37 protein-coding genes, 1 pseudogene and 1 riboswitch are annotated in these 48,693 nt (G+C 71.7%); of the genes and pseudogenes, 30 read left to right on the top strand and 8 right to left on the bottom strand.

The features are described 5' to 3' along the window. Nucleotides 1–12: 12 nt before the first annotated feature. Both AB0M26_RS25455 and AB0M26_RS25450 read left to right on the top strand, forming a co-directional pair. Nucleotides 13–3,969, top strand: coding sequence for an RHS repeat-associated core domain-containing protein (locus AB0M26_RS25455; protein WP_365264198.1), 3,957 nt, complete (start codon nucleotides 13–15; stop codon nucleotides 3,967–3,969). Then, complete coding sequence (locus AB0M26_RS25450) at nucleotides 3,969–4,499, top strand: hypothetical protein (protein WP_365264197.1); 531 nt, start codon at nucleotides 3,969–3,971, stop codon at nucleotides 4,497–4,499. The genes AB0M26_RS25455 and AB0M26_RS25450 overlap by 1 nt, the downstream gene beginning before the upstream one ends. A 413-nt stretch (nucleotides 4,500–4,912) precedes the next feature. Here the strand turns inward: AB0M26_RS25450 and AB0M26_RS25445 are convergent, their stop codons facing one another. Both AB0M26_RS25445 and AB0M26_RS25440 read right to left on the bottom strand, forming a co-directional pair. Beyond that, the gene (locus AB0M26_RS25445; protein WP_365264195.1) at nucleotides 4,913–5,794 is read right to left on the bottom strand and encodes an SDR family oxidoreductase; all 882 of its coding nucleotides are present in this window, start codon (nucleotides 5,792–5,794) and stop codon (nucleotides 4,913–4,915) included. Between the two features lie 455 nt (nucleotides 5,795–6,249). After that, a pseudogene (locus AB0M26_RS25440) lies at nucleotides 6,250–6,937 on the bottom strand (zinc-binding dehydrogenase). A 509-nt stretch (nucleotides 6,938–7,446) separates the two neighbouring features. On the opposite strand from AB0M26_RS25440, the gene AB0M26_RS25435 reads away from it, so the two are divergent. From AB0M26_RS25435 to AB0M26_RS25315, 25 genes are all read left to right on the top strand, one after another. Then, complete coding sequence (locus tag AB0M26_RS25435) at nucleotides 7,447–8,241, top strand: VOC family protein (protein WP_365264193.1); 795 nt, start codon at nucleotides 7,447–7,449, stop codon at nucleotides 8,239–8,241. Between the two features lie 458 nt (nucleotides 8,242–8,699). Beyond that, a complete protein-coding gene (locus AB0M26_RS25430) occupies nucleotides 8,700–10,511 on the top strand; it encodes an AAA family ATPase (RefSeq protein WP_365264191.1) in 1,812 nt (603 codons plus the stop codon). Nucleotides 10,512–10,758: 247 nt separating this feature from the next. Continuing rightward, nucleotides 10,759–12,132: a YcaO-like family protein gene (locus AB0M26_RS25425; RefSeq protein ID WP_365264189.1), complete on the top strand. Its 1,374-nt coding sequence runs from the start codon at nucleotides 10,759–10,761 to the stop codon at nucleotides 12,130–12,132. 14 nt (nucleotides 12,133–12,146) lie between these two features. Further along, the gene (locus AB0M26_RS25420) at nucleotides 12,147–12,800 is read left to right on the top strand and encodes a TOMM precursor leader peptide-binding protein (RefSeq protein ID WP_365264187.1); all 654 of its coding nucleotides are present in this window, start codon (nucleotides 12,147–12,149) and stop codon (nucleotides 12,798–12,800) included. Nucleotides 12,801–12,967: 167 nt separating this feature from the next. Further along, nucleotides 12,968–14,680, top strand: a complete 1,713-nt coding sequence (locus AB0M26_RS25415; RefSeq protein ID WP_365264185.1) for a hypothetical protein — start codon at nucleotides 12,968–12,970, stop codon at nucleotides 14,678–14,680. After that, nucleotides 14,671–15,435, top strand: a complete 765-nt coding sequence (locus tag AB0M26_RS25410; protein ID WP_365264183.1) for a hypothetical protein — start codon at nucleotides 14,671–14,673, stop codon at nucleotides 15,433–15,435. The genes AB0M26_RS25415 and AB0M26_RS25410 overlap by 10 nt, the downstream gene beginning before the upstream one ends. Beyond that, entirely contained in the window at nucleotides 15,432–16,577 is a 1,146-nt protein-coding gene (locus AB0M26_RS25405; protein WP_365264180.1) for a PqqD family peptide modification chaperone, read from the top strand. The genes AB0M26_RS25410 and AB0M26_RS25405 overlap by 4 nt, the downstream gene beginning before the upstream one ends. Before the next feature lie 5 nt (nucleotides 16,578–16,582). Then, nucleotides 16,583–19,126 (top strand): hypothetical protein, encoded by a 2,544-nt coding sequence (locus AB0M26_RS25400; RefSeq protein ID WP_365264178.1) that lies wholly within the window; start codon nucleotides 16,583–16,585, stop codon nucleotides 19,124–19,126. After that, a complete protein-coding gene (locus tag AB0M26_RS25395; RefSeq protein ID WP_365264176.1) occupies nucleotides 19,127–20,095 on the top strand; it encodes a thiopeptide-type bacteriocin biosynthesis protein in 969 nt (322 codons plus the stop codon). Continuing rightward, the gene (locus AB0M26_RS25390; RefSeq protein WP_365264174.1) at nucleotides 20,092–20,259 is read left to right on the top strand and encodes a thiocillin family RiPP; all 168 of its coding nucleotides are present in this window, start codon (nucleotides 20,092–20,094) and stop codon (nucleotides 20,257–20,259) included. The genes AB0M26_RS25395 and AB0M26_RS25390 overlap by 4 nt, the downstream gene beginning before the upstream one ends. 105 nt (nucleotides 20,260–20,364) lie before the next feature. Further along, the gene (locus AB0M26_RS25385) at nucleotides 20,365–20,526 is read left to right on the top strand and encodes a thiocillin family RiPP (protein ID WP_365264172.1); all 162 of its coding nucleotides are present in this window, start codon (nucleotides 20,365–20,367) and stop codon (nucleotides 20,524–20,526) included. A 35-nt stretch (nucleotides 20,527–20,561) separates the two neighbouring features. Beyond that, nucleotides 20,562–20,726, top strand: coding sequence for a thiocillin family RiPP (locus AB0M26_RS25380; protein ID WP_365264169.1), 165 nt, complete (start codon nucleotides 20,562–20,564; stop codon nucleotides 20,724–20,726). A gap of 78 nt (nucleotides 20,727–20,804) precedes the next feature. Next, nucleotides 20,805–20,966, top strand: coding sequence for a thiocillin family RiPP (locus AB0M26_RS25375; protein ID WP_360859812.1), 162 nt, complete (start codon nucleotides 20,805–20,807; stop codon nucleotides 20,964–20,966). Nucleotides 20,967–21,398: 432 nt separating this feature from the next. After that, the gene (locus AB0M26_RS25370) at nucleotides 21,399–22,562 is read left to right on the top strand and encodes a sigma-70 family RNA polymerase sigma factor (protein ID WP_365264204.1); all 1,164 of its coding nucleotides are present in this window, start codon (nucleotides 21,399–21,401) and stop codon (nucleotides 22,560–22,562) included. Nucleotides 22,563–22,673: 111 nt separating this feature from the next. After that, nucleotides 22,674–23,669, top strand: a complete 996-nt coding sequence (locus tag AB0M26_RS25365) for an ABC transporter ATP-binding protein (protein WP_365264166.1) — start codon at nucleotides 22,674–22,676, stop codon at nucleotides 23,667–23,669. Then, a complete protein-coding gene (locus AB0M26_RS25360; protein ID WP_365264164.1) occupies nucleotides 23,666–24,436 on the top strand; it encodes an ABC transporter permease in 771 nt (256 codons plus the stop codon). Before AB0M26_RS25365 ends, AB0M26_RS25360 begins: the two co-directional genes overlap by 4 nt. Before the next feature lie 3 nt (nucleotides 24,437–24,439). Further along, complete coding sequence (locus AB0M26_RS25355) at nucleotides 24,440–25,267, top strand: ABC transporter permease (protein WP_365264162.1); 828 nt, start codon at nucleotides 24,440–24,442, stop codon at nucleotides 25,265–25,267. 3 nt (nucleotides 25,268–25,270) lie between these two features. Further along, nucleotides 25,271–26,587: an MCE family protein gene (locus AB0M26_RS25350; protein WP_365264159.1), complete on the top strand. Its 1,317-nt coding sequence runs from the start codon at nucleotides 25,271–25,273 to the stop codon at nucleotides 26,585–26,587. Next, nucleotides 26,584–27,612 carry an MlaD family protein gene (locus AB0M26_RS25345; RefSeq protein ID WP_365264157.1) on the top strand — a complete coding sequence of 343 codons (1,029 nt, stop codon included), beginning with the start codon at nucleotides 26,584–26,586 and terminating at the stop codon, nucleotides 27,610–27,612. The genes AB0M26_RS25350 and AB0M26_RS25345 overlap by 4 nt, the downstream gene beginning before the upstream one ends. Continuing rightward, nucleotides 27,609–28,613, top strand: coding sequence for an MCE family protein (locus tag AB0M26_RS25340; protein WP_365264154.1), 1,005 nt, complete (start codon nucleotides 27,609–27,611; stop codon nucleotides 28,611–28,613). Before AB0M26_RS25345 ends, AB0M26_RS25340 begins: the two co-directional genes overlap by 4 nt. Nucleotides 28,614–28,621: 8 nt before the next feature. Then, on the top strand, nucleotides 28,622–29,779 hold the full coding sequence (locus AB0M26_RS25335) for an MCE family protein (RefSeq protein WP_365264151.1): 1,158 nt from the start codon (nucleotides 28,622–28,624) through the stop codon (nucleotides 29,777–29,779). Further along, a complete protein-coding gene (locus AB0M26_RS25330) occupies nucleotides 29,776–31,161 on the top strand; it encodes an MCE family protein (protein ID WP_365264150.1) in 1,386 nt (461 codons plus the stop codon). The genes AB0M26_RS25335 and AB0M26_RS25330 overlap by 4 nt, the downstream gene beginning before the upstream one ends. After that, entirely contained in the window at nucleotides 31,158–32,444 is a 1,287-nt protein-coding gene (locus tag AB0M26_RS25325; RefSeq protein WP_365264146.1) for an MlaD family protein, read from the top strand. The genes AB0M26_RS25330 and AB0M26_RS25325 overlap by 4 nt, the downstream gene beginning before the upstream one ends. Then, nucleotides 32,441–32,992: a hypothetical protein gene (locus AB0M26_RS25320; RefSeq protein WP_365264145.1), complete on the top strand. Its 552-nt coding sequence runs from the start codon at nucleotides 32,441–32,443 to the stop codon at nucleotides 32,990–32,992. Before AB0M26_RS25325 ends, AB0M26_RS25320 begins: the two co-directional genes overlap by 4 nt. 78 nt (nucleotides 32,993–33,070) lie before the next feature. Next, entirely contained in the window at nucleotides 33,071–33,811 is a 741-nt protein-coding gene (locus AB0M26_RS25315; RefSeq protein ID WP_365264143.1) for a hypothetical protein, read from the top strand. 311 nt (nucleotides 33,812–34,122) lie between these two features. On the opposite strand, the gene AB0M26_RS25310 is transcribed toward AB0M26_RS25315, so the two are convergent. Then, nucleotides 34,123–35,508, bottom strand: a complete 1,386-nt coding sequence (locus tag AB0M26_RS25310) for a hypothetical protein (RefSeq protein WP_365264142.1) — start codon at nucleotides 35,506–35,508, stop codon at nucleotides 34,123–34,125. Nucleotides 35,509–35,780: 272 nt separating this feature from the next. On the opposite strand from AB0M26_RS25310, the gene AB0M26_RS25305 reads away from it, so the two are divergent. Both AB0M26_RS25305 and AB0M26_RS25300 read left to right on the top strand, forming a co-directional pair. Further along, complete coding sequence (locus AB0M26_RS25305; protein ID WP_365264141.1) at nucleotides 35,781–36,866, top strand: PP2C family protein-serine/threonine phosphatase; 1,086 nt, start codon at nucleotides 35,781–35,783, stop codon at nucleotides 36,864–36,866. A 215-nt stretch (nucleotides 36,867–37,081) separates the two neighbouring features. Beyond that, nucleotides 37,082–37,253, top strand: a riboswitch (cyclic di-AMP (ydaO/yuaA leader). A gap of 11 nt (nucleotides 37,254–37,264) precedes the next feature. Further along, entirely contained in the window at nucleotides 37,265–38,320 is a 1,056-nt protein-coding gene (locus AB0M26_RS25300; protein WP_365264139.1) for a M23 family metallopeptidase, read from the top strand. Between the two features lie 354 nt (nucleotides 38,321–38,674). On the opposite strand, the gene AB0M26_RS25295 is transcribed toward AB0M26_RS25300, so the two are convergent. From AB0M26_RS25295 to AB0M26_RS25280, 4 genes are all read right to left on the bottom strand, one after another. Then, a complete protein-coding gene (locus AB0M26_RS25295; RefSeq protein ID WP_365264201.1) occupies nucleotides 38,675–40,006 on the bottom strand; it encodes a PrsW family glutamic-type intramembrane protease in 1,332 nt (443 codons plus the stop codon). Nucleotides 40,007–40,283: 277 nt separating this feature from the next. Beyond that, on the bottom strand, nucleotides 40,284–41,060 hold the full coding sequence (trmB, locus tag AB0M26_RS25290) for a tRNA (guanosine(46)-N7)-methyltransferase TrmB (RefSeq protein WP_365264138.1): 777 nt from the start codon (nucleotides 41,058–41,060) through the stop codon (nucleotides 40,284–40,286). 468 nt (nucleotides 41,061–41,528) lie between these two features. Then, on the bottom strand, nucleotides 41,529–42,761 hold the full coding sequence (gene lhgO / locus AB0M26_RS25285; RefSeq protein WP_365264137.1) for an L-2-hydroxyglutarate oxidase: 1,233 nt from the start codon (nucleotides 42,759–42,761) through the stop codon (nucleotides 41,529–41,531). Nucleotides 42,762–42,984: 223 nt separating this feature from the next. Continuing rightward, nucleotides 42,985–44,418: an MFS transporter gene (locus AB0M26_RS25280; RefSeq protein ID WP_365264136.1), complete on the bottom strand. Its 1,434-nt coding sequence runs from the start codon at nucleotides 44,416–44,418 to the stop codon at nucleotides 42,985–42,987. Nucleotides 44,419–45,193: 775 nt separating this feature from the next. Here AB0M26_RS25280 and AB0M26_RS25275 point away from each other — a divergent pair. Continuing rightward, entirely contained in the window at nucleotides 45,194–47,320 is a 2,127-nt protein-coding gene (locus AB0M26_RS25275) for an asparagine synthase-related protein (protein WP_365264135.1), read from the top strand. A gap of 250 nt (nucleotides 47,321–47,570) precedes the next feature. Here AB0M26_RS25275 and AB0M26_RS25270 read toward each other — a convergent pair. Continuing rightward, nucleotides 47,571–48,693, bottom strand: a 1,123-nt coding sequence (locus AB0M26_RS25270) for an NPCBM/NEW2 domain-containing protein (RefSeq protein WP_365264134.1), incomplete at its 5' end; no start/stop codon positions are given.

The following is a 48,693-nucleotide window of genomic DNA, read 5'->3' as shown; positions in this document are numbered from 1 at the left end:
GCGGCGAAGAAGATGGCCGCGGACGCCAAGAAACTGCGCGAGGACGCGGCGACCAAGGCGAAGAAGAAACTCGAGGAAGCCTCCGACGCCGGTATCCAGAACCGCAGTTGGTGGGAGGACGCGGTCGACTGGGTCTCGGACAACTGGGACACCATCGTCGCCGTCTGCAAAGTCGTCGTCGCCATCGTCGGCATCATCGCGATGATCATCGGCGGGCCCATCCTCGGCGCGATCGTCCTCATCGCCGCCCTCGTCGTCCTCGCCGACACCCTCAACAAATACCTCAACGGCCAAGCCACCCCCTGGGACGTCGCCTTCGCAGCCCTGGACTGCATCCCCGGCATGAAAGGCCTCACCAGCCTCCGCGGCCTCGCCAAGGGACTGAAGGGACTCAAGGGCGGTCTCAAAGGCATGGCCGCCGGCGTCCGTGGCCTCGGCAAGGGTGCCCGGAGCATGCTCGCTCGAGGCCAGGACGCCTTTGCGCGCAACGCGAAGGCGATCATGGCGAAGCTGACCGACCCGATCGACCTGGCGAACGGCAAGATGTATCTGCCGCAGACGGACCTCGAGCTTCCGGGCCTGCTACCGCTGGTGCTGTCGCGCAGGGTGGAGTCCGGATACGGGGCGGGCTGGTGGTTCGGCCCCTGCTGGGCCTCCACTCTCGACGAGCATCTGGAGATCGACGCGGACGGTGTCCTCTACGTCACGGAGGCCGGGCAGATCCTGCCGTACCCGCACCCCGAAGGCCCCGACGTATCGGTGCTGCCGGAGGCAGGTCAGCGCTGGCCGCTGCGCCGGCTCGACGACGGTGGCTACGCAGTGACCCATACCGACACCGGCCACACGCGTCGCTTCGCCGCTCCCCGGGGCGGCGTAGCCCTGCTCCGCCGGATCACCGACCGCAACGGGCACTCCATCACGTTCGACCACGACGAGTACGGCACCCCGACTGCGGTGCGGCACTCCGCCGGACACCACGTCAAGGTCGACACGGAGGACGGTCGCGTCACCGCGCTCCACCTGGCAGGTGCCGCGGCGGACGGCTCGGACATCACGGTCAAGCGGTTCGGATACACGGCCGGCCTTCTCACCGAGGACATCAACTCCTCCGGCCTGCCGCTGCGTTACCGCTACGACGAACGCGGTCGCGTCGTCTCCTGGACCGACCGAAACGACTCCGGATACTCGTACACGTACGACGAACTCGACCGCTGCGTCGCCGAGAGCGGTGAGGGCGGGCACTTCTCGCTCACACTCGAGTACGACCGGACGCTCCCCGAGTACCCGGGGCACAAGGTCACCGTCCTCACCACCGCCGAGGGGGAGGTGTCCCGCTTCGTCGTCAATGACGCGTGCCAGGTGATCGCCGAGATCGATCCGCTCGGCCACACCACACGCACGGGCTATGACCGCTACCACCACCTCACGTCTCACACCGATCCGCTCGGCCATGTCACCGAGTACGTGAACGACGAGGCGGGCCGCCCACTGGTGATCCGCCGTCCCGACGGCCGCGAGACCAGGGCGACGTACAACGAACTCGGCCTGGTCACCGAGACGGTGCTGCCGGACGGCCGCCGCTGGGCCCGCACCTACGACGAGCGCGGCAACGGCCTCACGCTGACCGATCCGACGGGCGCGACCAGCCACTTCACGTACGACCGGCAAGGCCGGCTCACGGAGTTCACGGACGCGCTCGGCCGGACCACGCACCTCACCTGTGACCGGGCGGGCCTCACGGTGGAGGCGGTCGATCCGCTCGGTGGCCGGACCCGCTTCGAGCGTGACGCCTTCGGCCGACCGGTCGTCGAGACGAGCCCGCTGGGCAGTGTGACCCGCTGGGAGTGGACCACCGAGGGCAACCTTCTCCGCCTCGTGGGGCCGGACGGAGCCACCGAGTCCTGGGAGTACGACGGGGAGGGCAACTGCCTGAGACACACCGACGCGGTGGGCGCGCTGACGCACTACGAATACAGCCACTTCGACCTGCTGACTGCTCGTACAGAGCCGGACGGCGCGCGCTATCGCTTCGAGTACAACGCACAGCTCCAGTTGACCCGAGTGACCAACCCGCACGAGCTGGCCTGGGACTACTCGTACGACGCCGCCGGGCAACTGGTCGCGGAGTCGGACTTCGACAACCGGACGGTCCGCTACGGACGGGACGCGGCCGGACGGCTCATATCCCGTACGACCGCGCTCGGTGACGTCATCCGCTACACCCACGACGAGCTGGGACGGGTGACGTGCACCGAGAGCGGCGGCCGGGCGACGGTCTTCACCTACGATCCCGCCGGACAGCTGCTGCGCGCGCTGTGGCCGGACGGGGAGCTGACCCGCGACTACGATCCGGCGGGGCGGTTGACGGCCGAAACGGTCGATGGTCGCACCCTGCACCTGAGTTACGACGCCGTTGGCCAGCTCGTCGAGAGGCGCACTCCTTCCGGGGCGCGCACGGTCTACACCTATGACGCGGCCGGCCGGCGCACACAGCTGACCACCGCGGGGCGCACGCTCTCGTCCGCGTATGACGCGGCGGGCCACGAAACGCATCGGCGCTGGGGCGCTGCCGTGCAGATGTCCCAGAGCCGCGATGTCGCGGGCCGCCCCCTGTCCCGGCAGCTGACCGGCCCGGGCGGACCGGTTCTGCCCCGACAGGACCTCACCTGGCGGCCGGACGGTGCCCTGACCGCTGCGGGCGACCGGCGTTACACGCTGGACCGTGCCGGGCGGGTCACCGAAGTTCGCGCACACGACTGGGCCGAGACCTACGCGTACGACGAGTCGGGCAACCAGAGTGAGGCCCACTGGCCCTCGAGTCACCCAGGGGCCGAAGCCGTCGGGGCACGTACATATGAGGGCACCCGGCTCCTGACAGCCGGACGGGTCGACAACCAACACGACGCGGCCGGGCGCCTCGTCACCCGGCGCCGCACCCGTCTGTCGGGCAAGCCGGCCGTGTGGCGGTATGCCTGGGATGCCCAGGACAGGCTGACCTCGGTCACGGTGCCGGACGGCACGGTCTGGCACTATCGCTACGACCCGTTCGGGCGCCGGATCGCCAAGCGGCATCTGTCCGCAGACGGAAGCACGGTGCTGGAGGAGACGCTGTTCACCTGGCACGAGGGGACGATGGTGGAGCAGTCCACCGCCTCCGCGCAGTGGCCGAGCACGCAGACGCTGACCTGGGAGTACGAGGACGGCGGGGTGGCGCCCTTGTCCCAGACGGACCGCTACGGCTCCGCCTCTTCCGCTGCCTCGGCATCGCAGGACGAGGTGGACGCCCGTTTCTACGCCATCGTGACCGATCTGATCGGTACGCCCACCGAGCTCCTCGACGAAGCGGGCAACACCGTCTGGCGCCAGGCCTCGACCCTGTGGGGCTGCACCACCTGGAACACCGACGCCGGCGCATACATCCCGTTGCGCTTCCCCGGCCAGTACCACGACCTGGAAACCGGGCACCACTACAACGTGCACCGGCACTACGACCCGGAGACCGGCCGGTACCTCAGCCCCGATCCGCTCGGCCTCCTCCCGGCCCCCAACCCCGTCTCGTACCCGCACAATCCGCTCACGTGGGCCGACCCGCTGGGACTCTCGCCGTACGCCCCGATCCGGATCAAGCCGGGGCAACAGCTCAGCGGGGCCTACAAGTTGAGCCCGCCCGAGATGGAATTCGTGAAGGCCTTGATGGCGCGGAAACCGAACCTGCAGCTGTACCGGACCCATGGCGAGAAGTTCCAGGGCGACTTCATGGCGGTGGACAGGTCCGACCCCAAGAACCTCGTGGCGTTCGTCGTCGACCATAAGATGGGTGGCGGAAACGCCGGACAGCAGCTCAAGAACGCGATGGACGCCGCCCGCCATGTCAAGATCACCGATCCTCGCAGGGTCATCACAGGCTCGGGCGACACTCCCAAACTGCTGGAACTCATGAGCCGCGGTCGAGGGGAATGGAACACGTAATGATCGTCTTGCCGACCCGGCTCAACGAACTGCTGGACGACGTGGACGACCTCCGTGCGGCCACCCTGGCGCTGGACTTCGCGGAGCACGCGGTCGAGCTCCAGGCGGACGCGCTCGACCCCAGGCTGCTGGGCGCTTACGCCGAGTACATGGGCGCGGCCCACGAGGCCATCGAGCTGGGGCGGGCGACCGACCGGCTCGTCCGGGCAAACGACGCCTGTTTCGAGGTCGGCTGGGAATTTCCCGGGCACTCCGAGATCACGGGCGTCGCGGAATCCGCCGTGCGGCTCGGTTGCCAACAGATGCTGATCGACGTCGGCGCGATGAACAAGGCGGGACGGACCATTCAGACCCGCCAGTACATCGCCCGCCAGGCCCAGTCGGACGTCGGCCGCTGGTACGCCCAGCAGGCCCCGGCCGATGGCGACCGCCGCCAGGTGGACCGGGCCGCCCGCTGGGAGGAGGCTCGTTGGCAGCTGCTCCATGTGATTGCCACGGAGCCGAATCCACATGCCCCGGACGCCGGGTAGACCACTCAACAAACAATTGCGGGCACACGCCGCCTCCGGCCGTGGCTCATTCCCCGGATTTCCCGGCGCAGACGACGGGCGACCGGCCGCCGCGGCCGCGTACGGCAACTGCCCACCAGTCCGGCAACGTCATGCAGAACTCCCCTGTTCAGGGCAGTCTCGCACCGGCCCCGGTAACCGTCCCTTCCAGTCGCCCCCGCAACCCTGCCTGGGCGGGGTTGCGGAGGCTCTGGAGCAGCCACTGGGAATGACCGCTCACAGAAAGGCCGGCATCACGTCCTCTCCCCGTCCCACCAGCACTCCGACCGCATCCTCAGGTGTGTGCCCCTCAAGTGGCGTGTCACGTACTGCCACATGAACCGCCCACGTGACGTACGCGGTTGGCGTGGCCCCGGGCGACGACGCGGCGGGGCTCAGCCCGTGAGGTCGGCGAGGCCCATCAGCGTCAGGGCTTCGCGCTGCTTGTCCGCCGTGGCCTGGTTGATGTGGTTCAGCAGTGGCTTCACCGTGGCTCCCACCGCCGTGCGCAGGGGGCGCTGCCCCGTCTCCGCCTCCACCAGGGCGACGATGGCGTCGACGACCTCCTGGGGTCCGGGGCCGTCGACGGACTCCGGGGTTTCGCTCAGGGCGGCCAGGACGGATCGCAGGCGCGTACCGGTCTCCCCGTATTCGGCCACGTACGCGGCGTCCTCGGCCCGGAGGGCGTTGCTGCCCAGTTCGGTTGCGTAGGCCGCCGGTTCGACGATGACCGAGTCGATGCCCAGGGGCCGCAGTTCGTAGCGGTAGGTCTCGGCGATGGCTTCGAGCGCGAACTTCGCCGCCGTGTACGGGCCGAAGTACGGCAGGACCATACGGCCGGAGCCGCTGGTGACGTGGACGAGCAGGCCCTCGCCGCGGCTGCGCAGATGCGGCAGCACGGCGCGGTTGACCCGGACCGCCCCCAGGGCGTTGAGGCGTACGACGGACTCCACCTGTTCGGCCGTGAAGGACTCCAGGAGGCCGGAGCTGGTGGCGCCGGCGTTGTTGATGACGACGTCCAGGTCGCCCAGGACCAGGACGCGTTCGACGGCGGCGGCGATGGATGCGTCGTCAGTGACGTCGAGTTCGACGGTGTGCAGATCCCAGCCCTTCTGGGATGCCTTCTCAAGCAGCCGGGCCGAGGCGTCGGCGTTCCGTCCGGTCATGTCGCGCATGGAGGCGTACACGCGGTGCCCGCGCTCCGCCAGGGTGAGGGCGGTCAGGTGGCCGAATCCACTGCTCGCGCCGGTGATGAGGACGGAGTGGCGTGATGACATGGTGGGCCCTTTCGATGCGGTCGGAGCGATGGGTTCTGCCGCACGGCGCTGTGTCGGCGGGGGTGGTGCGGGAGGGGAGGCGGCTCCGGGCACCGGCGGTCAGGCCGGGCTCCTGGTCCAGCCCGTGTCGACGAGCTCACACGAGAGTGGTCGTGTCACGTGCTGACGTGCGCACACCCGGTGTTCGCCTGCTGCGATGCGCGAGCTCACGACGGCGGGAGCGCGCGACGGGTGGCGGGACGGGCCGCGTCCTCATTCACGCTCTCCATCGTCCCGGCCGCGCCGCGGTGCTCCCGGCCGTACGAGGAACCGCGTCCGCGCTTGCCGGCCGCGCGCCACAGACCTACAGGTCGGAGTGGTGTCTGTGGCCGCGCTCACAGGGTGATTCGGGCGGCCTTGTCCCCGGGCCCGTCCGTCGATGCTCGCCGTACGGCCGCGGGGAGTGGGGCCGGGCATCAGGGCCGCAGGACGAGCCGCTTGCCGCGCAGCAGGCCCTCCTCCATACGCCGGTGTGCCTCCGCCGTGTCGCGGAGCGGGGCGGTCTCGACGGCCCGCGGGCTGAGGCGGCCTTCGGCCAGCACACCGTTCATCACCGCGGCGGCGTCGGCCAGTTCGGCCGTCGTGGCGTTCGAGATCGCGAATCCGATGACCGACTGGTCGCCGGAGTAGAGCGGGCCGGCCGGGAGGACGGGGCGGGAACCGAAGCCGGACATCAGCACGATCCGGCCACGGTGCGCGAGCAGGCCGACGGCTTCCGGCAGATCGTTCACGCCGGAGGTGTCGAGCAGGACATCGACGCCTTTGGGCACGGTGTCGCGGATCCGGCGCGGCAGTTCGGGGTCGCGGTAGTCGAGGACCGTGTCCGCTCCGAGCGACCGGCAGTGGTCCGTGTCCTCCCGCCTGGCCGTGGCGACGACCCGCGCGCCCGCCCGGGCGGCGAAGGCGACCGCGGCGCCGCCGACGTTCCCCGCCGCCCCGGCGACGAGCACCGAGGCTCCGGAACGGACCAGGGTGTCAACCGGGTTGACGGGCGTGGCCAGGACGTCGACCAGGTCGTCCGTGGGGGCCCGGGCGCGGAGCGGGTAGTTCCCCGTACCGGATCACGTCGGGCGGGCCGAGCGTTTCGACATAGGCGGCGCGCATGGCTCATCACTGTCGCACCGCGACGGTCGATCGCCCGAGGGCGCGACGGCGCGGCGGAGTGGTGCGCGTCCGATCAGGCCGCGCCCCACGCGCCCCACGCGCCCCACGCCCCGCGCTGCGGGCAGGCCTGTGCTGCTCCGGGCAGCGCTGAGTCCGCTCGGGCGGGACTGTGCTGCTCCGGCCAGCGCCGAGTCCCTTCGGGCAGGACTGTGCTGCTCCGGCCAGCACCGAGACCTGCTCCGGCCAGCACCGAGACCTGCTCCGGCCAGCACCGAGACCTGCTCCGGACCGTAGCAAGCCGCTCCGGCGGCCCCGCGCTCCGCAGCCCCGCGCCCCGCTGTCCGCGCTCGGGGGCGGGCCCCGCCCCTGGCCCTGCGGGACGCAGCCGTGCGTACGGGCAGCAGGGCCGCGTACGGCCGGCGCACCGCGCTCCCGGACCGCTGCCGACGGGCGAGTGTCCGCGCCTGGTGTCACGCTGAAGTCATCAGAGATCTGCGAAGGGAATCGCCATGATCAGCACTGACTACGTCGTCGGATCTCCGTGCTGGCTGGATCTCGGCGCTCCTGACACCGCCGCCGCGGCCGACTTCTACGGTTCGGTTTTCGACTGGGACTTCCAGCCCTTCGGGGAGGAAGCGAGCGGCTACGGGGTCTTCAAGGTGGGCGAGAAGATCGCGGGCGGCGTCGGGCCGCTCACCGAGCAAGGGGCCCGCTCCGCCTGGATGATCTACTTCAACACCCCGGACGCCGATGCCACGACCCGGGCCGTGGAGCGCTCGGGCGGCACCGTGCGGGTCGCGCCGGTGGATGCCGAGGGCGAGGGACGGATGGCACAGTTCAGCGACCCGCAGGGCGGGCAGTTCGCCGTCTGGCAGCCGGGCAAGAGCCAGGGCCTCGATGTGGTGAACGAGCCGGGCAGCCTGTCCTGGACCGAGCTCTACACCACCGACATGCCGGCCGCAAAACGGTTCTACGCCGATCTCTTCGGCTGGCACAACCAGGACATCCCGCTGCCCGGCGGCACGGATACGTACTCGCTCATCAGCCCCTCCGAGGGCGGTGAGGAGCGCATGCAGGGCGGCATGATCGAGATGCCCCCGGACGCCCTCGGGCTGACCGGCGGGCGCCCGTACTGGCACCCGGTGTTCGAGGTCACCGACTGCGACGCCACGGTCGCCAAGGTCGCCGAGCACGGCGGCAGCCTGCAGATGGGGCCTGAGGACGCGGAGGGTGTCGGACGCCTCGCGGTCTGCGTCGACCCCAATGGCGCGGACTTCGTCGTCCTCACCCCCTCCGAGGACTGAGGGGCCCGTCACCCGCGCACGGAGCGATCCGTGACCATGGACCGTACGGTATGAGACATCTAGACATGTCCCGTGATTCGGGGATCGGGTTTCGGTCGGAAGCGAGCGTGGCTGAATCCGTTCTTGTGCCGTGTCGGGGTCTCTGAACAGGGAAGACGCATCAGAGATGGCTCTCCGCCGCATTGGCGGGGGGCCTCTCTGCGTAAGCGGCCGAGAGCGCTCTGCAACCCTTGCGATTTGCCGTCCGCGGGCGCTCTGCCGTAGGCATAGTGGCCGTCGTCTCGGGGGTGCACGCATCACCTTCCGCGGTGACCAGTCGTACGGCAGCACCCGGTCCGTACGGGTCGTCATCACCCTCCGTCGGCAGGCAACCCGCCCGCATCGCGAGGGTCACGGCGCCGTGGCGGAACTGTCGTGCACACACGTGGCGTTCCGCAGGAGCCGAAGGGAAGCAATGAATGGCCTCGGGTCACTTCATGGAGGGCGGCGAGTTCGAGGAGACCGCCGACTTGGTGATATCCACCAGGCTGGTGCCGCCCCGAACGGGCCCGCTGGTCCAGCGGATCCGGCTGTTCGCATTGCTCGACGAAGGCGTACGGCGGCGTCTCACCGTGATCGTGGGTCCGCCCGGCACCGGCAAGAGCGCGCTGCTGGCCTCCTGGGTCCAGTCCTCCGACCGGCTCCCGGGACCTCTGGCGTGGCTGGCCCTCGATGAGGAGGACAACGACCCGGCCCGGTTGTTCACCCACCTCGTGGCGGCGCTCTGGCAGGCCGGCACTTCGGTCCTCGACTACTGGGGCGCCGACGACCCCGCCATGGTCTTCGCGCGTGAACGCACCATCCCTGCCCTGGTCAATGCCATCAGCGCATCGCTGAGCACCCCGATCGTGCTGGTCCTCGACGACTTCCACGAGCTGCGGCCCGGGCCGTCACGCGTCGCCGTCCTGCAGTTGATCCGGCACGCGCCCGACGGACTGCGGGTGATTCTGGCCTCCCGCCGTGAACCCGATCTGCCCCTCCACAAGTTGCGGGCGGCCGGGGAACTGGCCGAGGTCCGCGGCTCCGACCTCGCCTTCACCCACGAGGAGGTCGACGAGCTGTTCGCCCGCGCGGGCGCCCGCCTGCGCCACGACCAGAGCGCCAAACTCCTGCGGACGTCGAGCGGCTGGGCGCTGGCCCTGAAACTCGCCGCGGTGACACGCACCCAGGACGGGGGGTACCAGACGTGCCTGGAGGGCTGGTCCAAGGTGATCCGGCTCTGTTCGGACTTCCTGCTGCGGGAGTTGGTGGAGCCGATGCCGCTCGAGGACCAGGAACTGCTGCTGCGGACGAGCGTGGTGCCCCGGCTGCACTCATCCCTGGTGAAGGCCATCACGGGACGGGCCGACGCCAGCCGCGTGCTGCGTTCCCTGTCCGCCGAGCACGATCTGCTGATCCGGCAGGACGAGTGGACCTACCGGCACCACCCGCTCGTACGGCAGGTCCTCTTCCGCGAACTGACGGAACGGCACGGTGCCGCCGAAGTGGCCGCCGTGCAGCGGACCGCCTGGGAGTGGTACTCCACGCACGGCATGACCGACCTGGCCGACCGGCTCGCCGCCGCGGCCGGTCTGCCGTACGTCGATGGCCGCACCGCGAGGACGGTCGACGTCCCGCCGTCGCAGCCGGTCGTCGAAGCGCTGCGGCCGCCGTCGCTCCCGGTACTCCGACCGGGCGGCGCGCCGCGGGACATCGGTGGCACGGCGGCAGAGGACGGAATGCCCGAGACCGGAACGCTTGAGATCGGAACGCGCGCGGGCGGAACGCCTGAGATCGGAACGCCCGAGATCGGCACGCGCGCGGGCGGAAACCGTGAGTACGGAATCCGCGAGAACGCAACTCGCGCCGACAGAGCGGGTGAAGCCAGAACGGGTGAGGGCAGAACGGATGAGGGCGGAGCAGGGGAGAGCGCAACGGGTGAGGGCGGAGCGGGTGATGGAGCCCCGTGCAGCGACGCCCCGCGATCCATCGCCCCTGTCACCCCGGACACCGGCCGTCGTGCGGCCCTGCAGATCGCGGCCGTGACGCCCGAGTACGGACAGCGGCTCACGGCAAGCGAGTCGGAGGTCCTGCGGCTGCTGCCCAGCCGGCTCACCCTGGACGAGATAGCGGCGCAGCGTCGTGTCTCCCCCAACACGGTAAAGACCCAAGTGAAGGGTATCTACCGCAAGTTGAGGGTCTGCCGGAGGAGAGACGCCGTCGAGATCGCCCGCCGCATGGGTCTCCTCTGACGGTGTGCCGGGCCCTGCAGGATGGGGCCTCCCGTGCTTCCGCCGCGCACCCGCCCGAGGCCGCCCGCCCCGCCCGTCCGCACCCGCCCGCGTACCGAACCGCCGGTATCACCTCTTCCTTCTCCCCCATCACCCGTCGACGCTCCGGTCCGTTCGGATCAAGTTCACCCGTGACGTGTGATGACGGTCCGCTCCCCATCCCGTTCTCTGTGACGCACATCGCAGCAGCCCGGTCAGGAGCAGGCCAATGGTGGAAACAGGTACGATCGGAACAACTCCGGTCATAGGTACGGGGGTTGATGGGCCTCCGTCCCCCGTGGGCGACGGTCTCGGTGCGCTGCGCCGCCTGGAAGGGCTGATCGGCCCGGCCGTCCGCCCGGTCAAGGGCGTGCACCGCCTGTCCCCGCTACCCGGCGAGCCCGAGTACGCGGTCTACGTCTCCGGCATCGGCGACCCCACCCTGCTGTGGGCGGACCGCCCCACCCAGCCCGACGGGCTCGACGGGGCGGGCGGCGGTACGGACCCCGAGCGCGCCCGGCTGATCAGCCTTGCCGAAGCCCTGGAGCGCTACACCAACTCCCTTTACCAGCCGGAGCTCGTACGGTGGGCCACCGCCGACGAACTCGGCGACGAGGCCGTCGACCTGAACACCCTGCCCCGCTGCTCGCCTGCCGAACTCGACGACGAGCACGCCTGGCTGATCCGCCCGGACCCGTCGCTGCCCCAGCGGTGGGTCCGCGGCTGGTCCCTCACCCGCAGCCGACCCGTGTGGGTCCCGGTGTCCTATGTCTGGCTGTTCACCCACCACTTGGCCATCGGCGAGCGCATCGCGAACCCCATCTCCACCGGCTGCGCCATCCACTCCGACCTCCACCTGGCCACGGCGGGCGGGATCTGCGAGGCCGTCGAGCGCGACGCCATCGCCCTCACCTGGCTGCAGCGCCTGGAACTGCCGGAGATCGACGTACGCGGCGAGCCCGCGTTGCGCGAGGAGCAGAGCAGGCTGCGGGACGGGTTCGTCGAGTACCGCTTCTTCGACGCCACTTCCGACATCGGTGTCCCCACGGTCTACGCGGTGGTTCTCAGCGACCACAACCCCTCGCTCGGCCAGCTGGTGATGTGCGCCAGCGGCCCCGATCCGGTCGAGGTGGTGCGCAAGATCTACCGGGAAGCGGCGTCGTCGCGGATCGCGCTGCAGAGCCGGCACGACGTACCGGATGACCCGCGGGACTTCACCAGCGTCCTGCACGGCGCGCTGCACATGGGCCGCCCGGAGAAGCGGGAAGCGTTCGACTTCCTCCTGCGCCGCCCCCGCCCGACGCGGCGTCTCTCGGATCTGCCCACAGCTCCGCACGGCACCCCAGCCCGGCTCCTCGACTGGCTGGTCGGGCGGTTGTCGGCGATCGGCGCCGAGGCCATCGCCGTCGAGCTCACCACGGAGGAGGCGCGTGACGTCGGCTTCCGCTCGGTACGGGTGATCGTCCCGCAGCTCATGCCGCTCTCCTTCGTGCACCGCAACCGCTACCTGGACCACCCCCGCCTGTACGCGGCGCCCACCGCGATGGGCCTGGTCAGCCATCCGGAGCCGGAGCTCAACCCCGACCCCCAGCCCTTCGCCTAGGAGACACCGCCACCATGCCCATCACGACCGCACCGATGCATGTGCTGTGGACCGGGGAGTTCGGGGAGCGGGTCGCCGGCCATGTCGCGCGGATGACCGGCAGCCCCACCCAGCGCGCCGGCCTCGGCGATCTCCAGTCGGCCACCTGGCCGCACACGCCGATGCGCCTGGTCGCCACCTGGCGCCTGGAGGACGCGCTGCTGAACGAGGTGGCACGACTGCACCACGCATGCCGAACGCCGTGGCTGCCGATCGTCCACGAATTCCCGGTCATCCGGGTCGGCCCGCTGGTCGTGCCGCACCGGGGGCCGTGCTACGGCTGCTATGTCAGGCGCCGTGCCCAGCACGACCGCCCCTCCGCGAGCGCCGCCGCGTTGCGCGCCTCCCTCGCGGCCGACCCGGCCCACGGCGTCTCCGGTTTCACCGATGCACAGGCCGGTATCGCTGCGGGCCTCGCTCTCGACCTGCTCGATCAGTGGGACTCCGCGTCCGGGCTCCGGTCGGGGCTGGTCCTCTTCTACGACGTGCTGACCCGGTCGCTCGTCGCGGACACGGTCGCACGGGTCCATGGCTGCCCCGATTGCGGCACGCCGCCCCACCCCGACGACGGATGGGAACGCCTGGCGGCGGATCTGCTGGCCGGTTCCGCCGGGGGAGAACACCGATGAATGCCATCAACGTCCCTGCCCAACAAGGGACTTCCCTATCGGCGCGCGGGCCCGTGACCGCCCGGAAGGCACCGCCCGCCGCGCACCCCCCGCAGCAACCCTCCGCCGCGCACCCCCCGCAGGAACCACCTTCTCCCACCGCCCGGCGCGGCCTGCCTGCGGCGGCCGTGAGCCGCGCCGTCCTCGGCGACCCCCAGTTCCGGATGCCCGTACGCCCTCAGCTCTGCCGGGGCCTGCACATCGTGGAGACGGCCGACGGCGTGATCGTCGACGGTGCCGCCGAGCGGCAGCATCTGCGCGGCAGTTCGGCCACGGCACTGCGCACGGAGCTGTTCCCCCTGCTCGACGGCAGCCGGGACCTGGTGGCGCTGGCGCGCGAGACGGGGTGGAGCCTGCCGATCGTCCGCAAGGCAGTGGCGGCCGTGTACTTCGCGGGTCTTCTGGAGGACGCGGACGCCGAGGTCGACGCCGGCCGCGGTACCGGGGCCGCCCTCCGGCCGGCCCCGTCGGAGCCCGCCGCCGTCTGGATGTCCCGGACGCTGGACTGCAGCCGTGTCTTCCCCCACTCCAGTCATATGCGACGGGCCGCCGCCGAAGCCGTCGTACGCCTGGCCGTGCGCGGCGGGTGGCGCGAGCCCCTGCGGGACGCGCTCGCCGATCTGGGCATCACCGATGTCGCCGCGTACGACGACGAGGAGACCGCACCCGGGGCCGTCGTGGTCCTCGACCTGTCCGCACCGGGGAACGTCGCCGACGCGGTGCTGAAGGCGTGCGCGGACGGCGGAGCACGGGTGTTGCTCGCGGACGAGCACGCGGGACGGGTCAGGATCGGCCCGTTCGTGGATCCGTCCGCCACCGCCTGCGCGTCGTGCGCGTTCGCCGCCGTACGGCCCACCCTCGACCCGCTGGACCGGGTCGCCGAGTCGGCACGCTCGCCGCGTTCGGTCATCGCCGCCTCGCTGGTCGCGGAGGAGTTGCGTGCGCTGCTGCTCCGCAACGAACCGGCCGTCTCGTTGGGGGGCCAACTGGATGTCGATCTGGCCGCGTTCACCTCGGCGACGTACAAGCTGACGCCCGAGCCGGACTGCCACGTCTGCTACCCGTCGGCCGCGGCGGAGGCGCGGAAGCTCCCCGACGGCGCGCCGCTGCACTACGAGTACGCCGTGGGCTTCCCGCCCCGCCATCTCGTCAACCCCAAGGCCCACCAGCACCACTTCCGCCCGGAGAACGTCGGCCTGCAGTACGAGCGGCTCCGCTACCCCAACAACCCGCGTCTCCCGCTGCCCGACATCTCTCTCGACGATCTCCCCGCCGCCGGTTCCCCCGCAGATGCGCGCCCCTGGCCCGAACTCCTCGCCGCCGTCCTGCGGTTCACCGCGGGGCTGCGCACCGGGCCCGACCTGCCGGAGTCCGCGGAGCCGGGCCGAGTGGTCCGCTGGGCGCCGACGGGGGGCAACCTGGGCTCGCCGCACGCCTTCCCGCTGATCCAGGACTGCCCGGGAATACCCGACGGCGTCTACTACTACGACGCCGCCGACCATGCGCTCACCACGATGCACCCGCACACCGGCCACCTGACGGACGCGGTCGCGCACGCGGGTGCCACGGGGCACGGGCCGCGGGTCCACCTGCTCTACGCGGCCGAGACCGGGCGGATCGCCCGCAAGTACGGAGCCTTCTCCTACCGCGTCGGCACCCTCGACACCGGCTGCGCACTGGCCCAACTCGCCGTCGTCGCCCACCAGGTGGGGGTCGCATGCCGCCTGCTGGACCCCGGGCCATGGCACCCGTACCGCGAGCGGCTGCTCGGTGCCGGCGGGCCTCCGCTGATCACCGCGGCCGTCCATCTCACCAGCGATCGGAGCGGATCATGCCGTTGATCGACCTGAACCGGCTCACGGAGGACCTGCTCCTCGCCGCCCCGTACGAGCGGCAGGGCAAGCCGAACAGCGTGCCGCAGCCGCACGCCGTGCCCGACCGCGAACTGCGCACCGAGCCGCACACCGAGCCGCACACCATGGACGCGGCCCCGCCGGTGCTCCCGCCCGCCCTGCCGGGAGACCCGGTCGGCGCGCTGCGGTCGCGCACCGCCGTACGCCAGTGGGCACGCGGCCCCTTCGACGGTGAGCGGCTGCTGCGAGCGTTGCGCTATGCGGTCGAGCAGGACGGGCAGTTGTGGGCGCCGGCGTTCCCGGAACTGCCGGCACCCGTCGCGGCGGTGCTGGCACAGCGGGTCCGCGGGGTTCCGGCGGGCTACCACCACTTCGACCCGTCGACCGGTGCCCTGGTCCCCCAGCCGTACGACCCGCCGCCCATGCGCGATCTGGTGCTGCAACTGGAGTTCGCCGAGGCACCGGTAGTGATCGTGGTGCTGGGGGACCTGGCCGCGGCGGTGGACCGCCGCGGCGTCCACGGCCACCGGCTGCTGCTGGCCCGCGGCGCGGCCTTCGCCCATGCCGTATGGCTCGCGGGGCTGTCCGAGGGTGCGGCGGGCACGGTGTTCGCCGGGGTCCTCAGCTCGGCCGGCCGGACGGAACTGGGCATCGACGGCTTCCGCCGGGCCCAGTTGCTGGGCCTCGCCCTCGGTGATCCGGAGGCAGACCGGGCCCCGGGCGGAAAGGCGGGGGGCCGGTGACCGGCCGCACCGCCCAGCGGGGGCGGCGCAGAGCGACCGGGGCGCCGGACCGGTCCTGGCTGGACACCGAATCCCCGGCGATCCGGCCCGGCGTGGAGATCGTCGAGGGCATCAACCACGAACTGGTCGCCTTCGACGCCGAATCCGGGCACTACACCAGGCTGTCCCGCAGCGGCGCCGTGATACTCCGTGCCCTCGACGGATCGATGACCGGCCGCGAGTTCACCGTACGAGCGCTGCGCGACCCCGGTGACGCGGCCTCCGAGCGGATCCTGACGGCCTTCCTGGAGGAACTGCGGGCCGCTGGGCTGCTCACCGTCCCTCCCGCCCCCGGCCGCGGTTCGGCCGCCGCGCGGTTCGCCCGCCGGAGCCACATGCCGCGCAAAGCGCTGATCACCGGGCGGGTGTCCGTGTTGCTGGACCCGGTGGCGCACATGCTGCGCCGGGCGCCGCGCGCCCTCGCCGTCCTGTGGGGGACCGCTGCCCTGCTCTCGCTGGTCGCTGCCTGGTCGGTGCTCTCCGCGCCGCACGCGGCGGAGCGCCTCGCCCCCACCGGGCTGACCTGGGGCTGGGCGCTGGTGGTCGCAATCCTGCTGACACAGACGGTCGTTCACGAGCTCTGCCATGCCGTCGTCTGCCGTTACCACCGGATACCGGTCCGGGAGATCGGCATCGGTCTGCTCTTCTACGTGGTGCCGGCCGCGTATGTGGACCGCACGGACGCGTACCGCCTGCCCGGCCGCGGTTCGCGGGTCGCCATCGCGCTGGCCGGTGTCGCCTCCGATGTGCTGTGGCTCGGTGGCTGTGCCCTCCTGGCGGAGGGGGCCGGAGGGCAGACCGGACGCGCGATGGGAGTCGTGGTGCTGCTGCAGATCGCGTTCCTCCTCGCCAACCTCAACCCGCTGTTGCCGACGGACGGTTACCAGGCACTGGAAGCGGGCCTGGGCGCCGTCAACCTGCGGGCGCGATCCTTCACCGTCCTGCGGTGCCTGGTCCTGCGGCAGCCCGCACCGAGCTGGCTGGCCACCCGCCGTCGCATCGCACGCCTGCGCTACGTGGCGTTCGGTCTGGTCTGCCTCGGCTACGCCGCCCTGGTCGCCGCTCTGATGCTGCGCGGCGTCATCGCCGCCGTGGCCGGGTGAGCGCGATGGCCGTCACCACGTACCGAACCGTCCTGGCCGAGGGCCCGTCGATGACCCGGGTCGCCGGGCTTCCCGCCGCCGTTGCCGAGTCCTTCACCGCACCCGCGCTTGCCGCGCTGCTCGACCGCATCGCCGCCGCAACGGCCGAACTGACCGCGCTGGCCACCGATGTGACCGACCTGCTGCACGACGTCGTACCGCACATGCCGTCCCCCGGAGCCCGGCGTGCGGTCCTCGCGTGGCGCCGGGCCGCCCACGCCGCGCGGCCGCTGGACGTCGGCGCCGACCTGCTCGCGGCGGTCCGGTCCCGCCTGCCCGGGACGGACACCGGGCCGCTCGACCGGTGGGCTCACCGGGCGGCCGAACTGCGGGCGCTGCGCGCGGAACTGCGTTCCGTGGCCGCCGACACGGAGAGCGGGGAGCGGGCGCAACTGCGCGAACTGCTGGGCGCTCCGGCGCTGGCGAACGCGCTGGCGCTGGTCTCCCCGGTGTTCCACCGCAGCTCCCGGCTCCCCGCGGCCGGGCGCCTGAGCCGCGGCGGACGGCTCACCGCGTACCGGTACGTGGTGCGGGCCGCGCTCAAGACCAGCCCGCTCTCCTCCTTCACCGAGCTGGCCGCCGAACGCGCCGCGGACCGCGGACGGGTGAGGGTCAGCCTGCATCCGCTGATCCTCCAGGTGCTGCTGCGCTCGGCGGCCCACCGCAACGGCATCCGCGAGCACCTGGTCTGGCGCGTCAACGGTTCCCTGCGCCAGGACCCCGAGGACGCGGCCGTCGCGCGGCTCGCCGAGCCACGCCTCCACGCCGGCGAGGGGTTCGGGTGGTCGGACAGCGAGACCATCGAGATCCGGGAGGGCGCCGGCCCGGCGGGTGTCGTCGTGGCGCCGGACCGGCTCAGCGGCCGCCGGCTCGCCCGCCACTTGGAGAGCGGGCTCGTCGGCATCGACGACCCTTGCCCGCAGGAGGAGTTGCTCGACTGGCTCACCGCCCGGCTGACGGCCTCTTCCGACCAGCGTGCCCGTGGCGCGGGCCGGTCGCTCGCCCGCGTGGGCGCCGCGCTGGACTCGCTGCCCGAGGCGGACGCCGGACAGCGGTCACGGGCCCTGACCGAGGTGGACACCGGACTGCGGTCGGCGCTGGGCGAACTCGGCGCCGCGGACGGGTGGCCGGTCACCGCGGTGAGCGCCGTCTACGAGGACCGGGCCGCCGCGGCGGAGGGCCCGCGTCCGGCGCCCGAGCACCGTGCCGCACTGCGGCGGTACGCGGACCTCGCCTGCGACGGCTTGGAGGTCTCGCCCGTCTACCGGTCGATGGTGGAGACGTTCGTCGCCCGGTACGGCGCGGGCGGTGTCTGCTCAGACGTGTACGGATTCTGCGTCGAGTTGGAGCGTTCCGGGTGGCCGTACACGCTGGGGCTCGAACGGACGGGGGCGGGCGCGGGCACCATACGTCCGGGCCGGTCGAGCTGCAGGCCGTGCGTGTCGGTGCTCTGCCAGATCGCATGGGGCGGCGGTCCCGACGGTGAACCGGTGCTGGTGGCCAACCAGTTGAGCACCGGCACCGGCAGTCTGGTGGCGCGGTTCCACCGCCTCTTCGACGGAACGGGCGGGGACGACGGAGCCGGCGGGGACGACGAAACGGGCGGGGACGACAGGGCCGGCGAGGGCGACGGGGACACCGGAGCCGGCGAGTCCGGCGGGAACGGCAGGGAGGACGGCACGGAGGACGGGCTGGGTGACCGGCTGCGCGCCTGGCTCCGGACGCTCTACCCCGGGGCCCGGCTCCTGGAGTTCGTCCCCGCGCGCGACGCCAATCCCCTGCAGGCCGACAGCACCGGTCTGCTGCCCGCCCTGTACTGGCCCACCGCCACCCGCCAGTGGGGACCGGGCACGGCGGTCGAGGAGCTGGCGCTCGTACACGACCCGGTCCGGGGCGCGCTCGAACTCCGGGCGCCCGACGGGGCGGTGGTGGCTCCGGTCTACCTCGGCACCGTGCCTCAGCATCTGATCGCCGGGCCGATGCGGGCCCTCACCGTGCTGGCCGATCCCTGGCAGGTGCCCGTCGACCTGGCAGACGCCGCGGTGCCCGGTGCGCTCGCGGCGGCGGGAAGGGCCGGGCATCTGCCGCGCCGCACCGTGGCCGGTGTTGTCGTACGCCGGGCGCGGTGGCGGGTCCACGCGGCGAAGGTGCCGCGCCGCGACTCCGGCGAGGGCTTCGCCGACTTCCTGGAACGGATGGACCGGTGGCGCCGCGAGCGCGGCCTGCCCGCCGAGGCGTACGTACGGGCCGAGACGGATGTGCCGCAGCGGGAGGACCGGGCCCGCAAGCCGCTGTGGCTGGCCCTCGCCTCGCCCATCGGCCTGGAGGCCCTGGCCCACCTGGCCCTGAGCGCCGGAACGCACCGCCTGGTCTTCTCCGAGTGCCTGCCTGCGCGCGGCGGACACGGCGGGGGAGCCGGGGATGACCACGCGACAGGTGGCGGAGGGGCCCACGCGGCCGAACACGTCCTGCACTTCGCCCGCATCACCGAGGACCCAGGAGGCTCCTGAGTGCCCGCCCAGGAATGGCTCTACGCCCGGATCCACCACAGGAACCACGCCGACGGCGAACTGCTGCTGACGACACTGGTGCCGAGCTGGCTCCACGAGGCCGGACGCCTCGGCATCCGGCGCTGGTTCTTCGTCCGCTACGCCGATCTGAGCGGCCCCCACCTGCGGCTGCGCTTCCGCGGCGCCCCCGGTGCGCTCGACGACTGCTACGCCGCCGGGCGCAGGCTCTGGGTCGAGCACGCCCGCAGGCCGCCGGCCCAGGAGGCGGTGGAACGGCTGCACCCGATGGCCGAGGCCGCGATCCCCGGCAGCGGCCAACGCCGCCTGAGCTTCGGGCTGTACGGCCGTGAGTACGACTACTACGGGGCCCCGGCCGCGGTGGACATCGCCGAGGAGCTGTTCCAGCAGAGCAGCGAGGTGTCCCTGGAGGCCGTCGCGCGGACCGCCGGCGACCGCGCTGCCCGGGCGCGCATCGCGGTCGACGTGATGCGCGGCTGCCTCGGGGACCTGGGCACCGCGCAGCGCGAGCGCTTCTGGCGGCTGCACTGGCAGCACTGGACGGGACCGCTCTCCGGCGCCCCGGCGCTCATGGTGCAGGCCGAGAAGACCGCGGCCCGCTGGCGACGCAGGCTCGGCGAGGACGCGTGCGCCGCCGCGACGGCTCCCGGGGCCGCCGGCCTCTCGGCGGCGGCGACGGCGCTCGGCCGGGCCCTTGCCGAAGGCGTCAGCCGCGCGATGCGCGCCGACCCGGGCGCCGTCGCCTCCCGCCTGCTGCTGATGCAGGTCCACATGACCCTGAACCGGCTCGGTTTCCTTCCCCTGGAGGAAGCCGTGCTCGGAAGGGCCGCCGCGCAGGCCCCGTCGACTCCGGCGCCGCGCGGCGGCCCCCAGGACCCGGTGCGGATCCTCCGCTCCGCCCCCGGCCCCCTCGCCGGCCGGACCACCCTCACGGAAGGAATCAGCCGATGACCGACCTCGACCTGCATCTCGAACTGGAGCCGCCCGAGCTGGAAGTACTGCCCGACACCACGTCCACGGGTGTCTCCACAGCCGCCTCCGTCTCCACCGGCAGCACGATCTCGACCCCCGCAGGGTGCTTCGCGTGCGCCGCGTGTGTCAGCACGAACGGCTGACCCGGCGCACCAACGCGCTTGTACGGGGGGACCTCAGGACCCGGCGCGGGCGGGGACATGCTGCGCCGTACCCGGCCGGACCACCCCCACGAAAGGAATCGGCCCATGACGGAGCTGGACCTTCACCTGGAGCAGGAGACACCGGAACTCGAAGTGCTCCCGGACACGCCATCCGCCGCGAACTGCGCGGCCTCGATCAGCACCGCCGGCTCGTTCTCCTGCCCCGCCGGGTGCTTCGGTACGGCCGGGACCGCCAGTACGGCCTGATCGGGCCGGACCCCTCACATGAAAGGAACCACCGCGTGACAGAGCTGGACCTCCACCTCGAGCAGGAGGCGCCCGAACTGGAAGTGCTCCCCGACGCCCACTCACCGGGCTCGACACTGGCCAGCGCCTCGTGCATCGGCTCGGCGTCGTGCCCGGTGATGACGTACGGCACGGCATCGACGGTCAGCTCCGGGGGCTGACCCGCTCGGCCCGGCCCGCCCGGGCCGTGCACAGCCAAGCGGAAGCAACACCCTCAACACATGTAAAGGAGAACGAACATGCAGGAACTGGACCTCATGCTGGAACAAGAGCTCCCGGAGCTCGAGGTGCTGCCCGAAGCCCACTCCGCCGGGGCGACCCTCGGCAGCGCGAGCACCATCTCCTGCCTCTCGTGCCCCGCGGGGTCGCTGAGCAGCAGCTCCACCGCCAGCAGCAAGTGACGGCGACGGCACTGCGCAGCGGGTGATGGGCGAGGCCGCGGCCGACGGGTTGCGGCCTCGCCGTCATGGTCCGGGCGCCGGGCCGGACCCGCTGCGCTGTTGTAGCACTGCCATGCGACGTGCGAGGACTTCCTCGCGCCCCGTACGAGCACTGCCATGCGCCGTACGAGCACCGCCTTGTGCCCGTACGAGTACCGCCTCGCACCCGTACGAGTACCGCCTCGCACCCATACGAGTACCGGCTCGCGCACCCTCCCGCACTCCCTTCGAACACGCCGGAGGCTTCCCGGCGTGCCCGCCCCGGGCACGGGGGGCTGTCGCACCCATTCCCACCAGGGGGTACCCAGGGGTAATCTCGGCGCCCTCTGAGCGGAGGCGGCGCTTCCGGGGGCCGCGGTCATCTCGAACGTGCGAGGGATCCCGATGAACCCGATGAAGGCGAACACTCACCCCGCGCACTCCGGTGGTTCTCAGGGCGGCTCGGACGAGCGCTGGGCGCGCATGTGGAGCCATCGCGAGGAGCTGCTGAAGGTGGCGCGCCGCCGGTCCATGAGCGTCGAGGACGCCGAGGACGCGGTGCACGAGGCCATGCTGCGCGCGATGGAGAACCCCCATGTCGAGGACGAACGGCTCGGCGCCTGGCTGACGACGGTGACGATGCGGCTCTGCGTCGACCGGTACCGGCAGATCAACCGCGAGGCCCAGGTGGGCAGTCGTTCGACGCTCGCCGCCCCGCCGCCCGCCCCCGTCGAGGAGGTGGTCTGCGACCGCGCGGAGGCGATGTGGGTGGCCGGCCGCAGTGGTGACCTGCCCGCCCGGCAGGCGGAGGCCCTGTGGCTGAAGTCGGAGGACCTGGACGTCGACCAGGTCGCCCGGAAGATGGGCCTGAGTTACCGCACCGTCGAGTCGCTGCTCGCCCGGGCCCGCAGGACCCTGCGCAACTCCCTCGCCGGGACGCTCGCGATCGTGATGTGGCTGTGCGGGCGGGGGCGGCCGAGGGCGGGCCACACCGCGCAGGCGGCCACGCTGGTGTCCACCGCGGCGACCCTGGCGGTCCTGGGTTTCGCCGTGATCGAGCGGCCGTTCCTGCCGGACGAGTCCGGTCCTTCGCGGCCGTCCACCGGCACCCCGGATGCGTCGGCCGACGACGAACGGGAGCTCTCCACGGTCTCCTCCGGGGCCTCGGCCGCGCAGCCCAGGCCCGGCACGGGCGTGGGGCTCGGCGGACTGACGGCGGACGTGCAGTCGATGCTGCCGCGGGCGGTGATGCTTCCGGGCCTGGCCGTGCCGTCCGTGCCCGCCGTGCCGTCGGATCTGCACATTCCGTCCGTCATCAAGTCCGTGCCGTCGGCCCCGTCCCTGCCCGAGCTGCCCGGTGCTCCCCGGGTGCCCTCGGGAGCCGGCGGCGACGGGACCCCTTCGGTCCCCGCGCCTTCCTCCGGCTCGTCGGACCTCACGGACCTGTCCGAACTGGGCGAAGCGGACCCTCCCTCGCCCGGCGCCTCGGTCCAGCCGCCGGCCGGCCTCGGTGACCCCGCCGAGACACCCTCGGACTCGCTTCCCGAGGACGGGTTGCACACCGGTGTCCAGCCCTGATCACAGCCGCTTGACGCGCCGGTAAAAAATCCGGACTCCACGCGACGGACGTGGCGCCCGCCTCCGTAGAGCAGGTGACAGTGCTGCTCCCTGGGCGGAAGGGCGGACCGGATGGGCGTCGAGATCTGCGTGGAAGGGTTGACCAAATCCTTCGGTCACCAGGTCATTTGGCAGGACGTGTCACTGACTCTCCCGGCGGGGGAGATCTCAGTCCTGCTCGGCCCTTCCGGCACGGGCAAATCCGTGTTCCTGAAAACGCTCGTGGGCCTGCTCAAACCGGACCGCGGCTCGATCCACATCGCCGGGCAGGACATCACGCGGCTGCGCGAGCACGACCTGTACGAGGTGCGCAAGCTGTTCGGCGTCCTCTTCCAGGACGGCGCGCTCTTCGGCTCGATGGATCTGTACGACAACATCGCCTTCCCGCTGCGCGAGCACACCCGTAAGTCCGAGAGCCAGATCAAGAAGATCGTCCTCGAGAAGATGGAGATGGTCGGCCTGCTCGGGGCCGAGGGGAAGCTGCCCGGTGAGATCTCCGGCGGTATGCGCAAGCGAGCCGGTCTCGCGCGAGCCCTGGTGCTCGACCCGGAGATCATCCTCTTCGACGAGCCCGACTCCGGTCTCGACCCGGTACGTGTCGCCTATCTGAACCAGCTCATCGTCGACCTCAATGCGCAGATCGACGCGACCTTCCTGATCGTCACCCACGACATCGCCTCCGCCCGCCAGGTCCCGGACAACATCGGGCTGCTGTTCCGCCGCGAGCTGGTGATGTTCGGTCCCCGGGAGGACCTGCTCGTCAGCGACGAGCCGGTGGTCCGGCAGTTCCTCAACGGGCGTATGCAGGGCCCGATCGGGATGGCCGAGGAGAAGGACGCGGCCCAGGTCGAGCAGGAACTGGCCGAGCTGGACGCGGGCAACCACCGCGGCCCGCAGGGCGGCAAGGGCGCCACGGGCGCGGGCTCGGTCCCCCGCCTGCTCCCCAGCCCGGGCATCGTCCGCTCCGCCCGCTGGAACGACATCGCCGAGTACGAGGGGCAGGTGGACCGGCTCCGGAAGCTGCGCCAGGACGACACCGTGCACATCTCGGGGGTGCACCGCATATGAGCCTGTCGCCCACCAACGCCCTCCGGCACTCCGGCAGCCTGTTCGCGCTCGCCCTGGACGTACTGCGCACCCTGCCGCGCCGGCCGTTCCAGATCCGTGAGTGCATCCAGCAGTCCTGGTTCATCGCCAGCGTCACGATCCTGCCGACCGCCCTGGTCTCCATCCCCTTCGGCGCGGTGATCGCACTCCAGATCGGCAGCCTGACACGGCAGTTGGGAGCGCAGTCGTTCTCCGGAGCGGCCTCGGTCCTCGCGGTCCTGCGCGAGGCCTCACCGATCGTGACCGCGCTGCTCATCGCGGGCGCCGGAGGCTCCGCGATCTGCGCGGACCTCGGGGCCCGCAAGATCCGCGAAGAGATCGACGCCATGGAAGTGCTCGGCATCGACCCGATCCACCGGCTGGTCGTTCCCCGCGTGGTCGCCTCGATGGGTGTCGCGGTCCTGCTCAACGGGCTGGTCTCGGTGGTCGGCGTCGCCGGCGGCTACTTCTTCAACGTCGTCCTGCAGAACGGGACCCCGGGGGCCTATCTGGCCTCATTCACCACACTCGCCCAACTGCCGGATCTCTACTGGGCCGAGTTGAAGGCGCTGGTGTTCGGGGCGATCGCCGCCATCGTCGCCTCGTACAAGGGCCTCAATGCGAAAGGCGGCCCCAAGGGCGTGGGCGACGCTGTGAACCAGTCGGTCGTCATCACGTTCATGTTGCTGTTCGTCGCCAACTTCGTGCTGACGGCGGTCTACTTCCAAGTCGTTCCGCAGAGGGGTTAGTCGATGTCCTTGTCGGAACGATTCATCGGGCCTCCGCTCCGCTCCCTCGAGGAGCTGGGCGGGCAGCTCACCTTCTACGGCCGATCGCTTGCCTGGACCGGACGCACGCTGCGCCGCTACAAGAAGGAGGTCCTGCGCCTGCTGGCCGAAGTGAGCTTCGGCCGCGGTGCGCTGGCGGTCATCGGCGGCACCGTCGGCGTCATCGCGTTCCTGTCGTTCTTCACCGGCACCGAGGTCGGGCTCCAGGGGTACGCGGCGCTCAACCAGCTCGGCACGTCCAACTTCGTGGCCTTCCTGTCCGCCTACTTCAACACCCGTGAGATCGCGCCGCTCGTCTCCGGCCTGGCCCTCTCCGCCACGGTCGGCGCCGGATTCACCGCCCAGCTCGGCGCGATGCGCATCAGCGAGGAGGTCGACGCGCTGGAGGTGATGGGCGTCCCCTCGCTGCCCTTTCTGGTCACCACGAGGATGATCGCCGGATTCGTCGCCGTGATCCCGCTGTACGTGATCGGGCTGCTTTCCTCCTACTTCGCCGCCCGCACGATCACCACCGGCTACTACGGGCAGTCGCCCGGCACCTACGACCACTACTTCCAGCAGTATCTGCCGCCCGTCGACGTGCTGTGGTCCTTCGGCAAGGTGATCGTCTTCGCCGTCGTGATCATCCTCGTCCACTGCTACTACGGCTACTACGCGAAGGGCGGCCCCGCCGGCGTCGGCGTCGCGGTCGGCCGGGCCGTGCGCACCTCCATCGTCGCCATCAACATCCTCGACTTCTTCCTCAGCCTGGCGATCTGGGGAGCCACCACGACCGTACGGATCGCGGGATAGCCGATGACGACGCTGACACAGAAACCCACCCGGCAGGCCCAGGCGCAGGCCCCCGCACCGGTGCGCATCGCTCCGGCCGCGCCCCGCCTGCGCCTGTACGGCCTGGTCTTCCTCACCGTCATCGGGCTGCTCCTCGCCCTGACCGTCGCCGTCTACGAAAAGGCCTTCACCGCCGCGGTGCCCATCACCCTCCGCGCGAACACCGTCGGCAACCAGCTGGAGCCCCCGGCCGATGTGAAGCTGCGCGGCCTGATCGTGGGCGAGGTCCGGCACGTCTCGGCCGACGGCGAGAAGGCGACGCTCGACATCGCCCTCAAGCCCGAGCACGTGGACCGCATCCCCGCGGACGTCCACGCCCGGCTGCTGCCCAAGACGCTGTTCGGCGAGAAGTACGTCGACCTCGTCGTCCCCGAGGGCAGCTCCGACAGGCCCATCCGCGCCGGGGACGTCATCACCCAGGACCGGACCCGCGCCGGCATCGAACTGCAGAAGCTCATGGACGATCTGCTCCCGCTGCTCCGTGCGGTCCAGCCCGGCAAGCTCAACGCCACGCTGTCGGCGTTCGCCACCGCGCTCGACGGGCGGGGCGAGGAGATCGGCCGGAACCTCGTCCGAGTGGAGCGCTATCTCCACCGCCTCAACCCGCACATGCCCGCCATCAAGAAGGACATCTCCCGCTTCGCCGACACCGCCGAGATCTATGCCGATGCGGCCCCCGACCTGCTGAGGATGCTCCACAACACGATCACCACGAGCAGAACGGTGGTCGAGAAGAAGGACGCCCTGGCCTCGGCGCTGACCGGCACAACCGCCTTCGCCGGCACCGCCGAGAACGTGCTCGACGAGAACTCCGACCGGCTCATCGGCCTGGCCCGCGTCTCCCGTCCCACCCTCGCCCTGCTCGCGCGCTATGCGCCCGAATACCCCTGCCTGCTGCGCGGTCTGGTCAAGTCGGAGCCGCTGGCCGAGCAGGTCTTCGAGGGCGGCAAGATGCACATCACCCTGGAGGTCGCCCTGCCCCGGTCCGCCTACCGGCCCGGCGAGGAACCGCGCTACGCCGATCGCTCGGGGCCCAACTGCCGTGGCCTGCCGAACCCGCACGTCCCGGCGCCCGGGATCAAGCTCAACGACGGTACGAAGGGCACCGGTTCGGCGTCCGCCCCCGGGCCGCTGAGCCGGGTGACCGCCACGGAGGAAGAACAGCGGCTCGTCGGTTCGCTCGTCGCCCCCGTCATGGGTGTCTCCGCCGACCGGGTGCCCGCCGTAGCGACTCTGCTCTTCGGCCCGATGGCCCGCGGAACGGCGGTGAGCGTCGCATGAAGGCACGGGAGACGGCCGCACCGCTGATCAAGTTCTCGCTGTTCGCCGTGGTCACGCTCGTGGCGACGGCACTGCTCGCGGCCACCATCGTCAACATCCGGTTTACCTCCTCGGACACCTACAAGGCGGTGTTCAGCGACGTCACCGGCCTGGAGACCGGCGACGACATCCGCGTAGCCGGTGTTCGGGTCGGCGAGGTCGAGTCCATCGCCATCAAGGACCGGACCCGGGCCGAAGTGACCTTCACCGTCTCCCGGGACCGGTCGCTGCTCTCCTCCAGCGGAGCCGTCATCCGGTACCGCAACCTCGTGGGACAGCGGTACATCGCACTGACCGAGGGTGCCGGGGCCGACCGGAAGATGCAGCCGGGCACCACGATCCCGCTCTCCAGGACACAGCCCGCCCTCGATCTCAACGCCCTGCTGAACGGCTTCAAGCCGCTGTTCGCAGCGCTCAGCCCCAAGGACGTCAACCAGCTCGCGCTGGAGATCATCAAGACCCTCCAGGGCGAGGGCGGCACCATCAACAGCCTGCTCGCCCACACCGCGTCGCTGACCACCACCCTCGCCGACCGGGACGAACTCATCGGCTCGGTCGTGAACAACCTCAACGAGGTCCTGGGGACGCTGGACAAGCGCAGCACGCGCTTCTCCGGTCTCCTCAAGCAGCTCCAGCGGGTCATCTCCGGACTCTCCGCCGACCGCAAGGCGATCGGCTCCTCCCTGGTCGGCATCAGCGACCTGTCCGGCGCGACCTCCGGTCTGCTGGAAGAGGGACGCCCGGCGCTGAAGTCCGATATTTCCGAGCTGTCCCGGCTCACCGGAACGCTCAACCGCAACGAGAAGACCGTGGAGGGCGTCCTGCAGCGGCTGCCGCGCAAGCTCAACAAGCTGACCGCCACCGGCAGTTACGGCTCCTGGTTCAACTTCTACCTGTGCGACTTCGACGGACGGGTGGTCCTGCCGGACACCGCGAAGGCGATCACGCCCCGCCTCCACGTCGACGAGGCGAGGTGCGGCCGGTGATCCCCTTCCGCGAACGCAACCCCGTGACGATCGGCGCCGCCGGCCTCGCCACGCTCGCCCTGATGGTGACCGCTGCGTTCAACGTGGACAGCCTCCCCCTGATCGGCAACGGCGAGAGCTACAGCGCCGCCTTCTCCGAGGCGGGCGGCCTCAAGTCCGGTGACGAGGTCCGCATCGCCGGGGTCAAGGTCGGAAAGGTCGACGACGTCGACCTCGATGGCGACCACGTAAAGGTCACCTTCCGGGTCAAGGGCGACCCGAAGTTCGGCACCAGGACCGGCGCCGCCATCCGCATCAAGACGATCCTCGGGGCCAAGTACCTGGCCCTGGAACCGAAAGGTCCGGGCCAGCTCGAGCCGGGCGGCCACATCCCGCTGAACCGTACGGTCTCGGCCTACGACGTCGTGGAGGCGTTCAGCGACCTCACCACCACGACCGAGAAGATCGACACCAAGCAGCTGGCCACCGCGCTCGACACCGTCTCGAAGACGTTCAAGGACTCGCCCACCGAGGTCAAGGCGTCGATCGAGGGACTGTCCCGGCTGTCCCGGACCGTCGCCTCGCGCGACAAGGCGCTGGGCGACCTCCTCAAGCACGCCAACGGCGTCACCGGGGTCCTCTCCGACCGCTCCGAGGAACTCACCAAGCTCATCAAGGACGGTGGCGCGCTGTTCGAGGAGATCAGCAAGCGGCGCAGGGTCATTCACACCCTGCTGGTCAATGCCACCACGCTGGGCGTCCAGCTATCCGGCCTGGTCGAGGACAACCGCAAGCAGATCGGGCCGGCGCTGACCCGGCTCAACACGGTGGTCGAGATGCTGCGGCGCAACGAGAAGAGCCTGAACCGGAGCGTCAAGCTGCTGGCCCCCTATGCCCGGGTCTTCACCAACACCCTCGGCAACGGCCGATGGTTCGACAGCTACATCCAGAACCTCGTCGCGGTCCCCGCGTCGCCCCGCGGCAGCGGCTCCGCGCAGACACCGTTGGGAGGATCACGATGAGGGCCTCCATGAGGATCGCCGCGAAGCGCCGGAGCACCGCGCGCCGTGTGGCGGTGGTTCTGGCACTGGCGCTGATCGCCTCGCTGGTCGTGGTGCTCTGGCCGAAGCCGGACCCGGTCCGCGTGACCGCGTACTTCCCGCGCACCGTCGGCATCTACCCCGGCTCCGACGTCCGTGTCCTGGGCATCAGGATCGGCGAGGTCAAGAAGATCACGCCGCAGGGCAAGCGGGTCCGGGTGGAGCTGGAGTACGAGCCGGGCCGCAAGGTGCCTGCCGATGCACAGGCCGCGATCGTCAACTCCTCGGTGGTCAGCGACCGTTACCTCCAGCTGCTGCCCGTCTACCGCAGCGGACCCGAGATGCGGAGCGGCGCCGTCATCCCCCTGCACAGGACCGCCGTACCCGTCGAGCTGGATCGCATTTTCGACAGCCTGCACACCACCGCCGACGCGCTCGGCCCGCGCGGCGCCAACAAGGACGGTTCGCTTTCCCGGCTGCTGGGCGTCAGCGCGGACAACCTGAAGGGGCAGGGCGGAAAACTGCACCGAACGGTCAAGGATCTCTCGTTGGCCGTCTCGACCCTGTCCGACGGCCGGAAGGACCTGTTCGGAACGGTGCGGAACCTCCAGGTCTTCACCGCCGCCCTCGCCTCCGACGACCGGAGCGTGCGGACGTTCAACGACAACCTCGCCGGTGTGGCCGAACAGCTCTCCGGCGAGCGCAAGGACCTGGCGGCCGCGCTCAAGCACCTGGCCGTCGCCCTGAAGGACGTGGCCGCCTTCGTCCGCGGCAACAACAAGTCCCTGACCTCGAACGTGAAGGGTCTCAGCGAGGTGACGCGCGTACTGGTGGAGCAGCGCGGCGCGCTGGAGGAGCTGATGGACGTCGCACCCGCGGGCCTCGGCAATCTGGCCAACGCGTACAACCCCTCGTCCGGCACGCTGGACACCCGGAACAACGCCAGTCAGCCCCAGGACACGGGCAGTCTGCTCTGCGCCCTGCTCAAGTCGACGGGCGAGAAGTCCGACTGCGGGGACTTGCAAGGGCTCTTCGGCTCCCTGCCCGAGCTGCCGTCCGCCGATCCGCTGACCGGGGCCGTGGAGCCCGCATCGGGGACCGCCTCGGTGGACCGGACGCTCGGCGGCATTCTGGGAGCCCGCGCATGACCGCCCGGTGCGCGACCACGCGCGAACCGGCCCGGCGGGCGACCCGCCTCGCCGCGGGAGCCCGGCGCACCGCGGCCTTGTGGGCGGCGCTCGGCGCGGTGCTGCTCTCCGGCTGCGAGTTCAACGGCCTCTACGACGTGCAACTCCCGGGCGGCGCGGCATCGGGCGACGACTCCTACCACGTCACCGTCGAGTTCCGGGACGTTCTGGACCTGGTGCCGCAGTCGGCCGTGAAGGTCAACAACGTCACCGTCGGCGCGGTGGAGAAGGTGGAGCTCAAGGGCTGGCAGGCCCGCGTACGCCTGCGCATCTCGGACGATGTGAAACTGCCGGAGAACGCGGTGGCCGAACTGCGTCAGACCAGTGTCCTCGGCGAGAAGTACGTCGCGCTGTCCCGGCCGACCGGCGTCCAGTCCGTGGGCACGCTCGCGGACGGCGACAAGATCCCCGTCTCGCACAGCGACCGTACCCCCGAGATCGAGGAAGTGCTCTCCGCCCTCTCCGCACTCCTCAACGGTGGTGGCGTGGCCCAACTGCACACCATCACCAAGGAGTTGAACCACTCCCTGGAGGGCCGGGAGGACCGGGTCAAGAACCTGCTCACCGAACTGGACACCTTCCTCGGCGGTCTGGACGCCCAGCGCTCGGAGATCGTCCGCGCGATCAAGGGCGTCGACCGGCTGGCCAAGCGGCTGCGCACCGAGAAGGCCACGATCGGGCAGGCCGTCGACACCCTGCCGCCCGCCCTGAAGGTACTGGCCGACCAGCGGCGCAACCTCACCAGGATGCTGCGCTCCCTGTCGAAGCTGGGGAAGGTCGGCACGCACGTGGTCAACGCCTCGCGGGACGACGTCGTCGCCAACCTCCGGAACCTGCAGCCCATCCTGAGCAAGCTCAACGCCGCGGGCAACGACCTGCCCAACGCGCTGGAGATGCTGACCACGTACCCCTTCCCGCGCAACGCCGCCGACGCCATCAAGGGCGACTACACCAATCTGCACATCACCGCCGACCTCGATCTGAAGAGTCTGTACGGCAACCTCACCGACAAGCCGGAGAAGCCCGGTTCCCCGGGTGGCGGCGACGGCGGGAAGAAGAAGCCCGGCGAGCCCGAGGTGCCGGAACTGCCGGACCTGCCAGGCCTTCCCGGCCTGGCCGAGCCCTCCTCGCTGCCCTGCCTGCCGTCCGCAGGCTGCGGGGGCGACGGCGGCGGGACGAACGACCCGGCCCCCGAACCGCCCAGCGGCGACGACGTGCTGTGCCCGCCGGTCTGTACAGGCATCCAGGCCGCGTACCGCTCCCACGGCGCCGGAGTCCCGGCGTACCCCGGCGGTCTCGACATGGCTCTCGCCGAGCTGCTGACGAAGGGGATGCTGTCGTGATCACCCGTACGGTCAAGGCCCAGCTGCTGGCCTTCGCCGCCGTCACCGCCGTGGGCGTCTCGTACGTCGGCGCGGAGTACGCCGGTCTGGCCGACCGCATCTTCGACCGCGACTACACCGTGCACGCCGACTTCGCCGACTCCGGCGGTATCTACTCCGGCGCCGAAGTGACCTACCGCGGTGTGCCGGTCGGCCGGGTGGGCGACCTGCGCCTGGACGGGCCGGACGGCGTCTCGGTGGAGCTGCGCATCAAGGACGGCCCGCGCATCCCCTCCGACACCCTCGCCGTGGTCGCCAACCGCTCGGCGGTGGGCGAGCAGTACGTCGACCTGCAGCCGCGCGCCGGGACCGGCCGGTACCTGGAGGACGGCAGCACCATCCCGCGCCGGGACACCCGTACGCCGCTGCCGACGACCCAGCTCATCCTGGGCCTCGACCGGCTGGTGGAGTCGGTCGACAAGAAGGAGCTGCGGATCACCGTCGACGAGCTGGGCGACGCCTTCGCCGGCACGGGACCGCACCTGAGCCGTCTGGTCGACTCGGGCAACGCCCTGGTCAGGGAGGCGAGCGACGCTCTGCCGCAGACGATCTCCCTGATCGAGGACTCGCAGCAGGTGCTCAAGACGCAGGTCGACAAGGGCTCGGCGATCAAGTCCTTCTCCCGCGATCTTGCCGATCTCAGCGGGCAGTTGAAGAACAGCGACCGCGACCTGCGCGGCCTGGTGGACGGCGGCACCTCCGCAGCGCACGAACTGGACTCGCTGCTCAAGGCCAACCAGAGGGCCCTGCCGGTCCTGCTCGGCAATCTGATCAGCGGGGGCCAGGTCACCGCGGCTCGCCTCCCCGGCCTGGAACAGACGCTGGTGACCTTCCCGGTCGCCGTCGCGGGCAGCTTCACCGTGCTCCCCGGGGACGGCACCTCGCACTTCGGGATGGTGCTCAACGCCGACGACCCGCCGGCGTGCCGGCAGGGCTACGGCACACGGCACCGCGCCCCCTCGGACACCAGCGAGCGGCCGGCCAACACCTCGGCACGCTGCACGGCTCCGCGCGGCAGCGAGACGTCGGTCCGCGGTGCGCAGAATGCCCCCCGCGCCGGTTCGGGTGGGGGGAGCGCAGCCGACCGGGCGTCGTACGTGGCGCCGTACGACCCCGCGTCCGGCCTGGCCGCCGGGCCGCATGGACAGACCGTCGCGATCGGCTCGACCGGCGGTGAACAGACCGTGTTCGGAAGGGACTCGTGGCAATGGCTGCTCGTGGGACCGATGGGACCGATGGCATGACCGTCCGACTCCTGACCCGCGCAGGCGGGCCCCCGCTCCGCCTCCTGGCCCGGATCGCCCGTACGGCAGGCCGCAGCAGGGCGCTGCCCGCCGTACTCGCCGCGGCCGGAATCCTGCTGGCCGCCCTGGCCGGCTACTTCGGTCTGGAGAAGTACCAGCACCACCGGGACGAACTGCGGCGTCAGGAGGTCCTGGCGGCCGCACGCCAATCGGTGCTCAACTTCACCTCGCTCGACTACCGGCACTACGAACGGGACAGCCGGCACGTCCTGGACGGGGCGACGGGCGAGTTCAAGAAACAGTTCGCCCAGCAGAACAAGCAGCTCACCAAACTGGTTGCGGCCAACAAGTCGGTGTCCCAGGGACAGGTGCTGGAGGCGGGGATCATCACCGCCGACGAGAGTTCCGCCCGTGTGCTGGTCGTGGGCGACAGCAAGGTCAGCAACGTCGCCGCGCCCAAGGGGCAGGCCCGCAACTACCGGCTGCAGCTCGACCTCGTGCGCGAGGGCGGGCGCTGGCTGACCTCCGACGTAGAGTTCGTCGGCTGACCCCGACGGCACCGGCCCGACCCGCGTGACACCCGAGACCCGCAGACCTGTGAGAGACGGCCTGGGAGGAGAGACACCGTGACGAAGCTGTCCGTACGAGGTGCCGGAAGCGGCACCCACCGTTCGCGTACCGTCGCCGCGGCCGCCCGTGCCGCGGCCAGACGGGCCGAGAAGGCCCAGCGGCCCGCCGGGGAGCAGTCGGCACCGCCGCACCGCGCCGGCACCGTGACCGACGAAGCAGAGGGGCGCGAGCCGGGGATCGAGGATTCCGAGGCCGCGGACCGGGAAGGCGGTGCCGAGCGGCCCGAACGGAACCGCCGGTACGCCTTGTTGAGCGCCGGCCTGGCACTGTTCGCCGTAGCGGCTCTGGTCGCCACGGCGGTCCTCGGTTGGGAGTACCGGGACGCCGGGCGTGCCGAAACCGCCCGTAAGGAAGCGCTGGCCGCCGCCCGCAAGGCGGCGCCCGAGATCCTGTCGTACGACTACCGGCACCTCGACCGGGACTTCGCCGCGGCGAAGCGCCATCTCACCGGGCCCTTCCGCGAGAAGTACGCGAAGACCACCACGAGCGTGGTCGCGCCCACCGCGAAGCGCTACCACGGGGTGGTCAAGGCCACGGTGGCGACGCCCTCCTCCGGTGACGCACCGGCGGCGTCGGTGGTGTCCGGCTCGGCCGACAAGGTCGTGGTGCTGCTGTTCATGAACCAGGTCACCAACTCCACGCAGGTCTCCGGACCGCGTCTGGACCTCAACCGGGTGCGGATGACGCTGCAGCGGACGTCCGGGGGGTGGAAGGTGAGCGCGGTCGACGCGCTGTGACGCGCAGGCGTCACGCACGCTGCGACGTGCAAGCGTCACTCACGCTGTGACGCCCAGACGTCACTCACGCCGTGACGCTCAGGCGTCACGCACGCCGTGGCGCACCGACGTCACTCACGCCGTGACGCTCAGGCGTCACTCCCGCTGTGACGTGCAGCCGTCACGCACGCCATGACGCCCCGACGTCACGCACACTGCGACACGGGCAAGCGTCAAACATGCCGTGACGCGCAGACGTCACGCACAAGGGGCCGCCGCCTGACGGCTGGGCCGCCCCGGGCCCGACGCTGCGGAACCTCGGGTGCCGGATCTCAGAATCCGCCTCCGCCGAAGTCACCGCCTCCGAAGCCGCCCCCGAAGCCGCCGCCGAAGTCACCCGCGTCGAAGTCGGAGCCGGAGAAGTCGCCGCCTCCGAAGTCCCCGCCGTCGTAGCCGGTGCCGTCGTAGGCGTACCCCGGACTCGTCATCAGGCTGCCCAGCAGCGTGCCGACCAGGAGGCCGGGCAGGATCCCGCCTCCGTAGTAGCCGTACGCCCACGGCCCGTAGACCGGTCCGGCATCCCAGTAGGGCTTCGGCCCCTGTGCCGTCTGCACCTCGCGCCCCATCGGCTCCTCGCCGTCCTCCAGGCGTGCCGCGTCCGCCGCGCAGACCGGAACGGTCCGCTCCTCACTGCCGGGAGGAGCCCACTGAGCCTCCTGCACGGAGGGGCCGTGCCGGGGGTCGAAGAAGCACGGCGGCCGGCGGTCGGGCAGCGGCTTGCCGTCCCGCCGCGCCTCGAGCGTGGCCAGTGAGAACCTGCCGTCCTCCAGCGCCTCGGTCACGCCCCGTACGTCACTGGGCCGCCGCGCCCGGTCCATCGACACCTTGGCCTTGTCGTACGAGTCCAGTGCACTGGCGTAGTCCTCACGCATCGCGTCCGTGGTCTCCGGGGCCGAGGGGTCGAAGTCGATGCGCTCGACCTCCTCGCCGAAGGCGGTGATGTCCTCGTCCACGACCGGGCGGAGCGTCGCGAGCTGCGCACGCTCCCGCTCGGCCCGGCGCTTTCTGTTACGGCTGCCGACCAGCAGCGCACCACCGCCCACGGCCGCGATCAGGACGCCGAGCGTGGCCAGGAGCCCCAGGGGGCCGACCCGGTTCGCGGGGGAGGTGTCCGCGCCGGTGTCGGTTCCGGAGCCGCCGCTCCAGGTGTCCGGCGCATGGCCGCGCGCCTGCGGCAGCGCGTCGTCGACGAATGACTCGACCATGGCCCGCACGTCACTCGGCGACGAGCGCTCCACGGCGCCGCTGAGGTTGTCGACGGCGTTGCGGGACATCACGGCGGAGTCGGCTCCTGCGTCGAACCGGTCGCCCAGCGCGACTGCGTACACACCGGTGATCCCGGTCTTGCTCCGCAGGTCTTGGAGCAGGGTCGGCGGGTTGAATTCCTTCGCGGCGGGGAGCACGGCGACGAACACCGGTTTGTCCGCCTTCTTGATCTTGTCCGCCAAGGCGTCCGCGGCCGGCGGCGGGAGCTGGTCCCTGGCCCGCGGATCGACGTACACGGGGCCCTTCCTCAGGGCATCGGCGGCGCTGTCGAGCCCGTCCGCGGCCCGCGCCCCGGGTGCCATGACGGCCACCAGTACGAGAGCGGCGGCGAGTACCGCCAGCACCGGCGCGAGCAGGGTGCGACCCGCCCAGGGCTTTGCTGCGGTGTTCATACCTACGAAGTTAACTCCAAAGGCGCAATTCCGGGCCTTACGGCCCTTCGCGGGCTTTCGGTGCCCGAGGTGGCGGGGCGTGACGCACGCGCGGGCGGACGCCCTGCGAGCACGGCGCGCGTGGGCCCGACTCGCGCGCGGGGCCTCTTCTCGGCCAGTGTGGAAGGGGTGCGCTCGCGGACACGCCGCCACGCCACGCACGGATGAGCAGGAGTCAGCAGGTGGGGACGCACGTCGAGGGACCTCGCCGTCTCGGCGGAGCCCGTCGGCCAATGGCCCGGGTCATCCGATGGGTCCCGATTCCGCTGGTCGTCGGCGGCGCGATCTTCGACCTCCTGACGCCGCCCCCCTTCACCGGGTCACCCTTCTTCTCCGCCGCCCCGCTGGTGGCCGCACCGTTCTTCTCGCTCGGTGTCACCGCCCTCACGGGTGCCGCGAGCGTGCTCACCGTGCTCGCCCTGCGGCTGTACGACATGCGGTTCTCCGACATCGAGTCGGTCACGGAGCTGGCCACCGTCTTCACGGTCGCCGTCCTCGCTCTGCTCATCAATCGCGTCGTACGCCTGGGCGACCTGCGCCTCGCCTCGGCCCGCACCATCGCCGAGGCGGCGCAGCGCGCGGTCCTGCCCGACCCGGCAGAGCGGATCGGCGGCTTCCACGTCGCCGCGCGCTACGAGGCCGCGCACGCGGAGGCCAGCATCGGAGGAGACCTCTATGCCGTGCAGGACACACCGCACGGCGTGCGCCTCATGGTCGGGGACGTGCGGGGCAAGGGGCTGGGCGCCGTCGAGGCGGTGGCCATCCTCATCGGCTCGTTCCGGGAGGCGGCCGAGCAGGAGACGACGCTGGACGCGGTCGCCCGGCGGCTGGAACGGGCGCTGCACCGGGAGAGCGGGCGGCGCGAGGGGCTGGACCCGTTCGAGGGCTTCACCACGGCTGTCCTGGCCGAGGTGCGCCGGGCCGACGGCCCGGCCGACGCGGGCACCCTGCGGCTGCTCAACCGCGGGCACCCGGCCCCGCTGCTGCTCTTCGAGGACGGCAGCCTGACCGGCGCCGATCCGAAGGTGCCCGCGCTGCCGCTCGGCATGGACGATCTCGGCGTGTGGCCGGACACCGTGCAGGACTTCGTATTTCCCTGCGGTGCCACGCTGCTGCTGTTCACCGACGGTGTGACCGAGGCGCGCAACGCCCGTGGCGTCTTCTACGACCCGAGGGAGCGGCTGCGCGGCATGCACTTCCCCGATCCCGGGACCCTCCTCGACGCGCTCGTGGCCGACGTGCGCCATCACGCGGCGGGAGAGGCACCGGATGACATGGCGCTGCTGGCGGTCTCCCGGCCCTCGCACCACGGTCCGTAACCGGATTGCATCCCTCCGCATAACACCTGACGAACAGTCAGCTATGAGTGGCTGTCGCGCCAGAGGTCAACTCGCCCATTTTTCCTGGATCATGTACCGATTTGCCCCTACGGAATTCGTTAACGATCACGCGGAACGGCTTGGAAACAGGTCCCGCGGTCTATTAACGTTCGATAACGCAGCGCGGTCGTCCCAGCCGCCACAAGAGGTGGCACCGTGCGCCTACGCCGAATCCCGCACCATCAGCACCACCCGCACCAACTGCACCAAGGGAACCGGGGAACCAAACTCTTGGGGTGAATCGGGCACCTCTCCCAAAGGTGCTCGTAGGAGACCTTCCTGCTCCGAACCCGTCAGCTAACCCGGTAGGCGAGAAGGAAGGAAAGGAGAGCGCCCGCGTGGCGTCCAACAGGCCTGCTCCCCAGTCCTTGTACGAACCTTCCGACACCCGCGGTCCCAGCGGATTCGGCGAGTTCGGCGAGGAGCCCCCGGCCGCCGCCACAGGCGAGTGGAACCCGACGGCCGACTCGCTTGCCCCCGCGCGCGGCAGGCACCGCGTCATCAAGCAGCGCGGTGGCGGCATGGCCCGCAGCGGTGCCGTCCTCGGAGTCGGCATGTTCGCGGCCGTCGGCGCCGGCGGCATGGCCAGCGCCCAGGACAAGCCACCGGTCTCCATCTCCATGCCGGACCTCGGCCTCTCGGACAAGCTTCCGGACGCCAAGTCCCTGCCGGGCATCGGTTCCCTGGTGGACGACGAGGACACCCCGGCCGGAGCGAGCACCCCCCTCTCCACCGCGGGACTCACTGACACCGAGGCAGCCAACGGCACCGGCGCGGGTGAGGCGCTGCGCGCCCGCATCATGCGCCAGGCCGAGCAGCAGCAGAGCGCGGCCGAGACCGCCCAACGCGACGCGGCCGAGAAGGCCGCGGCGAAGAAAGCCGCCGAGGAGGCCGCCGAGGCCAAGGAGAGGGCCGCCGAGGCCAAGGCGGCAGCCGAGCGCAAGGCGAAGGAAGAGGCCGCGCGCAAGGCCGAGGCCGAGCGACTGGCCAAGCTGGCCAAGCAGTTCACGCTCCCCGTCTCCTCGTACACGCTGACCGCGGGTTTCGGTGACGCCGGTTCCCTGTGGGCCAACGACCACACCGGACTGGACTTCGCCGCTCCGAGCGGCACCCCCGCCAAGGCGGTGCACGGCGGCACGATCACGGAAGCCGGCTGGGCGGGCTCCTACGGCTACCGGATCATCCTCACCCTCGATGACGGCACCGAGGTCTGGTACTGCCACCTGTCCTCGATGACCAAGACGTCCGGCGAGGTGACGACGGGCGAGACGATCGGCCGCGTCGGAGCCACGGGCAACGTCACCGGGGCCCACCTCCACCTGGAGGTCCGCCCCGGCGGCAACGACCCGATCGACCCTGACGCCTGGCTGCGCGGCAAGGGTCTGACTCCCTGACCTTGCGCCGGTGGGGCAGAGCCCTCCGACCGAACGCCACGCCCCTCCCGCGCCGCCCGGCGCAACCACCCTGAGGCCGTCCGCGCACGGCCGCCAACCCCCACCGCGTACGCCGACAGCCCCGGTGTTTCCTCCCCCCTGACACCGGGGCTGCCGGTCTGTCCGCCTTCTGTCCACTGCAGGGCACCGTCCCGTCGAGGAACTCGTGAACCGCGCTCGGCCGGTTCGTACCGGAGACCCAAGGCCCGGCAGCCGGGGGCCTTCAACACGTCCCGAGCGACCTGCAGCATCGCCCGCCTTCGGCCCGCAGGAGTGCGGGAACGGCCGTCCGGGACGCGGCGTCGGCGTCCGGGGTCAGCGGCCGTACGGGGGGCGGAAGTCGGTGGACGCTCCCGGGCCGTGACCGTACGGGCCCTGCCCGACCCCGCCCTGGCCGTACGGGCCTTGGGCGTACGGGCCCGGACCGGCTTGCGGTGGCATCGCGGGGCCGTGGACCTGGCCGTGCTGCGACGGCACGCCGGGCCCGTACGGCGGACGGCCGTGCGGGCCCCACTGGGGAATCCGCGGCGGCGCGGTGACCAGGGCGGCGTGCGCCAGGGCGGGTTGGGCCACGTCCTTGCGCTGCCAGAGGTGGTGCAGCAGTTCCTGTTCCCGCGCAACGAAGTCCGCTCCGGCCGTCCCCCGGTGGGCCCGCTGACGCAGAAAGGCGAGCGTGGTCGCGAAGGACTCGTACTCCGCGACGACCCGCGCCGCGTCCTTCCCGTGGTGGCGCCGCGCCACGGTCCGCGCCAGCGATCGCGCCCTCATGGACGACAGTGCCTGCGGCTCCTGCGGCTGCAGCCACCCGGCAGCCACGTACGCGGGGAGCTGGCTGCGCACGGTCCTCAGCTCGCTGCCGCGCGACCAGATCACCAGCCAGATCAGCAGCCCGAACACCGGGACCATGAACATGCCGTAGACGGCGATGAAGCCCAGCCCGCCGACGGTGGCCGAGCCGTTCCACACGGCGTGCAGCACGATGGCGGTGAGCAGGCCCGCGAGCGGCACGAGGACGCGCCGCACCCGCTGGCGCGGGGTGGCGAGCGCGGCGATGCCGAAGCCGATTCCGGTCAGTGCCGTGAACAACGGGTGCGCGAACGGCGACATGACGATGCGGATGAAGAACGTCGCCGCGGTCACCGAGATCCCGGACGAGCCGAGGGCCTGGTCCTCTCCGAACGCGTTGCCGAGATACAGGATGTTCTCGGTGAAGGCGAAGCCGGTCGCGGTGATCCCGGCGATGACGACACCGTCGACGATGCCGTCGAAGTCGCGGCGGCGGAACACGAAGAGCAGCAACAGCGCGGCGCCCTTCGCGCTCTCCTCCACCACCGGGGCTATGACAGTGGCGCCCCAGGTCTCCGCCTGCGTCGGGGACGAGGATTCGACGCGGGTGGCTATCCACTCGGTCGCGAAACCGTTGGCGATGATCGCCATGAGGGTTGCGGCACAGGCGCCCCAGGCGAACGCGAAGGCCAGGTTCCGCCACGGCTCCGGCTCGACCCGGTCGAGCCAACGGAAGGCGGCGATCATCAGCGGCACCGGCAGCACGGCGAGTCCCAGACCCGCCAGGAAGCCCTCGGTACCCGTCTGTTCGCGCACGAGGGCGAGGATGACCAGGCCGCAGAGCGCGAGGAGCGTGATCATCGTGCCGAAGCGCAGCGCCTTGCTGTGCCGGAAGGCCCGCCGCGGACGGTAACGCCAGTTGTCGCGGTCCGGTACGCCGTGGAACTGCGGCTGCGGTTCGTAGACCGGGACGGGCGGCTGCTGCGGCTGCTGCGGGAAGGGCGACGGATGCACCAGTCGACCCTAACGAGGGGCGGAGCGCGGTGCGACGGCGTATCGGGGTTCGGGCCCGCGACCGCCCGGCCACGGCTCGTAAGGGCCTGGCTCGTACGGGCCCCGGCTCGTACGGGCCCCGGGCTCAGCGCCGTACGAACAGCAGGTCGTGCACCACATGCCCCTTGCCGAGGCCCGCGTTCTCGAACTTCGTGAGTGGCCGGAAGTCGGGGCGGGGCGCAAAGCCGCCGTTCGCCTGGGTGTTCTGCAGCTCCGGGCTGGCCGACAGCACCTCGAGCATCTGCTCGGCGTACGGCTCCCAGTCGGTCGCGCAGTGCACCAGCGCACCGGGCCGCAGCCGGGAGGTGGCCAGCTCGACGAACTCGGGCTGGATCAGCCGCCGCTTGTGGTGGCGCTTCTTCGGCCAGGGGTCGGGGAAGTAGACGCGCAGCCCGGCGAGCGCGGCGGGCTCGATCATCTCGCGGAGCAGGATGATCGCATCCCCGTTGGCGACACGGATGTTGGAGAGCCCGTTCCGTTCGGCGAGGCCGAGCAGGTTGCCCTGGCCGGGAGTGTGGACATCGGCCGCGAGAATGCCGGTGCCGGGGTCGGCGGCGGCCATCGCGGCCGTGGCCTCGCCCATGCCGAAGCCGATCTCCAGGACAACAGGGAGCCCGCCGAAAAGCGCCTCGAGGTCGAGCCGGGACCGCCCGTCGATGTCCAGGCCCCACGTCGGCCAGAGCCTGCGCAGCGCGTCGCCCTGTCCGGAGGTCACGCGGCCGCGCCGCGGACGGAAGCTTCGGATCCGGCGCTCGTGGTGGGAACCGGCGGGATCGGCGGCGGGCCCTTCGGGGAACAGGGTGCGGCGCGCGGCCTGCGAGGCGGGCGCGTCCGTGGGTGTGTCTTCGGCGGATGCGGACATGTCGGTCTTCTCGGGGAGTCGCACAGTGACTCCGATTCTACGGTCGGCGCACGACGGCCTGACCGGGGTCGTCCCGGGCCGGCTGCGTTCCTGGGCCGGGAGAAGTCCGGGACGCCCCGGGGCCTGCCGAACCTTCCCGGGCTCCTGGACCTTCCCGGGTCCCTGTGCCCCCTCTCGGGCTCCTGGACTTCCGGGTCCCTGGATTTCCCGGGTCCCTGGATTTCCCGGGCTCCTGGACTTCCCGGGTCCCTGGACTTCCCGGGTCCCTGGATCTCCCGGGTCCCTGGACCCTCGGCCTTGGACCTTTCCGTGCCTCGGACCTTCCCGGATCCCGGCCCCTTGGCCTTGGATCTTCCCGGGCCCTCGGACATTCCCCGGTTCCCTGGAACTCCCCGACCCCTTGGACTTCCCCGCGCCCCAGGTCCGTCCCCGGGCCCCGGGCCGTTCCTGAACCGCCCTTCCACGCCCCTACGCGCGCATCGCGCCCGCGTCCGCGAGCACCGCCAGCGTCCGGCGCGCGATCTCGCGCCCGATCGGCAGTGACGCGGTCGCCGCCGGGGAGGGGGCGTTCAGTACGTGGATCATGCCGGGGGACTGGGTGATCAGGAAGTCGTCGACCAGCGTTCCGTCCGGCAGCACTGCCTGCGCCCGTACGCCCGCTGGAGCCGGTGTGAGGTCCTCGTCGGCGACATCGGGGAGGAGGCGACGCACGGCCTGCGCGAAGGCGTGCTTCGACAGTGAGCGGCGCAGCTCCCCAGCGCCGTAGCGCCAGTGGCGCCGGGCGATGTGCCACGACCCGGGGTAGGTCAGAGTCCCCGCCAGTTCCCGCGGCCGTACCGTCCCCCAGCCGTATCCCTCGCGGGCGAGCGCGGGCACCGCGTTCGGCCCGATGTGGACGGTCCCTTCGATGCCGCGGGTGAGATGGACGCCGAGGAAGGGGAAGGCCGGGTCCGGGACGGGGTAGACCAGCCCGCGGACCAGATCGTTCCGCTCGGGCACCAGCTCGTAGTACTCGCCGCGGAAGGGCACGATCCGCATGCCGGGGTCGTCGCCCGCGAGCCGGGCAACCTCGTCGCAGTGCAGCCCGGCGCAGTTGACCAGTGCACCCGCCCGCAGCACCGCACCGTCCGGCGTACGGACCGCCACGCGCCCCGGGCGCCGGCCGACGGTGCGTACCTCCGCGCCGTAACGGATCCGCCCGCCCGCGTCCTGCACGAGCGAGGCCAGCCGGTCCGCGACCGCGCCGAAATCGCAGACGCCGGTGGTGCCCACATGGATCGCGGCGAGTCCGCGCACATGCGGTTCGTAGTCCGTGATCTGCGCCGGGCCCAGTTCGCGGACGGGGATGCCGTTCTCACGTCCCCGCTGGACCAGGGCGTGCAGGCGGGGGAGTTCGGAACGGTCGGTGGCGACGATCAGCTTGCCCGTCACATCATGCGGAATGTCATGCTCTGCGCAGAACTTCACCATCTCGGCGGCGCCGCGTGCCGCGAACCGCGCCTTCAGGGAACCCGGCCGGTAGTAGATCCCGCTGTGGATCACCCCGCTGTTGCGCCCGGTCTGGTGCCGGGCGGGCCCGCTCTCCTTCTCCAGGACGGTGACGCGGGTGCCGGGTGCGGCGCGCGTGATCGCGTACGCGGCCGAGAGGCCGACGATCCCGCCTCCGATCACCAGAACATCGCTGTCGTCCGCCACCGTCACAGGTTCACCTCCGCTGCCTGCCCGCTGCCGACCGTCGCCACCTCCCTGCCACGATGATGCCCTGGCCCGGTCCCTGCGTCGTCACACCGTCCCCTCGTCACGCCGTCCCCTCGTCACGCCGTGGGGCCGTCACGCCGTCCCCTCGTCACGCCGTCGGGCTGTCCCACCCCCGGCGCGCCGGTGCACGCTGCCGTTGTGCTCCCGCCGGCCCCTCACGCAGTGGTCACGCGGGGGAGACCAGCAGTGGACGGGCCCGCTCGCGCAACTCGGCGACGCGCGGCTCGTCACCGTACGGCTCCAGCCGGTGCAGCAGGTCGCGGACGTACTCCGTGGTGCGTGCCGACGAGATGCGCCCCGCCACCTCCACCGCCCGCGTGCCCTGCGCACAGGCCGCGTCGAGGTTGCCGGACTCCAGTTCGGCGACGGCGGACACCACGAGCCGCAGACCGTGGGACCGTACGAACTCCTCCGTCGGGCGGGAGAGCGCCTGCTCCGTGAAGCGGCGGACCTGGCGTGGCGCCTTCAGATCGCGGTAGCACTCGGCGGCGTCGGCAGCGAACCGGTCCTCGGTGTAGAAGCCGAGCCAGGAGGGGTCGGCATCGCCGTCCCGCGACCGCTCGAGCCAGGCCTCGGCCGCCTTGAGCGCCGCGCCCGCCGCCTGGGAATCGCTCGCCTTGGCGTGGGCGCGCGCCTCGACGAGGCGGAAGAAGCTCATGGTCCGTGCGGTGGCCAGGCCGCGGTTGCGCTCGGCTGCGGCCTGCGCGAGGTCCACGCCCTCGTCGGCGAAGCCGCGGTAGGTGGCCTGGAGGCTCATCGAGGCGAGGACATAGCCGCCCAGTGGGACGTCCGCCGCAGCCCGGGCCAGCCGCAGCGCCTGGATGTAGTAGCGCTGGGCGGCCTCCTGCTGGCCGGTGTCGAAGGCCATCCACCCGGCGAGACGGGTGAGTTCGGCAGTCGCGCCGAAGAGAGAGCGGCCGACGTCGTCGCTGTAGGTGCCCAGGAGGAGCGGGGCGGCGTCGACCCGTAAGCACTCGGGGACCATGGAGGAACGCCAGTCCCCGCCGCCGTACTTGGAGTCCCAGCGGCGCGCGTCCTCGGCCGCCTCGCGCAGCTTCCGTACGTCGCTGTGGCCCACGCGCAGCGGCGTGCCGTCCGCGCCGCCGGCCTCCGCGTCCTTGGGGTCGCGGGCGGCGGCGCTGTCCGCCGGGGTGATGAGCCACCGGGAGGCGGGAGTTGCGTAGGCGCTGACCGAGAACGACCCTGCCAGGCTCTGCCAGATGCCTCCGCCGCCCGCCCGTCTGCCCGCCAGATCCAGCCGGTAGAGCTCGGTGGCCGACCGGACGGCGGCGGCCACGTCGCGCGGGAAGGCCAGCCCGACCTCCGGCGCCGGATCGGCGTCCGCCAGCCCGATCTCGTGCAGCGGCACGGGCCGCCCGAGCTTGCCGGCGATCGCCGCGGCTATGAGATGGGGTGCGGCCCCCTGCGGCACCATGCCCTTGGACACCCAGCGGGCCACCGAGGTCTTGTCGTACCGGAGGGTCAGCCCGCGCTGGGCCCCGAGGTCGTTGACTCTGCGTGCGAGCCCGGCATTACTGATCCCCGCGAGGGCGAGAACCGTGCCGAGCTTCTCGTTCGGCCCGCGTTGCTCCCTGGACATGCGCCACCCCTCGACACACCGACGGCCGCCCCGGCATAGGCGCGGGGCATTCGTAAACCCAGCGTAGTTCGCCGCATCCCGACCGTTAAGGGGCGGTGTGCCGGATGGCGAGATTGTGGCCGGTACCGCCGATGCCATGCGAGGGCGTGTGCTCCCGGTGCATGTGGCCGTGCGCCCGGCCGTGCGCTCTGTCCTGGCCACGGGGGCGGGCGCTTCCATGGCAGTGCGTGGGTCGGCCCACTGAACTGGATCCAGTGGGCTGGGGGACACCGCCACCTCATTCCCCGCGGGTGGCGGACCGGTCCGGGGGGCGGGTGCCGCCTCCCGGATCGCGCGCGTTCCGCTTCCTCTCTGCGCCGTTCTGCGCCGATACGCCCCCGCTCGCGCCCCCGCGGTAGATTGGCCGAATGGCGCCTGCGGTTCGGAGGTTTGACGGGCGCCCCGCCGCATACGGGTTACGCGCGAGTACGTCGTTTCCCGGCCGTCCCGCCGCGACGCCCGCACTGGGGACGATTGCGTATGGACGTACCGTTTTGGTACTGAACGCGACAGGGTTCTCCGGGGCTTGGCCGCGCGCCTGCCGCCTGCCCGTGCGCTCCTCGTCCGCTCCCGTGCGCCCGTGTCGTGGCAGCATGGACCCTGACCCAGGAGCACCATCCCCTGGGGGACCGGCCGTTGGGCGGGGACACCACTCGGCGGGTTCGGCGCCGGAACCGCCGCCCGACTGTGCATGATGACTGCTATTCCTGGTTGCCCACAGCGTGTGGAGGCGGCGATGCGGTGGTTGGTGGGATGGAGCAGTGCCGCCGCGGTGCCCGTCACCGACGAGGCCCGCACGGTCCACCCCGTCGGCGCCCAACTCCTGTGGGGCGACCCGGATCCTCTGTGGGCCGTCGGGGACTGGCGCCCCGACGAGGTGCGCGTCGTCCAGGCCGCCCCCCACACCCGCCTCGCCGTACTCGGCTGCTGCGGAGCGAGCGACGAGCAGTTGAGAGCGGGCCTGTTCACGGCCCGCGGCGGGGCCCTGCGCCATCTCACCGCCTGGCCCGGAAGTTACACCGCCGTGGCCCAGGTCGGCCGCCGCCTGACCATCGCGGGCGACCTGGCGGGGGCACGACCTGTCTTCCACACCGCCTGGGCGGGCGGCACCGCGTACGCGACCGCCGCCCTGCCGCTCGCCGACCTCATCGAGGCCCAGCTCGACATCGGCCACCTCGCCACCCTTCTCGCCTGCCCGGACGCCCCCGAAGCCCTCGGCGACGGCACGCCCTACGCCGGTGTGCGGCGCGTACCGCCCGGGCACGCCCTGATCCTGCGCGACGGGTCCCGCGAGGTCGCCGGCTACGAACCCACCGCATCGCTGGCCGTCGCAGCGCCCCAAATGGAGACCATCCAAGCGGTGGACGGCGTACGGGACGCCCTCGTCGAAGCCGTCCGGGCGCGGCTCGCCGCGCCCCGCCACGCACCCGAGATGCCCGAACCCGACCCTGGCCCCGTCCCCGGCATGGGCCCCGCCGCCCGCCGGGCCAGACGCGGCGCCCCCGCCCCCGGCATCGGCTCCGACCTGTCCGGCGGCATCGCCTCCTCGACCCTCGCCCTGCTGGCCGCGGGCCTGCCCGGCGCGCCAGGAACACCGCTCGGGCACGGCACCGGCGCTGGCGAACGACTGCTCGCCGTCACCTTCAACGACCTGGTCTCCGGGGCGTCGGGCGGACACGCGCGTACGGCCGGGGAAGCTGAACTGGAGCGCGCCCGCGGCATCGCTGCCAACCCACGGCTCCATCACGTCGTCGTCACCGGCGACGAGGATGCCTTGCCGTACGCGGGACTCGACACGGTGCTCCTCACCGACGAGCCCGGACCGGCGATCGTCAGCGCCGAGCGGCATCGGCGGCGGCTCGTCGCGGGCAGCGCCGACCATCTGGTGGGACACGGCGCCCGGCAGGTGCTGGACGCCCACCCCGCCCGCTTGGCCGATCTCTTGATGGAGCGTCAGAGGCGCCGCCTTCTCCGCCCCGTCGCCGCTCTCGCCAGGTCCGAAGGGCCCTCGGCGCATTCGCTGTTCGTCCCCATCACCGTCTACCGCGCCGCTCGCCGGCTGGCCCGTACCTCCTACCGGGACGGCGTCCGGGAAGCGGCGGCACGGCTGCTGGAACGGCGCTTCGACGACGCGGACGGCGGCACTACCACGCCAGCGGGCGGCGGCACCGGTCCGGCCGGGGCCGTCGACGCATCGATCGCCGCCCTCGCCTGGTGCCGGCCGGGACCCGCGGCGCGCTGGCTCACAGGGGAGGCACTCGCGGAAGTATCGGTTCGCCTGCAGGGCGCCGCCACCCGGCCGGGGCCACTGGAACGCCCCGGCGAACGCCGTGCCCGCGCCGCCCTGGCCCGCTACGCCATGGACCACCGGGTCTTCGAACAGGCCGCGGAGGTCCGCAGCCAGCGGCTGCACGCGCCCTTTCTCGACAACCAGGTCGTCCGGGCCTGCCGCGCGCTCCCCGAAGCCCTGCGGGTCCAACCGGGCGCGCGCGCCTCGGTGTTGCGCGCCGTCCTCGCGGGCGCCGGCATCCGGGATCTCCCCCCGGGATGGGGAGCGCCCTCGCACGCCGCCGGGGCCGCGGCCGTACTCTCCGGACTCCGAGTGGCGGTCGAGGACCTCGTCGCGCTGTTCGACGCACCCCTCCTCGCCGACGCCGGCCTGCTCGAGGCACGGGTCGTCCGCAAAGCCGTACGCGCGGCCGCGGGAGGCGAGGCGCTCCCTCTGGACGGCCTGGCGGAGCTGGTCTCGACGGAGCTGTGGCTCCGCCGCCTTCTCGCGCGCCGCGGTACGTGCTGGACGGGCTCGGCGGCCCCGCGCCAGCGGGCGGTCGCGGGAGGCGTGGCCCCGCGCCCGGCGCTGTGAACGGGGTGGACGGAGTGGAGGTGTGGGCGGGGTGAACGGGGCGAGTCATGGGGCAGGGTGAAGACACGGCCGTGGTGGAACTGTCGGCGGGGTGACGGTTGAGCGGTGACCGCTGAGCGGTGACGGTTGAGCGGTGACGGTTGAGCGGTGACGGTTGAGCGGTGACGGTTGAGCGGTGACGGTTGAGCGGTCGGACAGCTGAACCGGGAGAAGGGTCGACGGGGCGAATCGGCAGCGTGATCGCGGAGCGTCAGTGGCACGTGATGCTCGAGTGCGCCCAGTCGGCCAACGCCACCGCGCCCAGAAGCGACCGGCCCTCGACCACCAGGCGTAGTGTTTTCCGCCCCGACAGCGGCACATGGACCGGCGTGGCCGACTCGCCGCTGCGCATCGAAGCGGAGCGCCACAGGCGCGTCCCGTCCCCGTAGACGGAGAACCGCACGGATCCGAGCCCGAGCAGCGTGGCGTCGTCCACACCGACGCGCGCGTCGTATGCGACGCAGGAACGATTCAGATCGATCGTCACGGACGAGTTCGCATGCACGCTTGCTCCGTGCGCGTACCGCATGCCGTCTATCTCCTGTCCCTTGCGCTGCCACAGCCACGAACTTCCCGCTGCCCGCACCTCTGGCCCGGAGCCGTCACCGGACACGTCGTAGGCGAGCCGGTCGAGCGGGTACGGAGTGGTGGCCCGCGGCGGAACGGGCACCGGCGCCCCAGGGCTGGACGGTGGCTTTGCGGACGACCCCGGCCACTGCCCGGAGCCCGCGCCCGATCCCGACCCGGCCGGTCCGGGCCCTCCCCCTAAGGGCTGGGCGTACGGCCGCGAGTCGCCAGGCGGGAAAGCGTTTCGGCGATCCAGGTCCTTGGGCGTGCGGCGCGCCGGTTCCTCGGGATCGGGCCGCTCTGCGATGTGGCCCGGCGGCTTCGGCGTGAGCCCGTCATCGGAGTCCGGGGGCTCGGCGGAGGCCGATGCCGAGGGCTCGGCCCGGGTCTCCTCCTCGGGTTCCCCGTTCCCGACTGTGACGGCCAGCACGGTCGTCGCCGCCACTGCAGCAGCGACCGCCCCTATGGCGATCTTCGCGGGCACGCTGAGCCCCTGGTGCCGTCCCGCGTGCGCGCCCTTGCCCCCACGCCCCCCGGAACCACTACGCGCCGCCGTATCCGGGCGAGTTGAGCCGCCGGACGTGCGGACCGGGCCGGCCACACTCTTCGCGTCGCCGCCACGCTCGTCGCTGCTCGCTTCCTGACCCGCGTTGCCATAGGCTTCGGCGTCCTCGGCGTCCTCGGCGTCCTCGGCGTCCTCGGCGTCCTCGGCGTCCTCGGCGTCCTCGGCGTCCTCGGCGTCCTCGGCGTCCTCGGCGTCCTCGGCG

It is taken from the genome of Streptomyces sp. NPDC051776 (assembly GCF_040681345.1).
GTDB lineage: Bacteria > Actinomycetota > Actinomycetes > Streptomycetales > Streptomycetaceae > Streptomyces.
The sequence above is the reverse complement of the archived record's forward strand: the minus strand, read 5'-3'. Positions and strand labels throughout refer to the sequence as shown.

Excerpts from the sequence above, each read along its gene's own strand:
- AB0M26_RS25455 (WP_365264198.1), top strand. The coding sequence starts at position 13 with ATGGCCGCGGACGCCAAGAAACTGCGCGAGGACGCGGCGACCAAGGCG.
- AB0M26_RS25450 (WP_365264197.1), top strand. The coding sequence starts at position 3,969 with ATGATCGTCTTGCCGACCCGGCTCAACGAACTGCTGGACGACGTGGAC.
- AB0M26_RS25445 (WP_365264195.1), bottom strand. The coding sequence starts at position 5,794 with ATGTCATCACGCCACTCCGTCCTCATCACCGGCGCGAGCAGTGGATTC.
- AB0M26_RS25435 (WP_365264193.1), top strand. The coding sequence starts at position 7,447 with ATGATCAGCACTGACTACGTCGTCGGATCTCCGTGCTGGCTGGATCTC.
- AB0M26_RS25430 (WP_365264191.1), top strand. The coding sequence starts at position 8,700 with ATGGCCTCGGGTCACTTCATGGAGGGCGGCGAGTTCGAGGAGACCGCC.
- AB0M26_RS25425 (WP_365264189.1), top strand. The coding sequence starts at position 10,759 with ATGGTGGAAACAGGTACGATCGGAACAACTCCGGTCATAGGTACGGGG.
- AB0M26_RS25420 (WP_365264187.1), top strand. The coding sequence starts at position 12,147 with ATGCCCATCACGACCGCACCGATGCATGTGCTGTGGACCGGGGAGTTC.
- AB0M26_RS25410 (WP_365264183.1), top strand. The coding sequence starts at position 14,671 with ATGCCGTTGATCGACCTGAACCGGCTCACGGAGGACCTGCTCCTCGCC.
- AB0M26_RS25400 (WP_365264178.1), top strand. The coding sequence starts at position 16,583 with ATGGCCGTCACCACGTACCGAACCGTCCTGGCCGAGGGCCCGTCGATG.
- AB0M26_RS25390 (WP_365264174.1), top strand. The coding sequence starts at position 20,092 with ATGACCGACCTCGACCTGCATCTCGAACTGGAGCCGCCCGAGCTGGAA.
- AB0M26_RS25385 (WP_365264172.1), top strand. The coding sequence starts at position 20,365 with ATGACGGAGCTGGACCTTCACCTGGAGCAGGAGACACCGGAACTCGAA.
- AB0M26_RS25375 (WP_360859812.1), top strand. The coding sequence starts at position 20,805 with ATGCAGGAACTGGACCTCATGCTGGAACAAGAGCTCCCGGAGCTCGAG.
- AB0M26_RS25370 (WP_365264204.1), top strand. The coding sequence starts at position 21,399 with ATGAAGGCGAACACTCACCCCGCGCACTCCGGTGGTTCTCAGGGCGGC.
- AB0M26_RS25365 (WP_365264166.1), top strand. The coding sequence starts at position 22,674 with ATGGGCGTCGAGATCTGCGTGGAAGGGTTGACCAAATCCTTCGGTCAC.
- AB0M26_RS25360 (WP_365264164.1), top strand. The coding sequence starts at position 23,666 with ATGAGCCTGTCGCCCACCAACGCCCTCCGGCACTCCGGCAGCCTGTTC.
- AB0M26_RS25355 (WP_365264162.1), top strand. The coding sequence starts at position 24,440 with ATGTCCTTGTCGGAACGATTCATCGGGCCTCCGCTCCGCTCCCTCGAG.
- AB0M26_RS25350 (WP_365264159.1), top strand. The coding sequence starts at position 25,271 with ATGACGACGCTGACACAGAAACCCACCCGGCAGGCCCAGGCGCAGGCC.
- AB0M26_RS25345 (WP_365264157.1), top strand. The coding sequence starts at position 26,584 with ATGAAGGCACGGGAGACGGCCGCACCGCTGATCAAGTTCTCGCTGTTC.
- AB0M26_RS25335 (WP_365264151.1), top strand. The coding sequence starts at position 28,622 with ATGAGGATCGCCGCGAAGCGCCGGAGCACCGCGCGCCGTGTGGCGGTG.
- AB0M26_RS25330 (WP_365264150.1), top strand. The coding sequence starts at position 29,776 with ATGACCGCCCGGTGCGCGACCACGCGCGAACCGGCCCGGCGGGCGACC.
- AB0M26_RS25320 (WP_365264145.1), top strand. The coding sequence starts at position 32,441 with ATGACCGTCCGACTCCTGACCCGCGCAGGCGGGCCCCCGCTCCGCCTC.
- AB0M26_RS25310 (WP_365264142.1), bottom strand. The coding sequence starts at position 35,508 with ATGAACACCGCAGCAAAGCCCTGGGCGGGTCGCACCCTGCTCGCGCCG.
- AB0M26_RS25305 (WP_365264141.1), top strand. The coding sequence starts at position 35,781 with ATGGCCCGGGTCATCCGATGGGTCCCGATTCCGCTGGTCGTCGGCGGC.
- AB0M26_RS25295 (WP_365264201.1), bottom strand. The coding sequence starts at position 40,006 with ATGATCACGCTCCTCGCGCTCTGCGGCCTGGTCATCCTCGCCCTCGTG.
- trmB (WP_365264138.1), bottom strand. The coding sequence starts at position 41,060 with ATGTCCGCATCCGCCGAAGACACACCCACGGACGCGCCCGCCTCGCAG.
- AB0M26_RS25280 (WP_365264136.1), bottom strand. The coding sequence starts at position 44,418 with ATGTCCAGGGAGCAACGCGGGCCGAACGAGAAGCTCGGCACGGTTCTC.
- AB0M26_RS25275 (WP_365264135.1), top strand. The coding sequence starts at position 45,194 with ATGCGGTGGTTGGTGGGATGGAGCAGTGCCGCCGCGGTGCCCGTCACC.